The 57,671-nt window shown below is 72.5% G+C and carries 46 protein-coding genes, 1 other RNA gene and 2 pseudogenes (1 of these 49 running past the window's edge); 14 read left to right on the top strand and 35 right to left on the bottom strand.

Annotation, left to right across the window (positions count from 1 at the left end; all coding sequences use genetic code 11):
* From ACIF80_RS28950 to ACIF80_RS28910, 9 genes are all read right to left on the bottom strand, one after another.
* Positions 1–1,676: the 5' portion of a xanthine dehydrogenase family protein molybdopterin-binding subunit gene (locus tag ACIF80_RS28950; RefSeq protein ID WP_399810051.1), read on the bottom strand. It extends 667 nt beyond the left edge of the window; the window shows 1,676 of its 2,343 coding nt (coding positions 1–1,676); the start codon lies at positions 1,674–1,676; its stop codon lies off the left edge, out of view.
* A complete protein-coding gene (locus ACIF80_RS28945) occupies positions 1,673–3,571 on the bottom strand; it encodes a 2Fe-2S iron-sulfur cluster-binding protein (protein WP_399810049.1) in 1,899 nt (632 codons plus the stop codon). The genes ACIF80_RS28950 and ACIF80_RS28945 overlap by 4 nt, the downstream gene beginning before the upstream one ends.
* Complete coding sequence (locus tag ACIF80_RS28940; RefSeq protein WP_399810047.1) at positions 3,568–4,461, bottom strand: FAD binding domain-containing protein; 894 nt, start codon at positions 4,459–4,461, stop codon at positions 3,568–3,570. The genes ACIF80_RS28945 and ACIF80_RS28940 overlap by 4 nt, the downstream gene beginning before the upstream one ends.
* 372 nt (positions 4,462–4,833) lie before the next feature.
* Positions 4,834–6,495 carry a beta-N-acetylhexosaminidase gene (locus tag ACIF80_RS28935; RefSeq protein WP_399810045.1) on the bottom strand — a complete coding sequence of 554 codons (1,662 nt, stop codon included), beginning with the start codon at positions 6,493–6,495 and terminating at the stop codon, positions 4,834–4,836.
* An 8-nt stretch (positions 6,496–6,503) separates the two neighbouring features.
* Positions 6,504–7,349 carry a carbohydrate ABC transporter permease gene (locus ACIF80_RS28930; protein WP_399810260.1) on the bottom strand — a complete coding sequence of 282 codons (846 nt, stop codon included), beginning with the start codon at positions 7,347–7,349 and terminating at the stop codon, positions 6,504–6,506.
* A gap of 29 nt (positions 7,350–7,378) precedes the next feature.
* The gene (locus ACIF80_RS28925; RefSeq protein WP_399810043.1) at positions 7,379–8,347 is read right to left on the bottom strand and encodes a carbohydrate ABC transporter permease; all 969 of its coding nucleotides are present in this window, start codon (positions 8,345–8,347) and stop codon (positions 7,379–7,381) included.
* A 4-nt stretch (positions 8,348–8,351) separates the two neighbouring features.
* Positions 8,352–9,644, bottom strand: a complete 1,293-nt coding sequence (locus ACIF80_RS28920) for an extracellular solute-binding protein (protein WP_399810041.1) — start codon at positions 9,642–9,644, stop codon at positions 8,352–8,354.
* A 212-nt stretch (positions 9,645–9,856) separates the two neighbouring features.
* A complete protein-coding gene (locus ACIF80_RS28915) occupies positions 9,857–10,147 on the bottom strand; it encodes a DUF3039 domain-containing protein (protein ID WP_399810039.1) in 291 nt (96 codons plus the stop codon).
* 29 nt (positions 10,148–10,176) lie between these two features.
* Positions 10,177–10,749, bottom strand: a complete 573-nt coding sequence (locus ACIF80_RS28910) for a YqgE/AlgH family protein (RefSeq protein ID WP_399810259.1) — start codon at positions 10,747–10,749, stop codon at positions 10,177–10,179.
* Between the two features lie 317 nt (positions 10,750–11,066).
* Between ACIF80_RS28910 and murA the strand changes: the two genes are divergently transcribed.
* On the top strand, positions 11,067–12,413 hold the full coding sequence (murA, locus tag ACIF80_RS28905) for a UDP-N-acetylglucosamine 1-carboxyvinyltransferase (RefSeq protein ID WP_399810037.1): 1,347 nt from the start codon (positions 11,067–11,069) through the stop codon (positions 12,411–12,413).
* 242 nt (positions 12,414–12,655) lie between these two features.
* On the opposite strand, the gene ACIF80_RS28900 is transcribed toward murA, so the two are convergent.
* The 8 genes from ACIF80_RS28900 to ACIF80_RS28865 all read right to left on the bottom strand — a co-directional run bounded on the left by ACIF80_RS28900 (position 12,656) and on the right by ACIF80_RS28865 (position 23,058).
* A complete protein-coding gene (locus tag ACIF80_RS28900; protein WP_042173245.1) occupies positions 12,656–12,937 on the bottom strand; it encodes an HU family DNA-binding protein in 282 nt (93 codons plus the stop codon).
* A gap of 446 nt (positions 12,938–13,383) precedes the next feature.
* Positions 13,384–14,808 (bottom strand): NAD-dependent malic enzyme, encoded by a 1,425-nt coding sequence (locus ACIF80_RS28895; RefSeq protein ID WP_399810036.1) that lies wholly within the window; start codon positions 14,806–14,808, stop codon positions 13,384–13,386.
* Positions 14,809–15,215: 407 nt separating this feature from the next.
* A complete protein-coding gene (locus ACIF80_RS28890; RefSeq protein WP_399810035.1) occupies positions 15,216–17,597 on the bottom strand; it encodes a HelD family protein in 2,382 nt (793 codons plus the stop codon).
* Between the two features lie 59 nt (positions 17,598–17,656).
* Positions 17,657–18,418, bottom strand: coding sequence for an anti-sigma factor family protein (locus ACIF80_RS28885; RefSeq protein WP_399810033.1), 762 nt, complete (start codon positions 18,416–18,418; stop codon positions 17,657–17,659).
* Positions 18,419–18,483: 65 nt separating this feature from the next.
* Entirely contained in the window at positions 18,484–19,080 is a 597-nt protein-coding gene (locus ACIF80_RS28880) for a sigma-70 family RNA polymerase sigma factor (protein WP_079040643.1), read from the bottom strand.
* A 322-nt stretch (positions 19,081–19,402) separates the two neighbouring features.
* Positions 19,403–19,999 carry a CGNR zinc finger domain-containing protein gene (locus ACIF80_RS28875; RefSeq protein ID WP_399810031.1) on the bottom strand — a complete coding sequence of 199 codons (597 nt, stop codon included), beginning with the start codon at positions 19,997–19,999 and terminating at the stop codon, positions 19,403–19,405.
* Positions 20,000–20,282: 283 nt separating this feature from the next.
* Positions 20,283–21,518: a uroporphyrinogen-III synthase gene (locus ACIF80_RS28870; RefSeq protein WP_399810030.1), complete on the bottom strand. Its 1,236-nt coding sequence runs from the start codon at positions 21,516–21,518 to the stop codon at positions 20,283–20,285.
* A 145-nt stretch (positions 21,519–21,663) separates the two neighbouring features.
* Entirely contained in the window at positions 21,664–23,058 is a 1,395-nt protein-coding gene (locus ACIF80_RS28865) for a nitrate/nitrite transporter (protein WP_399810029.1), read from the bottom strand.
* Positions 23,059–23,476: 418 nt separating this feature from the next.
* On the opposite strand from ACIF80_RS28865, the pseudogene ACIF80_RS28860 reads away from it, so the two are divergent.
* Positions 23,477–23,578 (top strand): annotated as a pseudogene (locus tag ACIF80_RS28860) (Scr1 family TA system antitoxin-like transcriptional regulator); the annotation flags it as partial.
* A 414-nt stretch (positions 23,579–23,992) separates the two neighbouring features.
* A complete protein-coding gene (locus ACIF80_RS28855; protein ID WP_399810027.1) occupies positions 23,993–24,478 on the top strand; it encodes a DUF6083 domain-containing protein in 486 nt (161 codons plus the stop codon).
* Positions 24,479–24,643: 165 nt separating this feature from the next.
* Here ACIF80_RS28855 and ACIF80_RS28850 read toward each other — a convergent pair whose 3' ends face one another.
* From ACIF80_RS28850 to ACIF80_RS28835, 4 genes are all read right to left on the bottom strand, one after another.
* A complete protein-coding gene (locus ACIF80_RS28850; RefSeq protein ID WP_399810026.1) occupies positions 24,644–25,972 on the bottom strand; it encodes an acyltransferase in 1,329 nt (442 codons plus the stop codon).
* Positions 25,969–28,167: a polysaccharide deacetylase family protein gene (locus ACIF80_RS28845; protein ID WP_399810024.1), complete on the bottom strand. Its 2,199-nt coding sequence runs from the start codon at positions 28,165–28,167 to the stop codon at positions 25,969–25,971. The genes ACIF80_RS28850 and ACIF80_RS28845 overlap by 4 nt, the downstream gene beginning before the upstream one ends.
* Entirely contained in the window at positions 28,167–29,669 is a 1,503-nt protein-coding gene (locus tag ACIF80_RS28840; protein ID WP_399810023.1) for a hypothetical protein, read from the bottom strand. The genes ACIF80_RS28845 and ACIF80_RS28840 overlap by 1 nt, the downstream gene beginning before the upstream one ends.
* Before the next feature lie 181 nt (positions 29,670–29,850).
* Complete coding sequence (locus ACIF80_RS28835) at positions 29,851–30,819, bottom strand: LysR family transcriptional regulator (RefSeq protein ID WP_399810022.1); 969 nt, start codon at positions 30,817–30,819, stop codon at positions 29,851–29,853.
* An 83-nt stretch (positions 30,820–30,902) separates the two neighbouring features.
* On the opposite strand from ACIF80_RS28835, the gene ACIF80_RS28830 reads away from it, so the two are divergent.
* Together ACIF80_RS28830 and ACIF80_RS28825 are read left to right on the top strand one after the other, a co-directional pair.
* Positions 30,903–32,291 carry an MFS transporter gene (locus ACIF80_RS28830; protein WP_399810021.1) on the top strand — a complete coding sequence of 463 codons (1,389 nt, stop codon included), beginning with the start codon at positions 30,903–30,905 and terminating at the stop codon, positions 32,289–32,291.
* A gap of 270 nt (positions 32,292–32,561) precedes the next feature.
* Positions 32,562–33,569 carry a LacI family DNA-binding transcriptional regulator gene (locus ACIF80_RS28825; RefSeq protein WP_399810020.1) on the top strand — a complete coding sequence of 336 codons (1,008 nt, stop codon included), beginning with the start codon at positions 32,562–32,564 and terminating at the stop codon, positions 33,567–33,569.
* A 21-nt stretch (positions 33,570–33,590) separates the two neighbouring features.
* Here the strand turns inward: ACIF80_RS28825 and ACIF80_RS28820 are convergent, their stop codons facing one another.
* The 6 genes from ACIF80_RS28820 to ftsE form a co-directional block, all read right to left on the bottom strand.
* A complete protein-coding gene (locus ACIF80_RS28820; protein WP_399810258.1) occupies positions 33,591–34,370 on the bottom strand; it encodes a PHB depolymerase family esterase in 780 nt (259 codons plus the stop codon).
* Between the two features lie 322 nt (positions 34,371–34,692).
* Positions 34,693–35,095, bottom strand: a transfer-messenger RNA (tmRNA) gene (ssrA, locus tag ACIF80_RS28815).
* Positions 35,096–35,232: 137 nt separating this feature from the next.
* Entirely contained in the window at positions 35,233–35,712 is a 480-nt protein-coding gene (gene smpB / locus ACIF80_RS28810; RefSeq protein WP_388093452.1) for an SsrA-binding protein SmpB, read from the bottom strand.
* A gap of 67 nt (positions 35,713–35,779) precedes the next feature.
* Positions 35,780–36,943 (bottom strand): S41 family peptidase, encoded by a 1,164-nt coding sequence (locus tag ACIF80_RS28805; RefSeq protein WP_399810018.1) that lies wholly within the window; start codon positions 36,941–36,943, stop codon positions 35,780–35,782.
* A gap of 67 nt (positions 36,944–37,010) precedes the next feature.
* On the bottom strand, positions 37,011–37,928 hold the full coding sequence (gene ftsX, locus ACIF80_RS28800; protein WP_399810016.1) for a permease-like cell division protein FtsX: 918 nt from the start codon (positions 37,926–37,928) through the stop codon (positions 37,011–37,013).
* A gap of 29 nt (positions 37,929–37,957) precedes the next feature.
* Positions 37,958–38,647, bottom strand: coding sequence for a cell division ATP-binding protein FtsE (gene ftsE / locus ACIF80_RS28795; protein ID WP_055595116.1), 690 nt, complete (start codon positions 38,645–38,647; stop codon positions 37,958–37,960).
* Between the two features lie 231 nt (positions 38,648–38,878).
* On the opposite strand from ftsE, the gene ACIF80_RS28790 reads away from it, so the two are divergent.
* Positions 38,879–39,070 (top strand): hypothetical protein, encoded by a 192-nt coding sequence (locus tag ACIF80_RS28790; protein WP_055629368.1) that lies wholly within the window; start codon positions 38,879–38,881, stop codon positions 39,068–39,070.
* A 183-nt stretch (positions 39,071–39,253) separates the two neighbouring features.
* Here ACIF80_RS28790 and ACIF80_RS28785 read toward each other — a convergent pair whose 3' ends face one another.
* The 4 genes from ACIF80_RS28785 to ACIF80_RS28770 all read right to left on the bottom strand — a co-directional run bounded on the left by ACIF80_RS28785 (position 39,254) and on the right by ACIF80_RS28770 (position 44,643).
* Positions 39,254–39,937, bottom strand: a complete 684-nt coding sequence (locus tag ACIF80_RS28785) for a hypothetical protein (RefSeq protein WP_399810015.1) — start codon at positions 39,935–39,937, stop codon at positions 39,254–39,256.
* A gap of 308 nt (positions 39,938–40,245) precedes the next feature.
* On the bottom strand, positions 40,246–41,352 hold the full coding sequence (prfB, locus tag ACIF80_RS28780; RefSeq protein WP_399810014.1) for a peptide chain release factor 2: 1,107 nt from the start codon (positions 41,350–41,352) through the stop codon (positions 40,246–40,248).
* A 143-nt stretch (positions 41,353–41,495) separates the two neighbouring features.
* Positions 41,496–42,746 carry a serine/threonine-protein kinase gene (locus ACIF80_RS28775; protein ID WP_399810012.1) on the bottom strand — a complete coding sequence of 417 codons (1,251 nt, stop codon included), beginning with the start codon at positions 42,744–42,746 and terminating at the stop codon, positions 41,496–41,498.
* A gap of 175 nt (positions 42,747–42,921) precedes the next feature.
* Positions 42,922–44,643 carry a serine/threonine-protein kinase gene (locus tag ACIF80_RS28770; protein WP_399810010.1) on the bottom strand — a complete coding sequence of 574 codons (1,722 nt, stop codon included), beginning with the start codon at positions 44,641–44,643 and terminating at the stop codon, positions 42,922–42,924.
* A 520-nt stretch (positions 44,644–45,163) separates the two neighbouring features.
* Here ACIF80_RS28770 and ACIF80_RS28765 point away from each other — a divergent pair.
* The 4 genes from ACIF80_RS28765 (at position 45,164) to ACIF80_RS28750 (ending at position 52,909) form a co-directional block, all read left to right on the top strand.
* Complete coding sequence (locus ACIF80_RS28765) at positions 45,164–48,844, top strand: FHA domain-containing protein (RefSeq protein ID WP_399810257.1); 3,681 nt, start codon at positions 45,164–45,166, stop codon at positions 48,842–48,844.
* Between the two features lie 336 nt (positions 48,845–49,180).
* Positions 49,181–50,611, top strand: a complete 1,431-nt coding sequence (locus ACIF80_RS28760) for an ABC transporter substrate-binding protein (protein WP_399810008.1) — start codon at positions 49,181–49,183, stop codon at positions 50,609–50,611.
* 7 nt (positions 50,612–50,618) lie between these two features.
* Positions 50,619–51,965, top strand: a complete 1,347-nt coding sequence (locus ACIF80_RS28755; protein WP_399810006.1) for a carbohydrate ABC transporter permease — start codon at positions 50,619–50,621, stop codon at positions 51,963–51,965.
* Positions 51,962–52,909 carry a carbohydrate ABC transporter permease gene (locus tag ACIF80_RS28750; RefSeq protein ID WP_399810005.1) on the top strand — a complete coding sequence of 316 codons (948 nt, stop codon included), beginning with the start codon at positions 51,962–51,964 and terminating at the stop codon, positions 52,907–52,909. The genes ACIF80_RS28755 and ACIF80_RS28750 overlap by 4 nt, the downstream gene beginning before the upstream one ends.
* 93 nt (positions 52,910–53,002) lie before the next feature.
* Here ACIF80_RS28750 and ACIF80_RS28745 read toward each other — a convergent pair whose 3' ends face one another.
* Entirely contained in the window at positions 53,003–53,416 is a 414-nt protein-coding gene (locus ACIF80_RS28745) for an organic hydroperoxide resistance protein (protein ID WP_399810004.1), read from the bottom strand.
* 134 nt (positions 53,417–53,550) lie between these two features.
* Between ACIF80_RS28745 and ACIF80_RS28740 the strand changes: the two genes are divergently transcribed.
* The 3 genes from ACIF80_RS28740 to ACIF80_RS28730 all read left to right on the top strand — a co-directional run bounded on the left by ACIF80_RS28740 (position 53,551) and on the right by ACIF80_RS28730 (position 55,377).
* Positions 53,551–54,108, top strand: coding sequence for a MarR family winged helix-turn-helix transcriptional regulator (locus tag ACIF80_RS28740; protein ID WP_399810003.1), 558 nt, complete (start codon positions 53,551–53,553; stop codon positions 54,106–54,108).
* Between the two features lie 117 nt (positions 54,109–54,225).
* Positions 54,226–55,215 carry a UDP-glucose 4-epimerase GalE gene (galE, locus tag ACIF80_RS28735; protein ID WP_399810001.1) on the top strand — a complete coding sequence of 330 codons (990 nt, stop codon included), beginning with the start codon at positions 54,226–54,228 and terminating at the stop codon, positions 55,213–55,215.
* A 9-nt stretch (positions 55,216–55,224) separates the two neighbouring features.
* Entirely contained in the window at positions 55,225–55,377 is a 153-nt protein-coding gene (locus ACIF80_RS28730; RefSeq protein WP_399810000.1) for a hypothetical protein, read from the top strand.
* Positions 55,378–55,464: 87 nt separating this feature from the next.
* Here the strand turns inward: ACIF80_RS28730 and ACIF80_RS28725 are convergent, their stop codons facing one another.
* From ACIF80_RS28725 to ACIF80_RS28715, 3 genes are all read right to left on the bottom strand, one after another.
* Positions 55,465–56,181, bottom strand: coding sequence for a leucine-rich repeat domain-containing protein (locus ACIF80_RS28725; RefSeq protein WP_399809998.1), 717 nt, complete (start codon positions 56,179–56,181; stop codon positions 55,465–55,467).
* A gap of 65 nt (positions 56,182–56,246) precedes the next feature.
* Positions 56,247–56,438, bottom strand: a complete 192-nt coding sequence (locus tag ACIF80_RS28720) for a hypothetical protein (protein WP_399809997.1) — start codon at positions 56,436–56,438, stop codon at positions 56,247–56,249.
* A gap of 33 nt (positions 56,439–56,471) precedes the next feature.
* The gene (locus ACIF80_RS28715; protein ID WP_399809996.1) at positions 56,472–57,098 is read right to left on the bottom strand and encodes a TetR/AcrR family transcriptional regulator; all 627 of its coding nucleotides are present in this window, start codon (positions 57,096–57,098) and stop codon (positions 56,472–56,474) included.
* A 313-nt stretch (positions 57,099–57,411) separates the two neighbouring features.
* On the opposite strand from ACIF80_RS28715, the pseudogene ACIF80_RS28710 reads away from it, so the two are divergent.
* Positions 57,412–57,671 (top strand): annotated as a pseudogene (locus tag ACIF80_RS28710) (ABC transporter permease); the annotation flags it as partial.

Below are 57,671 nucleotides of genomic sequence, written 5' to 3'. Positions count from 1 at the left end.
TGGGTGCGGACCATCTTCGCCGCGCGTTCCACCGCGCCGCCCGACACCCAGGTGTGCCGGCCACGGCTGCCCGCGCCCGCGGCGGGCTGGTCGGTGTCCACGGGGGCCACGCGCACCTCGTCGACGCCGAGGATCTCCTGGACGATCTGCCGGGCCAGCGTGGTGAAGCCCTGGCCGGTCTCGACGGCCGCGCACAGCACCGTCGCCACCCCGTCCTGGACCTTCACGGTGGCCGTGGACACCTCGTCCGCGCCCTCGCCGCCGAGCATGTGCACCATGCCGAGGCCGTAGCCCACCCCGCGGCGGACCGCGCCCGGTTCGCCCGCGCCCTCGGGGCCGCCGGGCAGCAGCCACTCGTCCTCGGGGGTGTCCTTGGGCAGCGGCGGCAGCGGGTGGTCCCGCACCGCCTCCAGGAGTTCGGCGACCGGGGCCGGGCAGGTCACGGTCTGGCCGGTGGGCAGGACGTCGCCGGTCGCCATGACGTTGCGCATGCGCAGTTCGGCCGGGTCGAGGCCGAGCTTCTTGGCGAGCTTGTCCATCTGCGCCTCGTAGGCGGCGCACACCTGCAGGGCGCCCTCGCCGCGCACATGGCCGGAGGGCGGGTTGTTGGTGCGGACCGCCCAGCCCTCGATGAAGGCGTTCGGGACGACGTAGGGGCCGCAGGCGAAGGCGACGGCGGCGGCCAGCGCGTCCGACGACGTGTCGGCGTAGGCGCCCGCGTCGAGCAGGATCTGCGCCTCGACCTTCACCAGCCTGCCCTCGGCGTCGGCGTGGTGGCGGTAGCGCAGCAGGGTGGGGTGCCGGTGGGCGTGGCCGAGGAAGGACTCCTCGCGCGTGGCGGTGAGTTTGACCGGGCAGCCGGTCTTCAGCGCCAGCAGGCCGAGCGGCAGCTGGAAGCTCTGGTCCTCGCGGTCGGCGGTCGCGCCGGGCACCCCGGTGACGACGATCTTCACCCGGTCGGGATCCAGGCCGAACGCGGCGGCGGCCGCGTCCCGGTCGCCGTGCGGGTCGGTGGAGGCCAGGTACAGCTCGACCCCGCCGTCCGGACGGGGAACGGCGAGTCCGGCCTCGGCGCCGATGGGGGCGGGGTCCTGGCGGCCGATGCGGTACAGGCCGTCGACGACGAGGTCACCGGCCGCGTCCGGGTCGCCGTGCCGCAGCGGGATGTGCCGGATCAGGTTGCCGTCGGGGTGCAGCGGCTCGGCCTCGAAGGCCTGCTCGGGGTCGATCACCGGGTCGAGCACCTCGTACTCGACGATGACGGCGGCGGCGGCCATCCGCGCGGTGTCCGGGTGGTCGGCGGCGACGGCCGCGATGGCCTCGCCGTGGTGGCGTACGACGTCGGAGGCGAAGACCGGCCGGTCGGACCGGCCGCGCTCGTACACCGGGGTGCCGGGGACGTCCTCGTGGGTGACGACGGCGTGCACGCCGGGCATCTCGCGCGCGTGGGTGGTGTCGATGGACGCGATCCGCGCGTGCGGGTGCGGGGAGCGCAGCACGGCCGCCCACAGCAGGCCCTCGGCCCACAGGTCGGCGGCGTACGGGAAGGTGCCCTCGGTCTTGGCGCGGGTGTCGGCGGCCGGCAGGGAGACACCGAGTCCGCGCGGGGGCGGCTCCGTTCCGGTGGTGTCCTCCGTGGCCTGTGCGGTCTGCACGGTGGTGGCCTCGTTGCTCATGCCTGGCCTCCGTCCCGGCCGTAGGGCCGGTCATGCGGTCCGGGGTCCGGGAAGGCGGCGTGGCCGACGCCGCCGGCGCCCGGTCCCGCCTGGTGCGGGATGCGGAACTCGCCCGTCTCGCCGCCGGAGCCACGGCCCGTGCCCCGGTTCTCGTCCTGGTCGGCCTGGCCGGCCTCGGCGAGGGTCTCGCGTTCGGCGACGACCTCCTGGACGGCCTCCACCACGCCCCGGTAGCCGGAGCAGCGGCACAGGTTGCCGCACAGGGCCTGACGGGTCTCCAGCCGGGTGGGCGCCGGGTTGCCCTCCAGCAGGTCGTGCACGGTCATCGCCATGCCCGGTACGCAGAAGCCGCACTGCACCGCGCCGCACCGGGCGAGCGCGCGCTGCACGTCCGACGGCCGGCCGTCCTTGGCGAGGCCCTCGACGGTGCGGACCTCGCTGCCGGCCGCGGTGACGGCCGGGACCAGGCAGGACGCGACGAGCCGGCCGTCGACCTGCACGTTGCAGGCCCCGCACTCGCCCTGTGAGCAGCCGTCCTTGGCGCCGGCGAGGCCGAGGCGCTCGCGCAGCACGTAGAGCAGCGACTCGCCGATCCAGGCGTCGGTGACGGGCCGGTCGGTGCCGTTGACGCGCAGCACGTAGGAGGCGAGGGGGTGGTCCTCGTGCGCGGCACCGGACAGCGGGGCGTGCCCGGGTGACGTGCCGTCGGGTGCGTCCGGACCGGTGCCGACCTCGGTGCCGGTTTCAGGGCCGGCGGCGGATGCGGGGCCGGTGCCTGCGGGGTCCGGTCCCGCGTCCCCGGCCGGGGACGTCCCGGCGTGGTCCCTCGCGCCCTCCGGGGCCGCTATGTCTTCCGGTGCCGCCGGGCCCTCCTGGGCGCCGTGCGGTCCCTGGGGCCTCTGGGAGCCCCTGGCGGCCTCGGCGGCCCCCGGAGCCTCCCCGGGCCCGCCGACGGGTCCCGCGGCGCCCTCCGGGCCCGGCTGCGGGTGCTCGCGGAGCTCCGGGGCGGACGGGCCGCCGGCCGCCTCCGGGCGGGCCTCGGTGCCGGACCGCCAGTGGGGCTCGACGAGGGCCGGCTGCGGCACTCCGCTCGACAGGGGCGGTGAGTCGTGGCCGGGGGCGGGCCGTGCGTCGGGCCGCTCCCGGACGGGTTCGGCGGTGCCCGCCCGGCCGTGGTCCGCGCGCCAGTCGGGTTCCGGACCGCCCTGCTCCCGGCCGGGAGCGGTGTCGGGGTGACCCGGGTCCACGCCCGGCACGCCCGGTCCCCACGGCTGCCCGATGGCCTGCGTGGCCCAGGGCGCGGAGGCGCCGCCCGGGAGGGTGGGGGGCGGGGTGACCGGCGGGGTGGCTCCCCACTGCTCGGCCAGCGCGGAGGTGGTGAACTCGCCGGACTCGTCCGGGAGGTCGCCGTCCGCGACGGGGATCGACCACTGGCCGGTCACGTCGGAACCCGGTGCCGGGTCGCCTGCGCCGGGTGTGTCCTCGAAGTGCCACTGCCCGGAGGCCCCGGGGTCGTACGTGAACCGGTCCTGGCCGCCGTGCTGCTGCGCCGCGTGCGCCCCGGGGTCCTCCCCGGGGCGGCCCGCCTGCGGGTCGTGCCACTGGACGCCGTCGACGGGGGCGCCCGGCGCTCCGGTGCCCGGCACCGCCCAGCTGCCGGTGGCCGCGGGGTCGGTGCCCGCCGTGGTGGCGGGGGTGACCGTGATGGGCGGCGGCACATAGCCGTGGCCGGGCGCGGCCAGCGGGCTCTCCATCGAGTCCAGCAGGGCGTCGATGCCCCCCTCGGGGAGCTTCACGAAGGCCGTGGCGCCGTCGTCGTAGTCCCCCTGGGGCAGCGGGTCCCAGCGGCTGCCGCCGTGCCGGGACGTGCCCTCTCCGTGCTGGTCGTCGGTCACGACAGCGCCCTCCCCAGTGCTCGTCGGGCCAGTGCGGCGACGGTGCGCCGCAGGTGCAGTACCGCGGGCGGCAGCGACGGGACGGAGCCGTCCTCGTCGGGGACCGGATCGGGGATGCAGGCCGCGGCGACGTACTCCCCGAACGCGTTCAGCGCCTCCGGCACGAGCGCGCGGTTGTTGTCCCAGTCGATGAGCTGGGCGACCCACTGCTCGGCCTCCAGGGGCCGCAGCGCCATCGGTGCTATGGCTCCCACCGCGCAGCGGACACCGCGCCGGCCGGGGTCGAGCACCAGGGCGACGGAGGCGACCGCGCGGCCGGGGCCGGTGCGGCCGGTGGCCTTCAGGAAGACCTGCGGGGCGTGCAGCAGCGGCACGCGCACGTAGCCGATGAGTTCACCGGCCCGCAGCATGTCCATCCCGGCCAGCAGGTGCGACACCGGGATCTCCCGGCGGGTCCCGCCCTGGCCCGCGATGATCAGCGTCGCCTCGAGCGCGGCCAGCACGGGCAGCGAGTCGCCGGTCGGGGCTGCGGAGGCGATGTTGCCGCCCAGGGTGCCCGCGTTGCGGATGTGCGGCGGTCCGGCGGCACGCGCGGAGGCGGCGAGCGCCGGAATGAGGGCGGCGAAGTCGGGGCGGCCCATGCGCGCGTGGGTGAGACCGGCGCCGAGCAGCGCGTGGCCGTCCTGGTACTGCCAGCCGCGGATCTCGCTGATCCTGCCGAGGCCGACCAGCGCCGTCGGCCTGAGCTGCCCGGAGTTGACGGCGGCCATCAGATCGGTGCCGCCCGCGACGGGCACGGCGGCGGGCATGGCGGTCAGCGCCGCCACCGCCTCGTCCAGCGTCGTGGGCAGCGTCACGGCCTGCGCCGCCTGCGGTGCGTGCGTGCTCAAAACCGGCTGCCCCTTCCCGCGGCCCCACCTGGTCCCACCTGTTGCAGCCGTACGGTACGACCTGACAGGGCGGACGTGGCAACTCTGGCACATCTTCGCGAGCACCGAAGACAGGGGTCCGCTAGGAGGCGTTCACCCACCTCACAGACCACTTGACCCGTTTTCGCACCTCATCGCCCGTGTGATCGAATTGGCACGGTTCGGTGATTCCTGCGAATTTTTCGCGTGACCTGTCCGGGACGGGGCGGACTTCCGCGCGTGACCGGTTCCGGAGGCGGCACCCGCCACCGGCCCGGCACGCGCCACCGGTTCGGGGGTGCCACCGGCGCGGAGGGGTTACCGGCCTGGAGGAGGCGCCATGGGCGCGGGCATCTACCGGCTCGGGGGTGTGCCGTCGATGGGGCGGCCCAGCACACCGGGGCGCCGCTGCCAGGGCAGAGGTCCGGTGGGCGGGCGGTAGGCGACGCCGAGGGCGTCGAGCCGCCGGTAGTGGGCGGCCATCCGGCGCTCGAAGCCCGTGAAGTCCCGTTCCGCGGGGGCGGGCAGCGTGCTCCAGGCGACCTCGGCGAGGGCGGCGAGCCGGGGAAAGACCTGGTAGTCCACCCTCGCCTGGTTCTCCGTCACCTCGGACCAGGCGTTGGCCTGGGTGCCGAGCACCCGCCCGGCCTCCTCGGGCGTCAGCTCCGCCGGCACGGGCTCGAACCGGTAGACGTCCTCCAGGGTGCGCACGTACCCGATCGGCACCGGCTCCTCGGGGCCCGCGTCCTGACGGTGGTCCAGGTACACGTGCTGTTCGGGGCACATGACCACGTCGTGCCCCGCGCGGGCGGCGGCGACCCCGCCGGCGTAGCCGCGCCAGGAGGACACGGCGGCGCCCGGGGCCAGGCCGCCCTGGAGGATCTCGTCCCAGCCGATCAGCCGGCGGCCCCGCTCGGCGAGCCAGCCGGCGAAGTGCCCGATGAACCAGGACTGGAGGGCGTCCTCGTCGGCCAGTCCGAGATCGGCGATCCGTTTCTGCGCGACGTCCGACGCGCGCCACTGGTCCTTCGGGCATTCGTCGCCGCCGATGTGGACGAACGACGAATATGCCGGGGCGCCCGTGGCGTCGGCGGGAAAAAGTTCCAGGACTTCCTCGAGCACTCCTTCGTAGAAGCGCAGGGTGGTGTCGGTGGGGGCGAGTACGTTCGGATTGATCCCCCAGGTGTCCCAGACGGTCAGCGAGGAGGTGTCGACGACATCGGTGTTGCCGAGTTCCGGATACGCGGCGATGGCGGCCTGCGAGTGGCCGGGCACGTCGATTTCGGGGACGACGGAGATATGCCGTTCGGCCGCGTAGGCGACGATCTCCCGGATGTCGTCCTGGGTGTAGTGGCCGCCGTGCGGTGTGTCGTTCCACAGGGGCGAGGCGCGGTGGCCGAGTTTCGTCCGGGCGCGCCAGGAGCCGACCTCCGTCAGCCGCGGGTACCGCTCGATCTCGATGCGCCAGCCCTGGTCGTCCGTCAGGTGGAAGTGCAGGACATTGAGTTTGTGCGCGGCCATCAGATCGAGATAGCGCAGCACGCCTTCCTTGGGCAGGAAGTGCCGGGCGACGTCGAGCATGAGGCCGCGCCAGCGGAAGCGGGGGGCGTCCTCGATCGTGACGTGCGGCACGGTCCAGGTCCGGTCGCGGCCGAGCGGAGCCCTGCGGTACGCGTCGGGGCCGAGGAGCTGCCGCAGTGTCTGGGCACCCCAAAGGACACCGGCCGCGCTGCCCCCCTCGATCAGGACGCCGTTCCGGTCGCTGACGAGGCGGTACTCCTCGGGGCCCAGTCCGGGGTCGAGCCGGAGCCCGATACCGTCGCCGTCGGCGTCGGCGGGCTCCCGTCCCTCGCGCAGCGGCAGGCCGGTGGCCTGCCGGAGCACGGTGCGCAGCCAGTGACCGACGCCCTCCGTCGCGGGGCCGGCGCAGAGCCGGGAGTGTGCCGTCAGCCGCATCTCGCCGGAACCGGCGACGACATTGCGGGGTGCGGGAATCAGTTCCGTCGGTGATGTCACGTCAGTCCTCAATCCTTTACCGCGCCGCCCAGTCCGGAGACCAGGCGCCGCTGTACGAGTACGAAGAAGACCAGCACCGGAATCGTCATCACCGTGGAGGCCGCCATCACGCCGCCCCAGTCGGGATCGTCCGGCTTGTAGAAGACCAGCAGGGCCATCGGCAGCGTCGACTGCGAGATGTCGCTGATGATGAAGGACTTGGCGAACAGGAAGTCGTTCCAGGTGGAGATGAAGGAAAATACGCTGGTGGCCACCAGCCCCGGCAGAACGAGCGGAAAAAGGATCTGCCACAGGAACCGCGCGCGGCTCGCGCCGTCGATGTAGGCGGCCTCCTCCAGCGCCTCGGGAACGGCTTTCACGAACCCCCGCAGCATCCAGATCGCGAACGGCAGCGAGAACGCGATGTGCGGCAGGATCAGCGACCACAGCGTGTTCAGCCGGCCCGCGTCCCGCATGAGGAAGAACAGTGGGATCGTCAGCGCCTCCACGGGCACCATCTGGGCCACCAGAAACATGATCAGCAGGGTGGTCCGCATGCGGAACCGGAATCGCGTCACGGCGGTGGCCGCGAGAAAGGCGATCAGCGCGGAGGCGAGCACCACGGCGACCGCGACGACCACGCTGTTGAGGAAGTACCGGCCGAATTCCCCTTGTCCGAACACCCGTCGGAAGGAATCCAGGGTGGGGGCCAGGGTCCACGGCCGGGGCCGGTCCGACTCGATCTCGCCGGCCGGTTTGAAGGCGCTCAGCACCATCCAGTACAGCGGGAAGGCCACCACCGCCGCGACCGCCAGCGCGGTCGCCTCGGCGGCGAGCCGCCACGGACGCCGTACGAACCTGCGCACAGGATTCACCCGGCGCACCCCGTCCCGGCTCACGAGAGTCACAGTTCCTCCCCTTGGCGGCGCAGCAGCCGCAGGTACACCAGCGTGACGGCGAGCAGGATCAGCAGCATCACCACGCCGATCGCGGCGCCGAGGCCGTACTGCGAGGACGCGAACGCCTTCTGGTACGCGTAGACGTTGAGGACCAGGTTCTGGCCGGCGATGCCGCCCCCGCCCGTCATGACGTAGATCTGGGTGAAGACCTTGAAGTCCCAGATCACCGACTGGATGGTGACGACGACCAGGATCGGCCGGAGCATCGGGGCGAGCACGGAGCGCCAGACGCGCCACTGCGAGGCGCCGTCCAGGGCGGCGGCCTCCAGCACCTCGGTGGGCACGGCCCGGATGCCGGCGTAGACGGTGACCATCACGAACGGGAAGGAGCACCAGACGACTTCGAGCAGGACGAGGAGGAAGGCGCTGTACCTCCCGTACGTCCATGAGTGGTCGCCGAGGCCCAGGACCCGGTTCACCGGGCCGAAGTCGGCGTTGAAGAGGAGCAGCCACACCGTGGAGCCGGTGACGGCCGGGGTCGCCCAGGCGCCGAGCGCGGCCAGCATCAGCGCGAGCCGGGGCACGGCACGCACCCGGGTGAGCAGCACGGCGAGCGCGCAGCCCACGGCCAGGGTGGAGACCACGCAGGCCGCCGCGAACAGGACGGTGGTGAGCAGCACCTGCCAGAACTGCTCGTCGGCGAAGAGTTCGGTGTAGTTGCCCAGGCCCCGGAAGGTGGTCGGTTCGCCGCCGCTGACCTGTGCCTGGGTGTAGTGGAAGAGCGAGATCAGGCCGAGCTGGTGGACGGGGTAGGCGAGCAGTCCGCCGAGGACTACGAGGGCGGGGGCCAGATACAGCCAGGGGGTGAGGCCGGCCCTGCGGGACCGGCCCCGTGGGCCCCGTGGCGTGCGGGGCGGGGTGGCCGTGCGGGGCGCGGGGCGCTTCCGCACGGCCACCGTGTCCTGTGCGGCCACGGGGTCAGCCCACCGAGCCGAACGCCTCGTTCATCTTCTTCTCGGCGTCCCTGGCGGCAGCGCCCACGTCCTTCTTGCCGCTGACGACCTCCTGGAACATGGTCGGCAGCACCAGTGAGGCGTCGATCTGCGCCCAGGCGGGCGAGGCCGGCACGAACTTGGTGTCGGCGGCGAGGGTCTCGACGAACGGCTTCAGGAACGGTTCCTTGGCGGCCACCTGCTGCCGCACGTCCGAGAAGGTCGGCAGGAAGCCCATCGCGTCGAACAGCTCGCCCTGCGCCTTCTTCGAGGCGAGCCGCTGCATCAGGTCGACGGCGAGGGTGCGGTGCGAGGTCGACTTCAGGACACCGAGGTTGTTCCCGCCCGCGAAGGCGGGAGCGATGGACCCGGACTTCACGCCCGGCAGCGGCACGACGGCGTATTTGCCCTTCACCGTCCCGGCCTCGATCGCCGCGTGGCTGAAGTCGCCGCCGATCGCCATGGCGGCCTTGCCCGAGGCGAAGGCGGTCACCGTGTCGTTGCCGCCCATGCCGGCGCACTTGGCGGCCGGGCAGTTGTCGTCGCCGAAGAGGGAGGTGTACGCCTCGATGCCCTTGCGGGCGGCGGGGGTGTCGATCGCGGAGGCGTACGAGCCGCCCTTTCCGGTGGCGAGTTCACCGCCGTGGGCCCAGAGGAACGGCATCGCGCCGTAGGTGTAGGCGCCGCCGACGGCGATGCCGTACAGGTCCGGCTTCGCGGCGCGGATCTCCCGCGCGGTGGAGATCAGTCCGGCCTGCGAGGTGGGGGGTTCGAGCCCGAGTTCGTCGAAGACGTCCGTGCGGTAGTAGAGGGCGCGGACGCCCACGAAGTACGGCGTCCCGTAGACCTTGCCGTCGACGGTGACCGACTGCCGGGCGGTCGGGTCGGTGTCCTTGGCCTCGTCCCAGTCGCCGAACTCCTCGGTGACGTCGGCGAGTCCGCCGTCCTTCACGTAGCCGGCGGTGTCCGTGTTGCCGTACTCGACGAGGTCGGGCGCGGACTTCGGGTCGTTGAAGGCGGCCTTGATGCGCTCGGCGCGGGTCTCGACCGGGATGTACTCGACGGTGACCTCGGTGCCGGCGTGCGCCTTCTCGAATCCGGCGACGACGGACTCGACGACCTTTTCCTTGGGTGCGTTGTTCACCTCCCGGAAGAGCCAGACGCGTAAGGTTCCGGTCTTCTCGTCCTTGCCGGAGGAGGAGTCCCCGGAGGTCTGGGGCGCGCAGGCGGCGGTGGCGATGACGGCCGCGAGGGCGACCAGACGGACGGACAGCTTCATGGACTGCTTCCTCCGGTGAAGCGTTGCAACATGCGCAACGCTGGTTTCGCTGTGCACAACAACACCGGAGGCTAGGGACTAGGCCGACGAGCCCACAAGAGGTCTCCACCACTCTGTGACCGGCTGACGCGTTCCGCGCGACGCGCGGGCATCACAAAGGCCCCCAGGGCGCGCAAAACACGCCCGGGGGCCCGAGGGCGGGGCGGGCGCGACTACTTGTCGCCCTTGCCGCCCTTGCCCTTGTCGTCGTCGCCGCCGCTCATGGACTCGTAGATCTCCTTGCACATGGGGCAGACGGGGTACTTCTTCGGGTCCCGGCCCGGCACCCACACCTTGCCGCACAGCGCCACGACGGGCGTGCCGTCGAGAGCGCTCGCCATGATCTTGTCCTTCTGGACGTAGTGGGCGTAGCGCTCGTGGTCGCCGTCGCCGTGGGAGGTCTGCGGCGTCGGCTCTACGAGGGTCCCCGTACCAGTCCCGCGCTCGGGCTCAAGAGTGCTCATGAAACAAAGGGTACTGAAGCTCACACGCATCAGTTGAGCGAAGGGTCGTCCGGATAGGTCGCCACCATCGCCAGCTCGCCGCGCTGGCGGCGCAGCACCTCGCGCCAGAGCCGCTCCGGCACCGGGTACGAGATGTCGCCGGGCTCCGACTCCACGACGTACCAGGCGCCTTCCAGCAGCTCGTCCTCCAGCTGGCCGGGGCCCCAGCCCGCGTATCCGGCGAAGATGCGCAGCGAGCCGAGAGCGGCCGCGAGCAGCTCCGGCGGCGCCTCCAGGTCGACCAGTCCGATCGCCCCGTAGACGCGGCGCCAGCCCAGCGGGGCGGCCCCGCCACCCGTCCCGCCGGGGACGACGGCGACGCCGAGGGCCGAGTCCAGCGACACCGGGCCGCCCTGGAAGACGACCCCGGGTTCGCCGGCCAGGTCGGCCCAGCCCTCCAGGATGTCCCCCACGTCCACCGGGGTCGGGCGGTTGAGCACGACACCGAGGGAACCCTCCTCGTCGTGGTCGAGGAGGAGGACGACCGCACGGTCGAAGTTCGGGTCCGCCAGGGCGGGCGTGGCCACGAGCAGCCGCCCTGTGAGCGAGGACACCTCGGTCATGCCAGACATGATCCCGCATCTTCCCTTTCCGTGGGAGGCAATTGGGGTACGGGGGTGAACATGGCCGGCCGGCCCGCGAGCGGCCTGGTGAGGCGCCGGTCACGGCGGGCCGGAGCGGGCCTCGGGCGCCCTGCGGGCGTACGGAAGCACCTCCGGCACACGGTGACGGCGGTGACCCAAAGTGGCCGGAGGGAAACTGCTCGTGTCGTGGTGGACATGAGGACGGGACCGGCCGTGCACGGGCTGGTGGAACCGGTGTGGGGGGCGACTACCCTTGCCCTTCTGGCCCCTGCCCCCCTCCACGGAACGCGAGATCCATGACCGTCAACGGCGCTGAAGACGTCCTGCTTGTCCACGGCGGAACCCCGCTGGAGGGCGAGATCCGTGTCCGCGGTGCGAAGAACCTCGTACCGAAGGCCATGGTCGCCGCCCTGCTGGGCAGCGAGCCGAGCCGGCTGGGCAACGTTCCGGACATCCGTGACGTGCGGGTCGTACGAGGACTGCTCCAGCTGCACGGGGTGACGGTCCGTCCCGGCGACGAGCCCGGTGAACTGGTGCTCGACCCCACGCGGGTGGAGAGCGCCAACGTCGCCGACATCGATGCCCACGCGGGTTCGTCCCGCATCCCGATCCTGTTCTGCGGCCCGCTGCTGCATCGGCTCGGGCACGCCTTCATCCCGGGTCTGGGCGGCTGCGACATCGGCGGCCGGCCGATCGACTTCCACTTCGACGTGCTGCGCCAGTTCGGCGCGACGATCGAGAAGCGGGCGGACGGCCAGTACCTGGAGGCCCCGCAGCGGCTGCGCGGCACGAAGATCGAGCTGCCGTACCCGTCCGTCGGCACGACGGAGCAGGTGCTGCTGACGGCGGTCCTCGCGGAGGGCGTCACCGAGCTGTCCAACGCGGCGGTGGAGCCGGAGATCGAGGACCTGATCTGCGTCCTGCAGAAAATGGGCGCGATCATCGCGATGGACACCGACCGGACCATCCGCATCACCGGTGTGGACAAGCTCGGCGGCTACAACCACCGCGCCCTCCCCGACCGCCTGGAGGCGGCCTCCTGGGCGTCCGCGGCGCTGGCCACCGAGGGCAACATCTACGTCCGCGGCGCCCAGCAGCGCTCGATGATGACGTTCCTGAACACCTACCGGAAGGTGGGCGGCGCCTTCGAGATCGACGACGAGGGCATCCGGTTCTGGCACCCGGGCGGCCAGCTCAAGTCGATCGCCCTGGAGACGGACGTCCACCCGGGCTTCCAGACCGACTGGCAGCAGCCGCTGGTGGTCGCCCTGACCCAGGCGACGGGGCTGTCGATCGTCCACGAGACGGTCTACGAGTCCCGGCTCGGCTTCACCTCGGCGCTCAACCAGATGGGTGCGCACATCCAGCTCTACCGCGAGTGCCTGGGCGGCTCCCACTGCCGTTTCGGCCAGCGCAATTTCCTCCATTCGGCCGTCGTCTCGGGCCCGACCCGGCTCCAGGGCGCCGACCTGGTCATCCCCGACCTGCGCGGCGGCTTCTCCTACCTGATCGCCGCCCTCGCGGCCCAGGGCACGTCCCGCGTCCACGGCATCGGCCTGATCAACCGCGGCTACGAGAACTTCATGGACAAGCTGGTGGAGCTGGGGGCGAAGGTCGAGCTTCCCGGCAAGGCGCTGGGCTGACGGACGGGACCTGACGACCGCGACACCGGCGGCCCCCGCCCCCGGCCGGGGGTCCGGGGGCCGTCCCCCGGGCGGACACGGCATGGACAAGCTGGTGGAGCCGGGGGCGAAGACCGGGCTTCCCGGCAAGGCGCTCGGCTGACCGAAAAAAGCCTCGCCAAAGGGGCGGCCACCCGATCGGTGGCCGCCCCTTTGGCGTCACTATGCGTCGTACGCCGTCCCGGGACGTACGAACAGCAGGATTACTTGCCCTTGGCGGCTTCCTTGAGCTTCGAGCCCGCGGAGACCTTCACGCTGTAGCCGGCCGGGATCTGGATCGGCTCACCGGTCTGCGGGTTGCGCGCGGTGCGAGCTGCACGGTGCGTGCGCTCGAAGGTCAGGAAACCGGGGATGGTGACCTTCTCGTCCCCCTTGGAGACGATGTCGCCGACGATGTCGGCGAACGCGGCCAGCACGGCGTCGGCGTCCTTGCGGGTCACCTCGGCGCGGTCGGCCAGCGCGGCCACCAGCTCACTGCGGTTCATGTTGTTACTCCCGTGTTCTTCTTGCCGTTGAGGCGTGCCACGCGGCGGGGCCGCACTTGGGGCACGACCAAGCCGATGCTGCCAGGGTCCTCGGTGAGTCCCCCGGACCCGGGTACTTATTCGGGCCCGTACACCCCTGGAGGTGCTGCTCCCTGAACGTGGTCCCGGTGGAGCATCCTGCCTCTACCTGCGGCGGTAAAGCCAATCCGGCACCCGCAGAAGCCGCGATACCACCCCTGGAGTCACCCGTGGGAGTCACCCGGGGGGCTCCCACGGCCCGACCGACGGTGACGCTGCGTCCGCTGCCGGCAGCGGACCGCGGACACCGGAGGTCCGAGTCACGGCCGCCACCCTAAAGGGCGGCCGTATGTCACGGGTTCCACGACGCGCCGACCGCACACCTACCGTGGTGATGGTCACAGCCGCGACGCCCCCGGAATTTCCCGCTAGACGGCCGCGGCCGGGGTCTCCGTGCTCTTCGCGGCTTCCCGCACGGCACCGGCGACCGCGCCCGCGACCTTGTCGTTGAACACGCTCGGGATGATGTAGTTCGGGTTCAGCTCGTCCTCGGTGACCACGTCGGCCAGGGCCTGCGCGGCGGCGAGCATCATCCCGGTGTCGACGGCACGGGACTGGGCGTCCAGCAGGCCGCGGAACACGCCCGGGAACACCAGCACGTTGTTGATCTGGTTCGGGAAGTCGGAGCGGCCGGTGGCCACCACGGCCGCGGTCTGGCGGGCGACGCCCGGGTCCACCTCGGGGTCGGGGTTCGCGAGCGCGAAGACGATCGCGTCGTCGGCCATCGCGGCGATGTCGTCGCCGTCGAGGACGTTCGGGGCGGAGACGCCGATGAAGACGTCCGCGCCGCGCACGGCCTCCTTCAGCGTGCCGGTCAGGTTCTCCGGGTTGGTGTTGGCGGCGATCCAGGACAGCGGGGAGTCGGAGGGGGTGGCCACCAGGTCCTCGCGGCCCGCGTGCACCACTCCGTGGATGTCGGCCACGACGGCGTTCTTCACCCCGGCCGCGATGAGCAGCTTGAGGATGGCCGTGCCGGCCGCGCCGGCGCCGGACATGACGACCCGGATGTTCTCGATCGTCTTGCCGGTGACCCGCAGCGCGTTGGTCAGGGCCGCGAGGACGACGATCGCGGTGCCGTGCTGGTCGTCGTGGAAGACGGGGATGTCGAGGGCCTCGCGCAGCCGGGCCTCGATCTCGAAGCAGCGCGGGGCGGAGATGTCCTCCAGGTTGATACCGGCGAAGCCCGGGGCGATCGCCTTGACGACCTCGACGATCGCGTCGGTGTCCTGCGTGTCGAGGCAGAGCGGCCAGGCGTCGATTCCGGCGAACCGCTTGAACAGGGCCGCTTTGCCCTCCATCACGGGCAGGGCCGCCTTCGGGCCGATGTTCCCCAGGCCCAGCACGGCGGAGCCGTCCGTCACGACCGCAACGGAGTTGCGCTTGATGGTGAGGCGGCGGGCGTCCTCGGGGTTCTCGGCGATGGCCATGCAGACGCGGGCCACGCCCGGCGTGTAGATCATGGAGAGGTCGTCACGGTTGCGGATGGGGTGCTTGGACGCCATCTCGATCTTGCCGCCGAGGTGCATCAGGAACGTACGGTCCGAGACCTTGCCCAGGCTGACGCCCTCGACCCCGCGGAGCTTCTCCACGATCTCTTCGGCGTGTCCGGTGGAGGTGGCCGCGATGGTGACGTCGATACGGAGCTTCTCGTGGCCGGACGCGGTGACGTCGAGGCCGGTGACCGTGCCGCCGGAGGACTCCACGGCGGTGGTGAGCTGAGAGACGGAGGCTCCGCTCGCCGGCACCTCCAGCCGGATGGTCATCGAGTAGGAGACGCTGGGCGCCGTTGCCATGGCCGACTTCCTCTGCTTTCACCGTGTAGCTGCTTTGTGCCGTCCGATCGTCGCACCTACCGCCGAGTACGCGGTAGCCGCATCCGATTGCGAACGTTTTGGTCACGGCGGAAGCGGGTAACTGCGAAAACTGCCGGAAAGACTGTTCCACCATACGAGAAGTCGTGGGCCGTTCGTAAGTCAACGCGAGAGGCCCACGCCACCCGGAAGTGACGTGGGCCTCTCGGTTGTTCAGTGACACCGACCCGCCATGCTCGCCTCGCGGCAAGTGGTCGCTCGTAGCGACGAAGGTTGGGCCCGGGGGCTTGGATCGGGCCGGTGTCACTTGCCAGGCTAACAAACGGATGCCCCGGGGCCATTCCCGCGGGCGGGTCATGTGGCGATGATCCGCCGGCCGGCCGCGTTCATCAGTCCCGCAGCAGGTCCGGGACGCCGGACGCGTCCGGCTCGTCGCGTTCGGCGGAGACGACGGTGAGCTGCTGGGTGGCGCGGGTCAGGGCGACGTACAGGACGCGCAGGCCGGCCGGGGACTCGTCGGCGATCTCGGCCGGGGAGACCACGATCGTCGCGTCGTACTCCAGACCCTTGGCCTCCAGGCTGCCGAGGGCCACCGCCCTCCCCCAGTCCCGGCTCCGCTCGCCCGGGGGGACCCCCATGCCGAGCCCCTCCAGCCAGCGCCGCGCCTCCTCGCGGCGCTGCATGGCGACGACCACACCGACCGTGCCGTCCACCCGCTCCAGCAGCCGGGCCGTCTCCGTGCGCACGGTCTCGGCGAGCGACGCGCCCGCACCGGCGCCGTTCCCCCGCACCGGCACCTGGCCCTGCCCCCCGCCCGTGGTCACGAAGCGCGGTTCGACGCCGGTCGAGCGCACCGCCCTCGGCGCCACGGAGCCCGGCATGGCCAGCGCGAGCACCTTGGCGGCGAGGTCGGCGATCTCGGCCGGGTTGCGGTAGTTCACGGTGAGCTCGAAACGGCGGCGGGGCCTGCTGCCGAGGGCCTCGTCGCGGGCCTGGGCGGCCTCGTCGGGGTCGGACCAGGACGACTGGGCGGGGTCGCCGACGACCGTCCAGGTGGCGTGCCGGCCGCGCCGGCCGACCATGCGCCACTGCATGGGGGTGAGGTCCTGGGCCTCGTCGACGATGACGTGGGCGTACTCGGTGCGTTCCTGGGCGAGGCGTTCGGCCCGCTCGCGCTGCGACTCCTCGCGCACCGGCATCAGCTCCTCCAGGCCGGTGAGCTGGTCCAGCGGGTCGAGCTCCCGCCTGCGCCGGGGGCGGGCGGGGGCGCCGAGGACGGCCTGGAGTTCGTCGAGCAGCGCGATGTCGTGCACCGACCGGCCGTCCCGCCGCAGCGAGCGGGCGACCTTGCGGACCTCGCCCGGATTGAGGACGCGCCGGGCCCAGCGGCCGAGGCGCCGCTCGTCGGCCATGGCGTCCAGCACCGCGGCCGGGGTCAGCTCGGGCCACCAGGCGTCGAAGAAGGCGAGGAAGTCGTCCTCGGTGGTGATGTCGTCGTCGAAGGAGGAGCGCAGTTCGGCGGCCAGCTCCGGGTCGGTGTGCCGGCCACCCGCGCCGGAGCGCTCCCACAGGGCGTCCAGGAGCAGTTTGCGGGCGCGGGGGCGCAGCAGGTTCACCGGGGCGGTGCCGCCGAGGGCGGCGTGGCGGACGGCCGACAGCTCGTCGGCGTCCAGTTCGAGCCGCCGGCCGAAGGCGACGACGTGCAGCCGGGTCGGCGTTCCGGCGCTCTCCAGGGCGCCGCGCGCGGCCTTCCGGATCACCCTGAGCATGCGGGACGAGCCCTTGGCGCGGGCCACCGCCGGGCTGTCGTACAGGGTGGCCTCGGCGCCGTCGACCAGGGAGCCGATGGCGCGGATGGCGACCTGGCCCTCCTCGCCGAGGGAGGGCAGGACACCCTCGGTGTAGGCGACCAGGAGCGGGGTGGGCGAGACGATCAGGATGCCGCCCGCGTAGCGGCGCCGGTCCTGGTAGAGCAGGTAGGCCGCGCGGTGCAGGGCGACGGCGGTCTTGCCGGTGCCGGGGCCGCCCTCGACGTAGGTCACGGAGGCGGCGGGGGCGCGGATCACCAGGTCCTGCTCGGCCTGGATGGAGGCGACGATGTCCCGCATGCTGTGCGTCCGGGCCTGGCCGAGCGCGGCCATCAGCGCGCCGTCGCCGATGACGGGCAGCTCGCGGCCGTCCAGGGAGGCCGTCAGCTCGGGGCGCATCAGGTCGTCCTCGACGCCGAGGACCCTGCGGCCCTTGGAGCGGATGACCCGGCGGCGCACCACCCGGCCCGGGTCGACCGGGGTGGACCGGTAGAACGGGGCGGCGGCGGGCGCCCGCCAGTCGATGACCAGCGGGGTGTAGTCCTCGTCGAGGACACCGATGCGGCCGATGTGCAGCGTCTCGGCGATGTCGGCGGTGTGGTCGGGGCGGACGGCGCCCTCGGCGGGCTCGACGGCGGTGTAGGCGCCGTCGGGTCCCTTCTTGCCGTCCTTGCCGAGGAGCAGATCGATCCGGCCGAAGAGGAAGTCCTCGAACTCGTTGTTCAGCCGGTTGAGGTGGACGCCGGCCCGGAAGACCTGGGCGTCCCGTTCGGCGAGCGCGCCGGGCGTGCCGACCTGGCCGCGCCGGGCGGCGTCGTGCATGAGGAACTCGGCCTCGTGGATTTTTTCCTCGAGCCGTCGGTACACCCGGTCGAGGTGTTCCTGTTCGCCACTGATCTCCCGGTCGCGAACGGAATCGTGAACCGGATCAACCGCGGTTTCCTGCTGAGCCTGAGCGGCCACCGGGCCCCCTTCTGACGTGCTGGGCAGCCGTCAACCGTACGCGAAGGGGGCCCGTCAGGCTACGCGTCGACTTCCACGAGCTTCTTGCCGTCGAACGTCACGATCTCGTAGCTGTCGATCTCGTCGGGATCGAACGAGGCGCCGCCCTGGACGTGGAGCGGCTGCTTGGCCTTGTCCGTCGTGGCGTCCGGCAGGCCGTAGCCCCACTCCGGGACGGTCCAGGAGGTCGCGGTCTCCCGCTCGCCGTTCTTGCCGATGACGACCAGGGCGCACTTCTGGGAGCCCTTGACGTTGGTGATCTGCGCGGCGAGGCCGGTGCCCCAGTCCTTCTCCTGGAACGCCACGGTCACGGAGACCTTGGTGCCCGGGTCGGTGGCCGTGAGCTTGTCGGGGATCTGGTCGAAGACGTCCTTCGCCGGGTCGGCGGAGAGGATGCGGTTGGTGCCGCCGCCCCCGCTGCCGCTGTCGCCCCCGCCGTTCGCCGCGACGGCGACGAAGGGGCCGCTGACGATCAGGGCGCCCGCGGCGGCGACCATGTAGAAGTTGCGGCGGCGCTTCTTGGCGCGGCGCTCGGCGACCTCGTCGACCAGCTTCTCCACCACGCGCGGCGCCGGCTTGGCCGACAGCGACTCGCCGAGCGACGGTGTGCCGGTGCCGGGCAGGTCCGCGAGGGCGGCCAGCATCGGTTCCATACCGGCGAGTTCGTCGAGCTGCTGGGCGCACCACTCGCAGCCGGCGAGGTGCGACTCGAACGCGGTCGCCTCGGCATCGTCGAGGATGCCGAGAGCATAGGCACCGACGGTCTCATGTTCGTTCGGCACCGGTGATCCCTGCATGGCACCAGACATACCCGTACCGCCCGCTCCGAATCCCCCGTACACGCTCATCACGCCGTCACCCCCCGCTCCTCCAGTGCCAGCTTCATCGAACGCAGGGCGTAGAACACCCTGGAGCGCACCGTGCCGCTGGGTATCCCGAGGGTCTCGGCCGCCTCGTTCACGGTACGTCCCTTGAAGTACGTCTCGACAAGGACCTCCCGGTGGGCAGGGGTCAGGTCGTCGAGTGCGTCCGACAGCGTCATCAGCCACAGCGCCTTGTCGATCTCGTCCTCCGCGGGGATGACCTCCAGCGGCGACGGATCGACCTCCTGCGGCCGGGCCTGCCGGCTGCGGTGGCCGTCGATGACGATGCGCCGGGCGACCGTCACCAGCCAGGGGCGTACCGATCCGGTCGCCCGATTGAGCTGACCGGCGTTCTTCCAGGCACGGATGAGCGTTTCCTGCACGACGTCCTCGGCTCGCTGCCGGTCGCCGGCGACCAGCCGAAGGACGTAGGCGAGCAAAGGCCCTGCGTGCTCTCGATACAGCGCACGCATCAACTCCTCGTCGGGTTCGTTCGACGAGTACGACGAGGACGAAGACATGCGATGTCGGGCCCTCGCTCCACGTTCATTGGCCACGGCCGCATCCTTGCGCACGCCCACCTCCGGTGTCCCGGGGATCCCCCCGTCGGTCGCTCGACATCGGGTACGGACGCGGTGCGTGGGGTGTTCAACGCGGGGTGACAGTTTTCTGAGGGACGCGACGGAGACCGGGACATGGGAGCACATTCCCCCCGCCTCTCCTTCACGTTTCCCCCACAGGGCGAGGGCGGGCCGGGCTGCCCGTGCCGACCGCGAGGCAAACCGGGGGTGAGCGAAGTCACTTCAGCATTTGAGGGGCGGTAAGTAGCAGGAAATGGCGGAAGAGGGGGTGCAAGCCGCATACGCGGCAGTGGAGTTGGAGGGCCCGTGAGGTGAGGCCGGGTCAGGTGCGGGTGAGGGCGGCGGCCCTGCGGCGGTGGCGTGCCACGCGCTCGCGGTTTCCGCAGACCTCGCTGGAGCACCAGCGCCTGCGGCGGCCCCGTGAGGTGTCCAGGTACACGATCGGGCAGTTGTCGCCCTCGCACTGCCGCAGGCACGCGCGCGCGAGCGGGTCGGTGAGCAGGTCCACGGCGTCCCGGGCGATCGCCGCGAGCAGGGCGGCGCAGCCGGGCGGCGCCTCCAGCCGCCGCACCAGTGCCCCGTCGTCCCCGGGGACCGCGCGCGGCGCCGGGGGCGCGGCACGGGCGGTCTCGTTGACGCGGGTGAGCGCGAGGTCGTACGCGGTGCTGCCGGGCGCCGGCCGGACGGGCACCAGACGGGCGAGGTGGCCGCGCAGTTCGCGGAAGGCGACCGGCCAGGTGTCGTCGGCGTGGGTCAGCGGGGTGCCGGCCGGGACGAGTCCGGAGCCGGTGATCCAGGCGCCCAGCACGTCGACGGAGCCGAGCCGTTCCTCGGGATGCGCGGTCGCGAGGAGATCCAGACAGATCCGCCCGGTGTCGAACCGCAGCTCGTGGGGCGCCGTGTCCGTACCCAGTGCCATGTGCCTGTCACCGCCTAGGGTTCACTCCGGTCGCGTGGGGGCCGGGGCGCGATGCGGGTGAGGAATCCGTTCCGGGAATCCGCTCCCTCTACAGTGCCTGCCCGCTCCTCCACCCGGAACCCCTCGGGCACCCGCCCACGTCCCGGAACGGCCCTGGCCCCGGCACAGGGACTTCGTCCCAGGGCCCGACGCGGGTCCCGGCCGAAGCCGCTCCACGTCCCGATCCGAGCCCCGCCCCTGTATGCCCCGCCCGGCCTCGCGCGCGGCGCCGCGCCGGCTGCGCTCAGGCGTCGTCCCCGTACTTCTCGTCCGCCTGCGGATCCAGGGCCAGGCGGTAACCGCGCTTGACGACCGTCTGGATCAGCCTGGGCGCGCCGAGGGCGGCGCGCAGGCGGGCCATCGCGGTCTCCACCGCGTGTTCGTCGCGGCCGGTGCCCGGCAGCGCGCGCAGCAGGTCCGCGCGGGCGACGACCCAGCCGGGGCGGCGGGCCAGCGCCCGCAGCAGCGACATGCCCGCGGGCGGTACGGGGCGCAGCTCGCCGTCCACCACGACGGCGTGCCCGCGGATCTCCACCCAGTGCCCGGCGACCGGCAGCGAGCGGGCCCGGCCGGGCAGTTCCCGGCAGAGCAGCTGGACGAGGGGGCCGAGCCGGAAGCGCTCCGGCTGGACGGTGTCGATGCCCCGGGCCTGCAACGGCAGCGCGGTGACCGGGCCGACGCAGGCGGGCAGGACGTCGTGTCCGAAGGCGGCGAGGACGTCGTCGAGCAGGCCGCGCTCACCCGCGCGGGACAGCAGGGACGCGGCGGCGGGCGCGCTGGTGAAGGTGACCGCGTCCAGGGTCCGGGCGACGACGGCGTCCAGCAGCCGGTCGACGGGGGCGATGTCCTCCGGCGGCATCCACCGGTAGACGGGCACCCCCACCACGTCCGCTCCCGCGGCCCGCAGCGACTCCACGAACCCGGGCAGCGGTTCGCCGTGCAGCTGGAGGGCGATCCGCAGCCCGTCGACGCCCTCCTCCAGGAGCCGGTCGAGGACCTCGGCCATCGACTCCGACGACGGCGACCACTCCTCCGTCAACCCGGCGGCCCGGATCGCGCCCTTGACCTTCGGTCCGCGGGCCAGGATCCGCACCCCGCGCAGCCGCGCCAGCAGATCGTCGCCGAGCCCCCAGCCGTCGGCGGCCTCGACCCAGCCGCGGAAACCGATCGCCGTCGTGGCGACCGCGATGTCCGGGGCCTGTCCGATGATCTCCTTGGTGGCGGCCAGCAGTTCGCTGTCGTCGGCGAGCTGCACGATCCGCAGCGCGGGGGCGTGCAGGACGGCGGCGCCGCGCCGCTGGAGCAGCGTGCCCAGTTCGTCGGCCCGGCGCGCGGCGGTCACGCCCACGGTGAAGCCCGCGAGCGGCCCGTGCTCCGGATCCTGCCCGGGGTTCCGTCCTGTCGGCCCGTCCGACTCTGTCGGCCCGTCCGGCTCTGTCGGCCCGTCCGGCCGCTCCGGGTTCTGCTGTGCGTCGTACATGGTTCCCGTCCCGCTCTCGTCCCGCGCTCGAGTCGGTGTGCTGCGTCCACTGTGCTGTGTGTGAGGCACGGCTCGTCCTCATGCCGACCGAGCCTGTCAATGCTCCATGACAGGCCCGGTTCGGCTTCATGTCCCCCGTGTTACGTCACACCTCGGCATAGCTGAGCTGCGGCTTCTCCTCCGCGACGGCCGTCGTGGCGGCCGGCCGCGCCGGGCGGCGAAGGTATACGGCCCGGGTGACCACCAGGCAGACCGCGTAGAAGGCCAGGAAGGCGACGAACGCGCCGGTGCCGGAACCGTAGGAGAGGAAGGACTGGCGGAAGGCCAGGTTGATGCCGACCCCGCCGAGCGCGCCCACCGCACCGATCAGCCCCATGGAGGCCCCGGACAGCCGGCGCCCGTACGCGGCCGCCTCCTCGCCGCTCAGTCCCCGGGCCAGCGCCTTGGCCTGGAAGATGCCGGGGATCATCTTGTACGTCGAGCCGTTGCCCAGGCCGGTCAGCACGAACAGCACCACGAAGGCGACGGTGAAAAGCACCAGCGACTTCTGCAGGGAGGCGACGATCAGCACCCCGGTCGCCACGCCCATGCCGGCGAAGTTCCACAGCGTGATCCGCGAGCCGCCGTACCGGTCGGCGAGCCATCCGCCCACCGGGCGGATCAGGGAGCCGAGCAGCGGGCCGATGAAGGTGACGTACGCGGCCTCGAGCGGCGTGCGGTCGAACTGGTTCTGCAGCACCTGCCCGAAGGCGAAGCTGTAGCCGATGAACGAGCCGAAGGTGCCGATGTAGAGGAAGGACATGATCCAGGTGTGCGCGTCCCGGGCGGCGTCCTTGGCCGCACCGGTGTCGTTCCGTACCGAGGCCAGGTTGTCCATGTACAGCGCGGCGAGCACGGCGGCCACGACGATCAGCGGGATGTAGAGGCCGAGCAGCGCCCGGGGCCCGCCGCTCGCCCCGATGATCGCGAGGGCGACGAGCTGGATCACCGGGACGCCGATGTTGCCGCCGCCGGCGTTCAGGCCGAGTGCCCAGCCCTTCTTCCGCAGCGGGAAGAAGGCGTTGATGTTGGTCATGGACGAGGCGAAGTTGCCGCCGCCGATGCCCGCCAGCAGGCCGACCAGCAGGAAGGTGGAGAAGGACGTCCCGGGCTCCATCACGGTGAACGCGGCGACCGTGGGGACGAGCAGCAGCGCGGCGGAGACGATCGTCCAGTTCCGGCCGCCGAACACCGCGACGGCGAAGGTGTACGGGACCCGGACCACGGCGCCGACCAGCGTCACCACGGACGTCAGCAGGAACTTGTCGGCCGGGCTCAGCCCGTACTCCGGGCCCATGAAGAGCACCAGCACGGACCACATCGTCCACACCGAGAACCCGATGTGCTCGGACAGCACGGAGAAGAGGAGGTTCCGGCGGGCGACCTTCTCCCCGGTCCGGTTCCAGAACGTCTCGTCCTCGGGGTCCCACTGCTGGATCCAGCGGCCGCCCCTGCTCGGGGGCGGCGGTGCGGGGACCTGGCCGGGGGCTGGGGCTGTCATGACGCCTCCACTGTTCTCCGGGGTGGTGCGGGCGGATGCCGCGAGGGCCTGTCGGCCCGGGGCCTGGTTCCGAAGGTAGGGAGGGAGCGTTTCCGGCCCGTGGCAGCGGGTGACCGCTGGGGAACGTTGCTCTCACCCTTTGCGGGGGCGGAGTGAGAGGTGCCGGGCGGGGGTCGGTTCCGCGAGGGCCGCGGCAGGTGGCGCGCCCGGCCCGTCGGGCCGGTCACCGGGGAGGACCCGGCCGCCCGGAGCCGGGCCGCGTACCGGGCGTTGCGCCTGCGCGTGACCAGGGCGCCGACGCCGAGGAGAGCCGTCGTCACCGGCCACAGCACGCCCGCGCCCTCGTCCGGGCCGTGGTACCGCCCGTGCGGCAGTACGAGATCGAGCGCCGTCTCTCCCGTCGCACCGACGGCGGGGCATCCTGCACCGAGAGGATCCGCCCTCCTGCTCGGCGAGCATCCACGAGTCGGCTCTGCGCAGGGGCTTCGGCGGCCCCGCTGCGGCTCGCGGCCGGCTCACGCACCTGTTCGGCATGGGCGAAATGCCCCACGTCACCATCCGTGTGATCCCGTTCGGCATCGAGGGGGTCTCAGAGGGACATGGATCAGGACACCGCCGCCCGGTTCTGGTGGAGTCGAGCAGTCCATGTGGTGGCGAGTCCCCGACCAGACAGTGCGGTCAGCTCCGAGCCGCCCGCACACGAACGCCAAGTGCGCCAGACCTCTCCCCCGGACCGCGCGGCCGACGCCTCTCTCGACAGCAGGGCCCGCACGCACGGACGACCATGCCAAAGACCAGCCACGCCCCAACAGCACCCCTCGGCCCCGCATCGCCTCACGAGCCGCGCCCCGCGCCCGCGCGCCCCGCCCGCATGCCCCCGTTGCGCCCGGATCGCGCCCTACCCCACACCAACGGCCACATCCACGCTCAAACCATGGGGGAAACACACGAACCGGCCGTCGTTCCGCTACCCGGCCCCGACGCCCACCGCCACGCACCCGCCGCCGCACGACCTTGGGAGAACATCGACCGTGCCCAAGCCGCCCTGGACGGCGCCACCGGCCCCGAGCCACCCCACCCACCCCTCTGCCCCCACTGCGGCCTGGCCGGCGAACGGCGCCGCACCTACACCGGCCGGCACGTCCTCCTCGAGCCCGGCTTCACCCTGCCCGCCCACCTCGTGCCCGGCGGACACCGCTGGCACCTCGACACCGACGGCACCGCCTGGAACGGCGGCCTGGACGAACCCCTGCCCGGCGCCACCTGCCGCATCCCGCACCAGCTCGCCTGTCCCGGCCTGACCCTGGACGAGATCCGCCCGTGGCGGTGGCTGGAGACGGTCCGGCGGTTCAACACGGAGCGGGCACGGCAGAAGGCGGGCGGGGAGGGTTTCCCGGGAGCGCTGCCCGCCGTGGGCTGACCGCCGCGGACACCTCTGTTTCCACCCGAGCCGTCAGGCCCGACCGGAACACCGAACGGGTCGCCGGCAGCCCTTCGACGAGACCTGCGTGGCCTCGGACCGCATGCCTGCCGCCTCGCCGACGCCGCCGCTGAAGAAAGCCGGGTCCCGAAAAGAGGGTCCGCGTCAGCCCCGGCGGGCGGCGCGGCGCCCAGAACCCTTGTCCACGGAGCGCTTCGTGCCGTTCGGCCACAGGCGGGGTTTCCGTTTGGCCGCGAGGTCCTCGACCCAGCCGACCGCGAGCACCGTCAGGCCGATGAGAGGCCAGACCAGGGCGAACATCCAGAGCGTGTACGTGCTGCTGAGAGCCTCCACCCCGCGCTCGCTCTGCATGAACGGGAGCCGGTACAGCAGGTCGACGATCGGGACCGTCGCCATGATCAGCATGTTGTGCCACAGGTAGATGGTGACCGCCCGGTTGTTGGAGAGCGTCACCAGCTTGTCCCACTGCGCCAGGCGTCCCGGGAGTTCCTGCCAGGACGGGGAGTACTGGAGCAGGATCACGACGAAGCCGAACGACCAGGTGGCCTGGGCCAGCGGAATGTCGTTGAGGTCCCAGCCGTCGGGGCCCAGGTGACCCGACGCCCACCACAGGCCGAAGGCCATCACCAGCGACGCGCAGGAGACCGAGACGTAGCGCGGGATCTGCTTCAACAGGCCTTCGTGGTGGGCGAAGCCCAGCACCCAGCACCCGCCGTAGACCGCGAAGTCGGTGATCGCGCGGCCCGTTTCGCCCGGGATGGTCACCAGGCCCGTGCCGACGATCGCCGTCAGGCCCAGCGGGGCGAGCAGGGTCGGCCAGGGGGCCCGGCGGAACGCCCACAGCAGCAGCGGCGACGCGATGACGAACCACAGGTAGGCGCGCAGGTACCACAGCGGGCCCGCGGCCTGCACGGCCCAGGTCTCGTCCAGCAGGCCCGACGGGGAGCCGAGCTCCCAGGGGTAGGGCGGAGCACCGATCGGAACGATGTAGTTGAACAGTCCGATCAGGCCCCAGGAACCGTCTTCCTTCGCCGGGTTCCAGCCGTGCGCGAACATCATCGCCAGCACGACCACGGCGAACGCCCACAGGGGCGGCAGGAGACGGCGGATCCGGCTGCGGAGCACGCTTCCCGCCGGACGCTTCAGTGAACGCGCCATCAGCGAACCCGCCAGCGCGAACATCACGCCCATCGACGGGAACAGCACTGTCAGCCAGGCCCAGCCGAACAGGTGGTAGACCACGACGCGGACCAGGGCGATGGAGCGCAGCAGGTCGAGGTACCGGTCACGGCCCGGTTTACCGGGGGCTGCCGGGGCGGCGGGATCCGCTGCGGGTGCGGGCTCGGTCGTGCGCTGGCGCGGGAGGGCGGGCGGCACCCCCAGGGGCCCGTTCGCCTCCCCCGGATGCGCGGTTCCGTACGGGCCGGCCGGTTCCGGGCCCGGGCCCGTACCGGTCGTGTATCCGTGGGTCATGCCACGGGCCTCCGATCGTCGTCGGTCCGCGCGTTCTGGCGCGGCACCGAGCCGCCGGGCGCCTCGACGGCACCGGTGCGCCGCAGCTTCTGCCAGCGCAGGCGGCCGCCGGTGAGCGCGGTGATCCAGGACTGGAGCAGCACGACGTACATGAGCTGGCGGTAGAGGATCTGCTGCAGCGGCAGCGAGATGAGATGGGTCATGCGTTCGCGGTCGAGGCGGAAGGCGAAGGCCGCGCAGACCGCCTGGATGGCGAGGACGCCCAGCCACGCCATGATCGTCTTCTGGGTCGGGCCGAAGACGATGCCGTAGAGCAGGAAGACGTCGATCAGGGGGGCCAGCAGCGGAGCCACGATCATGAACAGGGAGACGAAGGGCAGGCCCACCCGGCCGAAGCGGCCCGAGGGTCCCTTGTCGATCACGGCGCGGCGGTGCTTCCAGATGGCCTGCATGGTGCCGTACGACCAGCGGTAGCGCTGGGACCACAGCTGCTGGACGGTCTCCGGGGCCTCGGTCCAGGCGCGGGCGTTCTCGGCGTAGACCACGCGCCAGCCGGCGCGGTGCAGCGCCATGGTGACGTCGGTGTCCTCGGCGAGCGTGTCGTCGCTCATGCCGCCGATCGGGACCAGGGCCGAGCGGCGGAAGGCGCCGACGGCCCCCGGGATGGTCGGCATGCAGCCGAGGATGTCGTACATGCGGCGGTCCAGGTTGAAGCCCATCACGTACTCGATGTGCTGCCAGGCGCCGATGAGGCTGTCCTTGTTGCCGACCTTCGCGTTGCCCGCCACGGCCCCCACCTTCGGGTCACCGAAGGGCTGGACGAGTTCGCGGACGGTGGACGGCTCGAAGACCGTGTCGCCGTCCATCATCACGACGATGTCGTACCGGGCGTTGGCCAGGCCCCGGTTGAGCGCGGCCGGTTTGCCCGCGTTGAGCTGGCGGATCACCCGGACGTTGGGCAGGCCCATGGCCTCGACGATGCGGGCCGTGCCGTCGTTGGAACCGTCGTCGATGACCAGGACCTCGATCGGGTGGTCACTGTCCATCAGGGAACGGACGGTGTTCTCGATGCACTTGGCCTCGTTGTAGGCCGGGACCAGCACGGTCACCGGCTCGGTGACCGGCGTACCCCAGCGGAAGCCCTTGCGGCGGACCCGGCGGGCGTGGACGCCGGAGAGGAGGAGCATCAGCACGAAGCGGCCGATGACCAGGGTGCCGACGATCGCCAGGCCCACCGCCAGACCGCTGGTGATCTTCTCCGAGGCCTGGACCAGGAAGGTCCACGCCTTGCCCTTCCACAGCTCGGAACCGGTCACCGGGCTCATCGCGCTGGGCGCGTCCAGGGCCTCGGTGAGGTTGTCGAACTCGTAGCCCTGCTTCTTCAGGTCGGGCAGCATCGTGTCCAGCGCCTCGACGGTCTGGCTGCGGTCACCGCCGGAGTCGTGCATCAGGACGATGGCGCCCTCGCCGTTCTTCGGCGTGGCACGGCGGATGATCTCGGCGACGCCGGGCCGCTGCCAGTCCTCGCTGTCGGTGTTGTTGACGACGGTGATGTACCCGAGGCTGCCGATGTACTCGGTGACCGGCCAGGACTTGTTGTCCATGGCCTCGGAGAAGGAGGAGTACGGCGGGCGGAAGAGCGAGGTGCGCACCCCGGCGGCGCCGGTGAGCGCCAGCTGGTTCTGCGACAGCTCCCAGTCGATGCGCTTCTTGGACTGGAGGGAGAGGTCGGGGTGGTTGAACGTGTGCAGGCCCAGTTCGTGACCCTCGTCGACCATGCGCTGGACGAGGTCCGGGTAGCGGGAGGCCATGGTGCCGGTGACGAAGAAGACCGCGTGCGCGTCGTGCTTCTTCAGCACGTCCAGCACGCGCGGGGTCCAGACCGGGTCCGGGCCGTCGTCGAAGGTGAGGACCAGCCGGCGGTCGGGCACGCTCAGGCTCTCGGTGCGGCCGCCCCGGGCGTCGATGACCGGGCCGCCCTCGAGGATCTTCTCCGGCACCTTGTCGGTGGGGGCGGGCGCCTGGACGCGATGGTCGGCGAGGATCTCGCTGTGCGTGTAGCCGCGCAGCATGAGCATCGCCGCCAGGGCGACGAGGACGAGCAGCGGAAGCAGCAGGCGCAGGGGCACGCGGCGACGCCGGGAGCCGCCTCGGGCTCTGGTCGCGGGCCCGGGGCGGCGGGAGTGGGATGCCATCAGAGAACGTGCTCCGGGGACGGTGCGGCGGGGGCGGGGGACTGGTCGGGCTGTGCGGCGGGGTTCTCGGCGGCCACGGCCGGTGCTCCGGCGGGCGCCTGGGCGAGGCTGCCGGCGCCGGCGGGTTCTTCGTCGCCGGGGTCCTCCCCGGCGGGCGGCGTGGTCGGGTCGGTGCCGGTGCCGCCGGACGGGGTCGTCGGGTCGGCGGGCTCCGGGACGGCCGGGGGGTCGGCCGGGGCGGTCGTCGTGGGGCCGCCGACGCCGGTGCCCGGCCCGGGAGCGGTCCGGGTCGGCGTCGGCGCCGGGCCGGCGGTCTCGCCGGCCCCCTCCTCGGCGGCGGGCGCGCCGCCCGCGGGGAGGCTGGCGCCGGGCGAGGGAAGGGTGCCGGCGTCCTCGGCGGTCGGTTCGGCGCCCGGGGTCAGGTCGGTGCCGGAGCCGGGCGACGCGTCCGGCTCGGCGGGCTGCGGCGAGGTCTCGACCTTCCCGGCGGGCTGCTCCTGCTCCTGGCCGGGTACGGGGACCCAGGGGGCGTTGGAGTTGCCGGACAGCAGCGTGGCGACGATCACGATGGCGTACGCGGCGCAGGCCAGGCCGACGGCCAGGCCGATCCGGCGGTAGAGGCGGCTGCGGCGGCCGGACTCGTCGACGAACACGGGCCCGTCGGCGACGTCGTGGCTCGCACCGGCTCGGTGCTTGCCCGGCGTTGCCCGCAGTACGCCGTCGCCGAACTGCACGGCGTCGAGCTGGATCGTCACCTCGTGCGGGTCGTGGGTGTGCTCGGTGGTGCCGGTGTCCGTGGCCGCGTCCGCGCCTACGGCGGGGAGGGTTCTGGTGGGCTCGGCCGTGGCGGGGACGGGCCTGGTGGGCTCGGCCGTGGCAGGGGGGAGCACGGACGTCTCGGCGCCCTCCTGCCAGGGGTCGCGCAGGGGGGTGCGGGGTGGCCGGGGGGTCCCGGGGGTCTGGGCGGAGAGGCGTGCGGTGAAGCCGGTGGAATCGGCGGAGGGGGACGAGGGGGCGGTACGGGGCCTGATCCGCAGGGCCCTGGTCTCCTCGGGGTCCTCGGGGCCCTCGAAAGACGCCGGGCGCGTCGGGGCGGCCCTCCGCGTCCTGTCCTCCCCGGTCTCCCTGTTCGCCTTCTCCGGCCCGCGCTGTGCGGGCATCCCGCTCGTGCCGCCCGGTGCCGGCACCTTGCTCGTGCCGCCCGGCGGGGGCGTTGTGCTCATCGTGGTCGTCGTGGCCTTCGTGTCGTCCGGAGCGACCCGGTCATCCAGGCCGGCCCGGTCCTTCGGGCCGGTCCGGTCGTCCGGGCCGGCCGCGCGGGGTGCGGTCCTCGCCGCGGTGACGTCGTTCGCCGCGGCGGTGCGGCCGGGCACGCCCCGGGAGAACCACGTCCCGTGGCCGGCGGCGGAACTGCCGGAGGCAGACCGGTCGTCCTCGACCGGGTCGGCTTCGTCCTCGGTTCCGGACCGTTCGGGTTGGGCGTCTTCTCGCCACTGTTCCACGCGCACGCTTCTTCCCCCCACGGGACTGTTCCGGGTGCGCGTGCGGCCCGAGCAATCGCCGCCGGAGATGGCCCCCACCCTCTCCGAGCGCCCCGTTTATCACACCGTGCTCGAGCATCGAATGTAGCGCACGCGAAGGTTCCGTGTTCACCGGGAGGGGATTCGTATCAATTGCGAGACATTAGGGAGAACTCATGACATCAAGATCACTGTCCGAAACCCATCCGTCGGCGGGCCGGAGCAACCAGCCCTCCTCGGCGGCGATATCGGCCGCAGCCCTGCGAAGTACGTCCAGAGCGGGGTGAATCAGACCTTTCCGCCACACCAGGGACACGGGTGACAGCGGAACGGGGTCGACCAGCGGGCGCAGCACCATCGAGGGCAACGGCGGGAAATCCACCACGGCGAGGACCGGATTGCCCGTGCGGGCCATGATCCGCTGGAACTCCTCGTCCCCGACGGCCAGGGGCGCGGGCGACGCGACGTCGATGCCCCACCCCTCGAACAGCAGCTCCGCGAGGTCGGTCCACTCCGGTGTGCGCGGATTGCCCGCCCCGGCGTACAGCTCCTCGCCGGCCAGCGCGTCGAGCGGGACCTCCGCCAGGGCGGCCAGCCGGTGGTCCTCGGGAAGGATCACCGCCATCGGCTCGTACCGTACGGGCTGTTGGTCCAGCCCGGCCTTCAGCGCCGCGGGGAGTCCCGCGAACCGCCCGAACGACGCGTCGAGCCGCCCCGCGACCAACTCGCCCGCGGCCCAGGTCAGTCCGCTCTCGTAGCGGGCCATCAGCTCGTGGCCGGGGCTGAGTTCGCGGGCCCGGTACAGGACCCGGCGCCCGGTGGCCAGTCCCGGGGAGTTGAGGTCCACCAGCAGCGGCCGGGTCCGTCCGGCGGCGGCGAGCAGGTCGTCCTGCGCCGCCAGGGCCCGGCGGGCGTACGGCAGCAGGCGTTCGCCGTCGGGGGTGAGCGTCACCTGGCGGGTGGTCCGTACGAACAGTTCGCTGCCCAGCTCCCGTTCCAGCCGCCGTATGTCGCGGCTGAGCGCCTGCTGGGCGACGTAGAGGCGCATCGCGGCACGGGTGAAGTGCAGTTCCTCGGCGACGGTGACGAAGGCGCGCAGGAGGCGGGGGTCGAGGTGGGCGGGGGCGGACACTCCGCGAACCTACAACGCGGATGCGTGAATCGGTACCGGGAAGGTGTTGGACCGGTGCCGCGGGCGCGGGCGACGGTGGGTGCATGCCGCAACCGACCTTCCACAGGCGTCCTCCGGCCTCCCGGAACACCCCTCTGCTCACCGTCACCGCCGACACCCTGGTCGCCGTCGACTTCTCGCCACGCGGGCGGACGAACAGCGGCCGCGGCCGGGAGAAGGGCCCCTACCGCCGCCTCTTCGCGCTGCCCGGTGCCCGCGCGTTCACCGCCTGGAACCTCCTCGCCCGGCTGCCGATGGGCATGTTCAGCGTGAGCGCGGTCATGATGATCGCCGTGACCCGGGGTTCGTACGCCCTGGCCGGCGCGGTCGTCGCGACCGGACTCGCGGTGACCGCGGTGGTCGCCCCGTGGACCGCGCGGCTGGTCGACCGGTACGGGCAGGCCCGCGTCGCCCTGCCCGCCACAGTGTTCGCCGTGCTCGGCCTGCTCGCGCTGCTGCTCTGCGTGCGCCACGGCGCCCCCGACTGGACCCTGTTCGCCGCCTACGCCGCCACCGCCACGACGCCGAACACCGGCGGGATGTCCCGGGCCCGCTGGGCGTACCTGCTGAGCTCCCGCACCGGGGGGCCGGGGGGCGACCCGAAGGCGGTCGCCGATGCCCTGCACACCGCGAACTCCTTCGAGCAGGCCGCGGACGAGCTCTGCTTCATGCTCGGCCCGGTGCTCGCGGCCTTCCTGTGCACGGCGCTCTTCCCGGAGGCGGGCACGCTGGTGGGGGCGGTACTGCTGCTGACCGGTGTGACGCTTTTCACCGCCCAGCGTTCCACCGAGCCGCCCACCGGACGCCACGCGCCGGGTGGCCGGGCTCCCTTCCGGGCGCCCGGGATGCGCCCGCTGCTCGTCGTCTGTCTCGCGACCGGCGCGGTGTTCGGCGCGATGGAGGTCGTCACGATCGCGTTCGCGGACGCCCGGGGGCACCGCCCGGCGGCCGGCGCGGTGCTCGCCCTCCAGGCGGCCGGCTCCTTCGCGGCGGGGCTCGTCTACGGGGCGATGCGCCCGGCGGGGTCCGCGCGGTCCCGGCTGCCGTGGTGCCTGGCCGCCATGGCCGCGCTGATGGTGCTGCCGCTGCTCGCGGCGTCCCTCACCGGCTCGCTCGTCCTGCTGGCGGGCGCGCTCCTGCTGGCCGGCATGGCCACGGCGCCGACGATGGTCACGGCGATGACGCTGGTCCAGCGCTGCACCCCCGAGGGGCGGCTGAACGAGGGCATGACCCTCGCGGTGACCGGCCTGCTCGGCGGGATCGCCTGCGGCAGCGCGGCGGGCGGCTGGACGGTCGAGCACGTCTCGGCGGCGGCCGGGTACGGGGTCCCGGTGACGGCGGCCGCGACGGCTCTGCTGACCGCCCTCGTCCTGCTCGGCCCGCTGGGCTCCCGCCCGGTCGGGGCACCGGTCCCGGCCCGCTCGGGCGGCTGAGGCGGGCGGTTCCCCTCCCCCGGATCCCCTTCCGGTCAGCCCTTCGCCCCCTTCCCCCTTCCCCCCTTCAACCCTTCATCCCCTTCGGTCCCTTCGATCCCTTCGGTCCCTTCGATCACCTTTCGACCCGGCCCGCGGTTCGGGCCGTCGAACCGCCCCACCGATTCCCGCACGTCCCATTGACGGCCCCACGGCCCGCACATACCTTCACCCGTCGAAGCGCTTCGACACTTCCGGTTTTCGGTGAAGGACCCCCGATAAGGACCCTCGATGGTGAAGATCACGGATGTGGCCCGGCACGCCGGGGTCTCCCCCAGCACGGTGTCGTACGCGCTCAGCGGCAAGCGGCCGATCTCCGACGAGACCCGGCGCCGCGTCCAGGCCGCCGTCCGCGAGCTGGGCTACCGCACGCACGTCCGGGCCCGGGGCGCGGCCGGGGCCGGATCGCGGGTGCTGGCGCTGGCGGTGCCGATGCGCTCCGGCGTCCATGTGCCGGTGGTGACGCAGTTCGCGGTGTCCGTGGTCACCGCCGCCCGCGCCCACGACCACGACGTGCTGCTGCTCACCCAGGGCGAGGGCGAGGAGGGCATCGGACGGGTCGCGGAGACGGGGCTGGCGGACGCGCTGGTGGTGATGGACGTCCAGCTCCAGGACCCCCGGCTGCCGTTACTGCGCTCGCTGCCCCTGCCGTCCGTACTGATCGGCGTCCCGGCCGAGCCGGACGGGCTGACCTGTGTGGACCTGGACTTCGGTGCGGCGGGCGAACTGTGCGTGGACCATCTGGCGCGGCTCGGGCACCGGGTGGTGGCGCTGGTCGGCTCGCCGCCGGAGGTGTACGTCCGGCGCACGGCGTTCGCGCGGCGGCTCGTGCAGGGCTTCACCGCCGCCGCGGACCGGCACCGGATCGGGTCCGCGGTGCACCCGTGCGGGACGGGCCGGGACGCGGCCCGCGCGATGGCCGGGCGGCTGCTGCGCGAGCAGCCCGCGCTGACCGGGGTGGTGGTGCACAACGAGCCGCTGCTCGACCCGTTGATCGACGCCTTCGAGGAGCTCGGGGTGCGCATCCCCGAGGACCTCTCCCTCACCGCCGTCTGCCCGACGCCGGTCGCCGTCTCGGCCCGTATCCCGCTCACCTCGGTCACCGTGCCGTCCACGGAGCTGGGCACCCGCGCGGTGCACCTGCTGGCACGGAAGCTGTCGGGCGCCCCCGTGCCGCAGGCCACCCTGCTCCCGCCCCGCCTGACCGAGCGCGCCAGCACGGGCCCGCGCCCGGTCTGACCCGCCCGGTCCGCGGGCCGCTCAGCCGAGTGCCCAGGCCGAGCCGAGCCGGTGGGCGGCGCACAGGTTCACGTCCGGGAAGTACGCCCCGGCCACCCCGCACTGCTCGCCGGCGCTCCCCGGGTCGACGGGCCGGCCGTGCCCCATGCCGGTGAGGGCGTAGGTCTCGACCGCCGCTTTCCCGTCCGGCCCCCGGAACACCTGGTGCGGATGTCCGGCGACGGTGTCGCTCACGTCGGCCGTCCGGTCGGCGCCGTGCACCTCGGTCCACTGCTCCACGAGGTCGGTCATGTGGGCGGACTTCACCGTGTGGTCGGCCGTGCCGTGCAGGACGGTCAGCGCCGGCCAGGGCCCGGTGTACCCGGGCCGCGCGGCGCGCACCCGGTCGCCCCACTGCCCGGGGGTCCGGGAGGCGCCGACGTACATGCACACGTACGGCGACCCGGCGGCCTGCGCGCACCCGTACGGGAGTCCGGCGACGACGCCTCCCGCGGCGAACTTCTCCGGGTACGCCGCCATCATCACCGCGGTCGTCCCGCCGCCGGCGGACAGCCCGGTGACGTACACGCGCGAGGCGTCGCCCGAGACGTCGGCGAGCTGGCGGTCCACCATCTGCGCGAGGGACGCGGCCTCGCCCCGGCCGCGCTGGATGTCGGCGGTCCGGAACCAGTTGAAGCAGCCGGAGAGGTTGTTGGCGCTCTGCTGCTGCGGCAGCACGACGGAGAACTTCCAGCGGTCGGCGAGCTGCTGCCGGCCGGTGCCGGTGCCGTAGCCCGCGGCGTTCTGGGTGCAGCCGTGCAGGGCGAGGACGACCGGCGGGCAGCCCGTCGGGGACGTACCGGTACATCTTCAGGGCGCCCGGGTCGGAGCCGAAGCCGGTGACCTCCTGGAGGGAGGCGGCCGAGGCCCGGGCGGGGGTGAGCAGGACGGAGAGGAGGGCGGCCAGGAGGGCCGCCAGGACGGTGCGGCGCAGCGCCGCGCTGGTCTGTGTCATGAGAACGGAAGGTAGAAGCGTGAACCACCTCCCGACATGGGGCCGGACCCCCACTCGCCGCCTTCGCCTGTGTGGCCACATGACACAGGCCCCGCCGCTGATGCGACGGGGCCCGGGCCCACATGGGGTAAGTGGAGATGGCGGGAATCGAACCCGCGTCCAACGGTGCAGAATCAGGGCTTCTCCGTGTGCAGTCCGCTGTGCTTTTCTCAGCCCCGGAGATCACGCGGACAAGTCTCCGACGGGCTCAGTCACTGTTGGATTTCCCTCTTCACCCCGTGACCGGGATCAAGGTTTAGTTCCCTAAATGATGCCAGGAACCGGGTCGGGAACACCCCCGGGCTGACACTCCCTTTGGTAGGGGAGCCGCTGCTCGCTACCTGAAGATCAGGCAGCGAGGGCGAGCTCGCCCTGGGAGATGGATCGCTTGGAATTGGCGATTATTTTTTCGGCCTGTGGTTTACGAGATCATGGCCGCTTCCTCGACACGCTTCCCCTGCTTCGACAGCCGCTGTCGAAACCGATCATCCCCATGTTCTTTTCTCAAGGTGTGCACCCGCTGTGAGGTGCGTGTCCCATCGTACGTGACCAACACGGGTCGGTGCCAGCGTATTCCCGCGCGACGGCTCCGAGGGCTCCGGGACGGGCCGGGAGCCGCTCGGACAGGCCCTAGGCCTGCTGCTTGCGGCGGACCGCCGAGACCGCCCGCTCGGTCTCGCGCCGGTCCTGCTTCTCGCGGAGCGTCTGGCGCTTGTCGTACTCCTTCTTGCCCTTCGCCAGCGCGATCTCCACCTTCGCGCGGCCGTCCTTGAAGTACAGGGCGAGCGGCACGATGGTGTGCCCCGTCTCCTGGGACTTGGACTCCAGCTTGTCGATCTCCTCGCGGTGCAGCAGCAGCTTGCGCTTGCGCCGCGCGCTGTGGTTGGTCCAGGTGCCCTGGCTGTACTCGGGGACGTGCACGTTGTGCAGCCACGCCTCGTTGCCGTCCAGCTGGACGAAGCCGTCCACCAGCGACGCCCTGCCCTGGCGCAGCGACTTCACCTCGGTCCCGGTGAGGACCAGGCCGGCCTCGTAGGTGTCGATGATGAGGTAGTCGTGCCGCGCCTTCTTGTTCTGCGCGATCAGCTTGCGCCCTTTTTCCTTAGCCATAGTGCCGCCCATTTTGGCACTACGGAGGGGGTAGGCGGAAAGCCGATTTCCGCGGTGGGGTCCCGCACTACCGGCCGAGGCCGGCGAGGATCGTGCCCACCTGCTGGAGCGCCTGCTCCTCGGCCTCCAGGTCGGGGGTGATGCCCCGGCCGTCGACGCCCCGGCCGGACGGGGTGCGGTAGTGGCCCACGGTCAGTTCGGCGACCGAGCCGTCGGGCAGTCTGCCGGGCATCTGCACCGCGCCCTTGCCGAAGGTGCGGGAGCCCACCACGACCGCCCGTCCGCGGTCCTGGAGGGCGCCGGTGAGCAGTTCGGCCGCGCTCATCGTCCCGCCGTCGACGAGCGCGACCAGGGGTCTGACGGTGTCGCCGCCGGGTTCGGCGTGCAGGGCGCGCTGCTCGCCCTCGACGTCGTACGTGGCGACCAGGCCGCCGTCGAGGAAGGCGGAGGCCGCGGTGACCGCCTCGGCGACCAGTCCGCCGGAGTTGCCGCGGAGGTCGAGGACGATGCCCGTGCCGGCCGGGGCCTCCCGCACGGCGGCCCGGACCTCGTCGCCGGAGCCCTTGGTGAAGGCGGCGACCTTGACGACGGTGATCCCGCCGGGGAGTTCGTCGACGGTGACGGTGTCGCGGGACAGCCGGGCCCGGCGCAGGGTCTCGCTCCAGGTGCGCGTGCCGCGCTCCAGACCGAGGCGGACGGTGGTGCCGGCGGATTCGTCGGTGTCGTCACCGCGCAATAAGGAGACGACCTCGGTGACGGGCCGCCCGTCGACCGTCGCGCCGTCGACGCTGCGCAGCCGGTCGCCCGCGCGGATACCGGCGTCGGCGGCGGGGGTGTCGCGGCCCACCCTGGTCACCTCGATGCGGCCGGACCGTTCCCGGGCCCACAGGCCCACGCCGGTGTACCTGCCGTCGAGGGCGTCCACGAACTCCTCGTACTCGCCCGGGGAGTAGACGGCGCCCCACCGGTCCCCGCTGCGGCTGACGGCGCGCTGCGCGGCCTCCACGGGGGACGTGCCGGCGTCCATGGCCGCCTCGGCCGCCTCGGCGACCTCGGCGTGGCGGCCGACGGGGGCGGCCGCCTGGGTACTGCCCGCGGCGGGCTTCCGGTCGGCCGGGCCGGGCAGGTTGCCGGTGGCCGCACCGGCTACGAGCACGCCGGTGAACACCAAGGTCAGGGCGGATCCTCGGCGGATCCGACGGGGCTCGCAGAACAGGGCACGACCTGACATGCCGGTGAGTCTAGGACAACACGAAGGGGCGTACGGCCGGTTGGCCGTACGCCCCTCTGGGCAAGAGTCACACCTTCAGGTACTTGCGCAGCGCGAAGAAAGCGGCCAGAGCCGGCATCAGGAGACTGGTGGCGAGAATCAGCGGAAGCTTCGTCAGCACCGCGTCCCAGCCGATGAAGCTGATCAGGTTCAGCTTCTCCGACAGCGCCAGTCCGGCGTCGATGATGAAGTACCGGCCGACCAGCAGGAATCCGCAGGCGAGGGCGCCGCCGATGAGTCCGGCGACCGCGGCCTCGGCGATGAACGGCGCCTGGATGTAGAAGCCCGAGGCACCGACCAGCCGCATGATCCCGGTCTCGCGCCGGCGGCTGAACGCCGAGACGCGCACCGTGTTGACGATCAGCATCAGGGCGACGATCAGCATCAGCGCCATCACCGCGAGGGCGGCCAGGTTCATGCCCTCCAGCAGCCCGAAGAGGTTGTCCAGGATGCCCTTCTGGTCCTGCACGGACTGCACCCCGTCACGCCCGTCGAAGGCGGTCGCGACGACCTGGTACTTCTCCGGGTCCTTGAGCTTGATCCGGTACGACTCCTGCATCTGGTCCGGCGTGAGGGAGCTGGCCAGCGGGGAGTCGCCGAACTGCTCCTTGTAGTGCTTGTACGCCGCGTCCTGGGACTCGTAGGTGACCGAGTCGACGACCGTCATCTTCTCCAGGTCGCCCTTGATCTGCCCCTTCTGGTCCTCGGTCACCGCTCCCTTGGCGCAGTTGGGGTCGGACTCGGCGTCACTCTTGTTGCACAGGAAGATGGAGACGTTGACCTTGTCGTACCAGTAGCCCTTCATGCTGGTGACCTGGTCGCTCAGCAGGAGCGACGCACCGAACAGGGTGAGCGACAGGGCGACGGAGACGACGACGGCGAAGGTCATCGTCAGGTTGCGGCGGAGACCGACACCGATCTCCGACAGAACGAACTGGGCGCGCATGGCGTGAGGTTAAGCCTTTCCGTTCCTCGTCAGTGCTGGTAGCCGTAGACGCCGCGTGCCTGGTCGCGGACGAGGCGGCCCTTCTCCAGCTCGATGACGCGCTTGCGCATCTGGTCCACGATGTTCTGGTCGTGGGTCGCCATCACCACGGTGGTGCCCGTCCGGTTGATCCGGTCGAGCAGTTTCATGATGCCCACCGAGGTCTGCGGGTCGAGGTTGCCGGTGGGCTCGTCGCAGATGAGCAGCTTGGGCCGGTTGACGAAGGCCCGCGCGATGGCGACGCGCTGCTGCTCACCGCCGGAGAGCTCACCGGGCCTCCGGTCCTCCTTGCCGCCGAGCCCCACGAGGTCGAGCACCTGCGGCACGGACTTGCGGATCTCGCCGCGGGACTTGCCGATGACCTCCTGCGCGAAGGCGACGTTCTCGGCGACCGTCTTGTTGGGCAGCAGACGGAAGTCCTGGAACACCGTCCCCAGCTGGCGCCGGACCTGCGGCACCTTCCAGTTGGAGACGCGCGCGAGGTCCTTGCCCAGGACGTGCACCTGTCCGTGGCTGGCCCGCTCCTCGCGGAGGATCAGCCGCAGGAAGGTGGACTTGCCGGAGCCCGAGGACCCCACGAGGAACACGAACTCGCCCTTCTCGACCTCCAGGGAGACATCCCTGAGGGCTGGACGGTTCTGTTTGGGGTAGGCCTTGGAGACGTTGTCGAATCGGATCACGGGTGCACCACGGGTCGCCGGGGGTAGATGTGCGTGACCTTACGCGAAGCTGAAGGCCGTCCGCAGTCACCGGCCCGGGTTGCGTAACACTTGCGCGCTATATACCGGATGTGCGGGGCGACACACGGAGGGCCGCGCCGATTGCCGCGGAACCTGGCAGAGTGGTAGAGGGAACGTTCGCGTGGTCGTGGGCGTTGTACTGACCGGAACCGGTGCGAGGAGGGCGAGCGCATGACGTACGACCGGCTGGTGTGCGCCAACTGCGCCGCACCCGTGAGCGAGGGCCGGTGCCCGGTGTGCCGCGCGAACCGCGAGCGGCTGCAGCAGGTGAACTTCTTCACGGGTCTGAACCCGACGGCGCTGATCGCGCTGCTGGTGGTGCTGGTCGCGGCGGTGGCGCTGCTCGCCCACCAGACCGTCTGACGGCGCGGAGCGGCCGGACCACGGGGACACCCGGACCACAGGGCTCGTACGGTACGGCTCCCGCACGGAACGGACGGCAGGAACAGGGACAGGGACGCCCGAGGGGCCCGGAGCGGCGAACGCGCTCCGGGCCCCTCGGCCTGTCTCCTACTGCGCGTACGGTACGTACGCGCGCCGTCACCGTCAGGCGGCAGCGGCTCCACGGTTGCCCATGAGGCGCGGCAGCACGCGGAAGCCGATGCCACCGGCGATCATCGTGGCGGCGCCGATCACCAGGAAGGTCATCTCGGCGGCACCGGTCTCGGCGAGCTCCCCGCCGCCCTGGGCCGACGGGGCGGGCGCGTCGCCCGTGTCGGTGAGGGCCGAGGAGCCCTCCTCCTGCACGGAGGCGCCGGCACCGCCGGCCGGGGCGTTGCCGCCGCCGCCGTTGCCGCCGCCGCCGTTGCCGCCGCCGCCGTTGCCGCCACCCGGGGTGGTCGGGGCCCCGGTGGGCTCCGTCGGGTCGACGGGCTCCTCCGGCTCCGTGGGCTCGGTCGGGTCGGTGGGCACCTCGGGGTCGGTGGGCACCTCCGGGTCCGTCGGCACCTCCGGGTCGGTGGGCACCTCGGGGTCGGTGGGCACCTCCGGGTCCGTCGGCACCTCCGGGTCCGTCGGCTCGTCCGGCTCGGTCGGGATGGTGGGCTCGTCGGTCGGGTCCTCGTCACCGGCGTCCAGGCTGACGCCGACATTGGCGCCCTCGTCCCCGACACCGGCGCTGACGCCTATGTCGAGGGCGGAGGCCGCGCCGGCGGCGGTCAGCGAGGCGCCGGCCGCGATCACGGCACCGGCCGCGAGCCGTGCGACACGGATGCGCGTCTTCTTGGTCATGTGGTTGCTACCCCCAGTAGCTCATCGTCAGTGAGGCGGCGCTCGGGGCGGTGATCAACAGGGCCGACTGCGATGGCAAGCCCCCCGGTTCACATGCGCCCCGGAGATACGCATGCCGCGCCTCACCTTTCCCACTTTTCAAATGAACGTCAAGGCCGTTGCGTACGCGATGTCCGAGTAAGCGCGCTTTGCCGAGACTGGAAACTATGATTGTGATGTAAAAGCCCGGCACTCTTGACACACAAAAGGCAACTGCCGCCCCAGGGGCGGCAGTTGCCTTGTCGACAAAGCGTTGTTCGCGCGCGGGGTTACTTCTCCCCCTGCTTGCGCCAGCGAATTCCGGCCTCCAGGAATCCCTCGATCTCGCCGTTGAACACGGCCTCGGGGTTGCCCACTTCGTGCTCCGTGCGCAGGTCCTTGACCATCTGGTAGGGGTGCAGCACGTACGAACGCATCTGGTTGCCCCAGGAGTTGCCGCCGTCGCCCTTGAGGGCGTTCATCTTGGCCTGCTCCTCCTGGCGGCGCCGCTCCAGCAGCTTGGCCTGGAGGACGTTCATCGCGGTGGCCTTGTTCTGGATCTGCGAGCGCTCGTTCTGGCAGGAGACCACGATGCCGGTGGGGAGGTGGGTGAGCCGCACCGCGGAGTCGGTGGTGTTCACGCCCTGGCCGCCGGGCCCGGACGACCGGTACACGTCCACCCGCAGCTCGGACTCGTCGATCTCGATGTGGTCGGTCTGCTCGACGACGGGCAGCACCTCGACGCCCGCGAACGAGGTCTGGCGCCGGCCCTGGTTGTCGAAGGGCGAGATGCGTACCAGCCGGTGGGTACCCTGCTCGACCGAGAGGGTGCCGTAGGCGTACGGCACCTGCACGGCGAAGGTGGTCGACTTGATGCCGGCCTCCTCCGCGTACGACGTCTCGTAGATCTCGGTCTTGTAGCCGTGCTGCTCCGCCCAGCGCAGGTACATGCGCTGGAGCTTCTCCGCGAAGTCGGCGGCGTCGACGCCACCGGCCTCCGCCCGGATGTTGACGAGCGCCTCACGCGCGTCGTACTCGCCCGACAGGAGGGTGCGGACTTCCATCTCGTCGAGCGCCTTGCGGACGCTGGCCAGCTCGGACTCGGCCTCCGCGCGGGTGTCCGGGTCGTCCTCCTCCTCGGCCATCTCGAAGAGCACGGCGAGATCGTCGATCCGCCCGCGCAGCGTCTCCGCCTTCCTGACCTCGGCCTGGAGGTGGGAGAGCTTGCTGGTGATCTTCTGCGCCGCATCCGGGTCGTCCCACAGGGACGGAGCGGCCGCCTGCTCCTCGAGCACGGCGATGTCTGCCCTCAGCTTGTCGAGGTCCAGAACGGCCTCGATCGACTCCATGGTCGAGGAGAGGGACTTGAGCTCTTCGGAAACATCGACGACTGCCACACCCCCAGCGTAACGGCTCGCCCGGGCACACCACGCCGGGCGCCCGTCCCCGGGACCTGTCGCGGGCGTCGGGGCAGGTCGGGGCCGTGGGGCGCGGCGGGGCCGTGGCCGGGGTCAGGCCGTGACGAGGGCCGTGGCCGGGGTCAGGGCGTGGCGGGGGCCGAGTTGTTCGAGTCGCGCGGGTCCGCTCCCGGCTCGTCGTCCGAGGTGGCCAGCCAGGCGCCCGCGCCGATGGCGGCCAGCAGGGTCACCGTCAGCGCGGCCAGGGTCAGCCGGCGCCGGCGGGCCACCGCGCGGTTGCGGGCCGAGCCGGGGCGGCGGGCGCCGCTCGCGCGGGGTGCACGGGCCGTGCCGCGGGCGCCTCCGGCCAGCTCGTCGGGGCCCGGCACCCGCATCGACGTGTGGGTGTCCCGGTTGGAGTCGGCCGGTTTCGCGCCCGGCACCAGCGGGACCGCACCGCGCCGCCGCGCGGGCGCCCCGGCGGCCGGCGCCGGACCGGAGGAGAGGGTGTCCTCGCCCCCCGGCTCCGCCGGCTCGGCGTCCGGCTCGTCCACGTCCAGCGGCGGCATCCCGGCCAGCAGGGGCAGCAGCTCCCGCAGCCGGTCCCCGAGCTCCGAGGCCCGCAGCCGTGAGGCCGGCGCCTTGGCCAGGCACTGCACGAGCAGCTGCCACAGCTCGTCGGGGATGCCGGGGAGCGGGACGACCGACTCGGTGACATGGCGGCGCAGCACCGCTCCCGGATGTCCGCCGCCGAACGGCGTGAAGCCCGCGAGCAGCTCGTACAGGACCGTGGCGAGCGCGTAGATGTCGACCGAGGCGCGCGGCGGCAGGCCCTCCACGATCTCCGGCGCCAGGTAGTCCGGCGTTCCGATGATCTTCGTGGCGCGGGTGCGGCGCGGGGTGTCGATGAGCTTGGCCACCCCGAAGTCGGTCAGCAGCGCGCGGTGCGAGCCGCCGGGGCCGAACGGGCCCTGCATGTCCAGCAGGATGTTCTCCGGCTTGACGTCCCGGTGGATGACCCCCGCGGCGTGCGCCGCCGCCAGGCCGTCCGCGACGTCGGCGACGATCGCCACGGCGGCCTCCGGGGCGAGCCTGCGCTCGCGGTCGAGACGGGTGCGCAGATCCGTACCGCGGACCAGGTCCATGACCAGCGCGAGATCGTTGCCGTCGACCACCAGGTCGCGCACCGAGACGACGTGCGGATGCTCCAGACCGAGCAGCGCCGTCCGCTCCTGCACGAAGCGTCCGACGAGTTCCTGGTCCGAGGAGAGGTCCTCGCGCAGCAGCTTGATGGCGACGGGCCCCTCCGGCCCCTCACCGAGCCACACCGTGCCGGCGCTGCCCCGTCCGAGTATCTGGTGGGCGGTGTACCGGCTGCCGATCTTCCGTGCCAAGACTGCTCCTACCGACGCGTGTTGCCGCCAAAGCTACGCGCCCCGGAAGCCAACCTTCACCGGGGATCCGGAAATCACCCGCCGGGTGTCGACAAATCAGCAAACCAGCCGGACGCGCCCCGGACCGTCGGTGACTCCGTGGCCTTGGAGTCACCGACGGCCCGGGGCGCCGGCACTACTGCGACAGGTCGGACGCGGACCCGCCCAGGTCCTGGAACCAGTCCACCGTGCTGGTGAACCAGTCGGTGAGCTGGTCCCAGTAGCCCTTGCCACTGCCGATCCAGTCCTGCAGCGGGCTCAGCTCCCAGATCAGCCAGCTCGCGACGAACAGGATGACGATCGTGAACAGGCAGCCCTTCAGGCAGCCGAGGCCGGGGATGCGCATCGGGTTGGCGCTGCGCTGCCGGGGCTCGCGCGCGGGGCGTCGCGGCTCCGGCGGCGGGGTGTACCGCTGCGGCTCCGGCTGCCGCGGCCGTTGGGACCGCTGGGGCCGCTGCGGCGGGGGCGGGGCGTACTGCTGAGGTTGCTGTGCCTGCTGGTACGGCTGCGGCTGACCGTAGCCGGAGCCGGGCTGGGGCTGCGGGGGCTGCTGCCGGGAGACCTGCCGCTGGGGGCGGCGGCGCAGCGGGTCCTCGCCCGGGTCGAGGTACTGGACCTGGGTCTGCTCGTTGCGGTCGCGGGCCGCGCGCATCTGGTTCTGCCAGGGATGCGGATCGTCGGGCCCCGGCTGTCCCTGGCCGGGCGGGCCGGGCGGCACCGGGGGCATGACGGCGGTCGGGCCGGCGGCGCCGGAAGGGCCGCCGGCGCCCGCCGAGGCGTTGGCGCCGGTCTGCGGCAGGACGCTGGTCGCGCCGTTGGGGTCGTACGCGCCCCCGGTGTGCGGCAGCACCTGCGTCGGGTCGGCGGAACCGGGCGCACCGGGTGTGCCGGGCACGGGGGCGGGCGCGGGGTCGGGCATGAGGAGCGCGCCGACGTTCTCCGCGGCGGAGATCTGCGCGGAGTTCACGTGCACGCCGATGCCGTCGGCGACGACGCGCAGGCCGCGCGCGAGGTTCTCGGCGCTGGGCCGCTGCTCGGGGTTCTTGCTGAGGCAGCGCTCGATGACCGTCCAGAGCGGGTCCGGGACGGTGGAGGGGCGGCGCGGTTCGGCGCTCAGGTGCTGGTGCAGCACCTCCAGGGCGGAGCCGCCGGAGAACGGCGGGCGGCCGGTGACCAGCTCGTACAGCAGGATGCCGGCACCGTAGATGTCGACGGCGGAGGTCTGCGGGCGGCCCTCGGCGGACTCGGGCGCGATGTACGCGGGCGTGCCGACGAACTCGTGGGTGCGGGTCAGCCCCGGGGAGTCGGCCAGCCGGGCGATGCCGAAGTCGGTCAGCATCGGGTGCAGCTCGCCGCCGCCCTGCTTGAGCAGCACGTTGGCGGGCTTCAGGTCGCGGTGCACCACGCCGTCGGCGTGGCTGGCGCCGAGCGCGTCGGCGATCTGGGCGGTCATGAGAGCGGCGGCCGCGGGCGTGAAGGGGCCGTTCTCACGCAGATAACGGTGCAGGTCGGGACCCTCGACGAGATCCATGACCAAGGCCAGCAGATCGCCCTCGACGACCAGGTCGCGGACCCGGACGATGTTGGGGTGGGTCAGTCTGAGCAGGACGGAGCGTTCCCTCAGGAAACGCATCACGACGTCCGCGTCGTTCGCGAGCTCCTCCTTGAGGACCTTGATCGCGACGGTCTCTCCCGGCTGACCGGGCACCGCCGCCTCGGCCCCCGCGGTCTCACTCCCCCGAGGAGCTCCGACAGGCTGCGCGCCAGGGGGGACCCCCACGCGGGCTCGCCAGACGGTGCCCGTGGCGCCGCGTCCGATCGGCTCCTCGAGCAGGTACTTGCTGCCTACCGGCCGCACGTCATGCGCTCCCTGCTGCTTGCTTGACTGGCGTACACCGTGATGCGTCGTGCTCGGAAATGTTCCGCCCCACTGTAATGCCGCGACGCGGGACACCGGCCTGACACCGTCGACGACTTCCTTCCCGGTTCTCGTACAGGTACGACGCGATCTCCCCCGGGCGCGGCCCGGACAGGGCCCGGACCAGGGCTCGGGCGGAGCCCGCGAGGACCCTGCCCGTGTTCGAGGAAAGACGCTCGACCCGGTCCGTTGGTTGCCGGTGGCCGGACGTGACCGATCTCAAGTAGCGCCGGAACGATCATTCACGACGCATTGGTCAGGCACTTTTGAGGGCAGAGCCGACCAATCAAGATCATTTGATGCGGGGAGGCAGGCGCGTTGTCGGTGGCAGGTGCGAGGATGCCTGCAGCACTGGCCGTACGTGCGCGTGTGGTGGTGGGGGAAGTCCGCGGTGGGGGACCGCGGGGCGGTTCCGTCCTCCATGCCGCGGGCGCTCGCGCAGAAGGGACCGCTCACGGCGATGCAGATCCGGCTGACCGTGGTAGATCCGCTGGGTTTGCCCTCCCCCGCGCGAGGCCATGTGGTCGTCACCGCCCCCGCCGGTACGGCCCTGGCGGCGGTGGCCGCCGCGCTGGTCTCCGCGGTCTCCGGCGGCGACAGCGCCTCCGGTTCCGCGGGCTCCTCCGGCGCCCCGGTGCTGTACGCCGGTGACCAGCGGCTGGACGCCCAGCGCTGCACACTCGGCGAGCCCCCGCTGATCGACGGCGCGGTGCTGGCCGTGGGCGCCCCGGGCGAGCCGGAGCCGCACCCCGAGCTGGACGACGCCCCGACCAGGCTCCATGTCGTCGCCGGTCCCGACGCGGGCGGCGTCCATCTGCTGCACGGCGGCGAGATCCGCATCGGACGCTCGGCCGACGCCGATGTGCCGCTCGACGACCCGGACGTCTCCCGGCTGCACTGCGCGGTGACGGTCGGCCCGGACGGCAGGGTCTCGGTCGCCGACCTCGGCTCCACCAACGGCACGACCCTGGACGGCCGGCGGGTGGGCTCCCGCCCGGTCGGTCTGGCTCCGGGCGCACTGCTGCGGATCGGCGAGTCGGCGCTGCGGCTCACCCCGGCCGCGGGACCGGGGGCGCGGGCACGGACGACGCCGGACGGCGAGGGGCACGTCCGCGTGCCGGAACCGCCCGCGGGGGCGTCCGCGAAGCCTCCCGTGGGGGCGGGGACGGGGCCGGCGGCCGTGCGTCCGCCGGACGGGCCCACGCACCACGGCTACGGCTCCCCGGCGGCCCGGACCACCGGGGAGACCCCGCTGGTGCCCGGCCAGGGGGGCGCGCCGGGGATCGAGAACCACGGGACGGGCGGCGCTTCGGACGCGGGCGCGGGATCCGGCTCCTCCGTCGGCTCCGACACCGGCTCCGGTCCCGGCTCCGACACCGGCTTCGGTTTCGGCTCCGGAAGCACCGGCCGCAACAGTGGCACCGGCACCGGCAGGCGTACGGTCCACGTGGCTTCCCGGGGTGAGGTGCCACGGGTCCCCAAGGGGCGCCGGGTGTCGCAGCCGAGGCCGGCCGACGGCGGGTTCGGCCCGGCGTCCGGGGCGGAGACAGGTACCCACGCGGGCAGCACGGGTGCGCCCACCGGATCCGGCGCCGACGGCGGGTTCACCGCCCGGTCCGCCGCTCCCGGCGCCCGGCCCGCCGGAGGCCGCAAGGGCACTCCGGTGCGCGGCACCGACCCGGCCGACGCCGGTCTCGCGCCGCAGCCCTCCGGCGGGCGCCGGCGCGGCGGGCTCTCGGCGTGGGCGCGCCGGCTGGCCGGGGGACGCCCGGAGCCGGAGGAGAGCACCGGGCCGGAGACGTACGGCGAGGAGGCGGCCGGTGCCGTCCCGGCCGAACCGGCCGTCGCCCCGCCCGAGACCTGGCCCGACCCCGCCACGCTGCTGCTGACCGCGCTGGGCCCCGGGCCCCGCCTGTGGGAACGCGGGCCCGGCCACCCGGAGGCCCTGGCGATACGCCTCGGTACGGCCGACCGGGCGGTCCCCGGCGGTTCGGGCCTGCTGCCCGCCGTGCCCGTGACGTCGGGGCTGCGCGAGGTGGGCTCGCTGGGCCTGGCCGGTCCGCGCGAGCGGCTCTCCGGGCTGGCCCGCGCGGTGCTGGCCCAGCTCGCCGCGCTGCACTCCCCCGACACGCTCGAGATCGTCCTGATCACCGCCGACCGCTCCCGCACCCTGGAGGAGCGCACCGCGGAATGGGCCTGGCTGGGCTGGCTGCCGCACGTGCGGCCGGGACACGGGCAGGACTGCCGGCTGCTCCTCGCCCACGACCGCGAACAGGCCGCGGCCCGCGCCGAGGAGTTGCTGCGCCGCCTGGAGGACCACGACCACGCGGCCCGCACCTCCCCCGCCCCGGCCTCCCCTCCCGCCTTTTCCTCCCGGTCCGTCCCCTCCGCCTCCGCCGCCCCGCTCATCCCCGAGCAGCCCCGGGCGTCCGGCGCCGACCGGGGTGCGCCCCGGCGGCCCGTCCGGGACATCGGCGAGGGTCCGGAAGGCGGCTTCACCGGGCCGTACACCGTGGTCGTCGTGGACGGCGACCCCGGGGAACCCGAGGTGCGCGAGGCGGTGACACGGCTGGCGGTGGAGGGGCCGCGGGCCGGTATCCACCTGGTGTGCCTCGCCGAGACGGCCGCCGCCTCCGCCTCGTCCCCGGTGACGGAGACGTACGAGACGGCCTGCGCGGTGACGCCCGCGTTCCGGGAGTGCGGTGCCGTCGCCCTGCTCAGCGGGGACGTGGCGACCACCCTGCGCCTGCTGCGGGTGGCCGCCACCGGCTCGGGGAGGGCGCCGGGCCCGGTCGGCCACGGCACGGTCGCCACGGTCGACGCGGTCTCCCCTGCCTGGGCCGAGCGGTTCGCGCGGGCCCTGGCACCGCTGCGCACGGCGGGCGCCCCCGGTGCGCAGCACGCGCGCGTGTCGGCACCGCTGCCCCAGTCGGCGCGGCTGCTGGACGAGTTGGGCCTGGCCCGCGCCACCCCGGCCTCGCTGATGGCCCGTTGGGCGGACGCGGCCGACGACAAGGAGCGGCTCGGCGGCCGGGCGTGCGCGGTGCTGGGTGCCGGGCCGCGCGGCCCGGTGTCGGCCGACCTCGTGGCCGACGGGCCGCATCTGCTGGTGGAGGGGCCGTCCGGCAGCGGCCGTACGGAATTGCTCCGGGCCGTCGTCGCCTCCCTGGCAGCGGCCGAACGGCCGGACCGGCTGGGCATCGTGCTGGTGGACGGCCGCGCCGGCACCACGGGCGGCGGACAGGGCAACGGACCGGGCGGCGGACAGGGTGACGGACTGCGCGTGTGTACGGACGTACCGCATGTCACCACGCATCTCAGCGCCAACGACCCGGTGCGGATGCGGGAGTTCGCCCAGTCGCTGAGCGCCGAGCTGAAGCGGCGCGCCGAACTGCTGGGCCGGTCGGACTTCGTGGAGTGGCACACCGGGCGCGAACTGTCGGACCGTATGGTCGCCCAGCGCACGACCGCCCCCCGCGGCCCCGCGGCCGCCGTCGGCGAGCACTCCGGGGACGACCTGGAGGCCCCGCCCAGTTCCACGTTGCGGCTGCGGCCCGGGGCCGCGCGGCGCAGGGCTCAGGCTCCGCCGCCGCTGCCCCGGCTGGTGGTGGTCGTGGACGACCTGGACGCGCTGGTCTCCCCCGCGCTCGGTTCGCCCGGGCGGCCCGCCGCCGGGTCGGTGCTGCGGGCGCTGGAGGCGGTGGCGCGGGAGGGCGAGCGGCTGGGCGTGCACCTGGTGTCGGCCACCGGTCCCTCCGCCCGTACGGCGGAGTCCGAGCCGGTGCGCCGTGCGGCCCTGCGCGTGACGCTCGACGCGCCCGCACCGGGCCGCGCGGCCGTGTCCTCGTTCGAACCGAACCGGGAGAGCGGGGGCGAACCGGCGCCGGGCCGGGGGCGTCTGGCCCACGCGGACGGCCGGGTGACCGCGTTCCAGGGCGGGCGGGTGACCGGGCGCATCCCGCGCACGGCGACGCTGCGGCCCACGGTCGTGCCGCTGGAGTGGCACCGCATGGGCGATCCGCCCGCCCGCCGCCCGGTCCGGGAGCTCGGCAACGGCCCGACCGACCTCGCCCTGCTCGCCAGCGCGCTGGAACGCGCGGGCCGCGAGGTCTCGGCCACCGAGGTGCCGTCGCTGTTGTGACCCCGCGCCGCTCCCCCGCTCTCCCCCTGCTCGTGCGGGAGAGCGGGGGAGGGCGCGCAACACCTCGGCCCTCCCCTCACGGTCCTCGCCCCGTCCCACCAGCCCCGCAGGCCTCACCAGTCCTGATCCGTAACGCCCGCACCCTCGACGGGCGGTGCGGGCGCGCGGCCTGCCCGGACGGGCCGGGCCGACTCCTCCGCCCCGGAGAGTCACGACGCGGTCACGATCCCGGACTTGACACGAGACGCACTCTTGCCGATCTAGACCTCACGGGCGTACACCAGAGCGCACGGGACAGCGCTCGACGTTCGACGAGGTACGAAGAACGGGGCAGTGATGCGCAGGACGAGCAGGATCATCCGGGCACGCAGGTCGTCCGGTACACCCACGGCAACGGCAACCCCCCGCACCCGCAGGGCCGGCAGAGCGGGGGCCGCCGTCGTCGCGGGCGTGCTCGCGGTCTCGCTCACCGCGTGCGGGGGCGACGACGACGGCGGCGGCGGCAAGGACAAGACGGGCGGCAGCGCCGACGAGACCGCCTCCACCGTCACCCTTCCCCAGCTGGACGGCCAGAGCCTCGAGGTGGCCGCCGTGTGGACCGGCACCGAACAGGCCAACTTCAAGAAGGTCCTCGCGGAGTTCGAGAAGCGCACCGGCGCGAAGGTGACGTTCGTCCCCGCCCAGGACCCCATCATCAACTTCCTCGGTTCCAAGATCGCGGGTGGCGCCCCGCCCGACGTGGCGCTGCTGCCGCAGCCGGGCGCCGTCAAGCAGGCCGTGGAGAAGGGCTGGGCCAAGCCGCTGGGCGCCGAGGCGCAGGCGGAGCTCAAGAAGAACTACTCGCAGGGCTGGCAGGACATCGGCTCGGTGGACGGCAAGCCGTACGGCGTCTACTACAAGGCCGCCAACAAGTCGCTGATCTGGTACAACGCCCAGGTCTTCGAGAACGCGGGCGCGAGCGAGCCGAAGACCTGGAAGGACCTGCTCACCACGGCGCAGACGGTCTACGACTCCGGTGTCACCCCGTTCTCGGTCGGCGGCGCCGACGGCTGGACGCTGACCGACTGGTTCGAGAACGTCTACCTCTCCCAGGCGGGCCCGGAGAAGTACGACCAGCTCGCCGCACACGAGATCAAGTGGACGGACCCGTCCGTGAAGGACGCCCTGACCACGCTGGCGGAGATCTGGGGCAAGGCCGACTACCTCGCGGGGGGCCCGGACGGCGCGCTGCAGACCGAGTTCCCGGCCTCCGTGACACAGACCTTCACCGGCGGCGACCAGCCCAAGGCGGGCATGGTCTACGAGGGTGACTTCGTCCAGGTCAACATCGGTGAGACCGAGGCGAAGGTCGGCACGGACGCGAAGGTGTTCCCGTTCCCCGCGGTCGGTGACAGCCCGCCGGTGGTGTCCGGCGGCGACGCGGCCGTGATCCTGGAGGACTCGAAGGCGGCGCAGGCCCTGGCGACGTTCCTCGCCTCCCCGGACGCGGCGGCCATCCAGGCGAAGCTGGGCGGCTATCTCTCGCCGAACAAGAACGTGCCGAACTCGGCGTATCCGAACGAGGTGCAGCAGAAGACGGCCCAGGCTCTCGTCGACGCCGGGGACGACTTCCGCTTCGACATGTCCGACCAGGCCCCGCAGGCCTTCGGAGGCACCCCCGGCAAGGGCGAGTGGAAGGCGCTCCAGGACTTCCTGAAGAACCCGAAGGACATCGCGGGCACCCAGCGGCAGCTGGAGGCCGACGCGTCCGCGGCGTACGGGAACTGATCCGGCGATGAAGCCGGACACGGCGGCGGGGCCCTCCGGGGCCCCCGCCGCCCCCACGTCGCGCAGGAGCGTCACCGGCACCCGCAGAACCGTCGCGGCGCTGTTCCTGCTGCCCGCGCTGCTGCTGCTCGGTGCGCTCGTGGTCTACCCGATCGGGTACTCCGTCGTCCGCAGCTTCTACGACCAGTCCGGCGACGGATTCGCCGGATTCGACAACTACCAGGCCCTGTTCACCGACGACGGCATCCGCACCGCCCTGAAGAACAACGTCATCTGGGTGGTGTTCGCGCCGACGGTCGCCACCGCGCTCGGCCTGGTCTTCGCGGTGCTGACCGAACGGATCCGCTGGGGCACGGCGTTCAAGCTGGTCGTCTTCATGCCGATGGCGATCTCGATGCTGGCGGCGGGCATCATCTTCCGCCTGGTGTACGACCAGGACCCGGACAAGGGCGTCGCGAACGCGGTGTGGGTGGGCGTCCACGACACCTTCGCCGAGTCGTCGGCGTACCCGAAGGCGCACCCGGGCCGTGAGTCGCCGCTGGAGGCGGCCGGCGGGGGCGCCTTCGTCACCAGGGCGACGGTGAGCGTCGGCGAGACCGTCGCACTGCCGCTGGTCGGCGTCGCCCCGGACCTGATCCCCGGCGACGCCGCGCGGGCGGCGGCGCCGAAGCCGGAGGCGGACCGGATCACCGGCACGACCTGGCAGGACTTCACCCGCGGCAAGGGCGTCGGCACGCTGAACGAGGTCGACGCGGAGGAGCTGGGCTATCCCGGCATGAAGATCGAGGCCGTCAAGGACGGCACGGTGGTGGAGACGGCCACGGCGGACGCCGACGGGACGTTCTCCCTGTCGGCGAAGGCGGACGGCGCCCGGCTCAGGCTGCCGGCGAGCAACTTCCAGGAGCCGTACAACGGCCTGGACTGGCTGGGCCCGTCGCTGGTCACGCCCGCCATCATCGGCTCGTATATCTGGATGTGGGCGGGCTTCGCGATGGTGCTGATCGCGGCCGGGCTCGCGGGCATGCCCCGGGAGCTGCTGGAGGCCGCGCGGGTCGACGGTGCCAACGAGTGGCAGGTGTTCCGACGGATCACGGTGCCCCTGCTGGCGCCGGTGCTCGCGGTCGTCACCGTCACCCTGATGATCAACGTGCTCAAGGTGTTCGACCTGGTCTTCATCATCGCGCCCGGCTCCTCCCAGGACGACGCCAACGTCCTCGCGCTGGAGCTGTACCGCAAGGGCTTCTCCGAGGACCAGCCGGGCATCGCCAGCGCGATCGCGGTGTTCCTGCTGCTTCTGGTGATCCCGGTGATGTGGTTCAACGTGCGGCGGCTGAGGCGGGAGGTCAGGCGATGAACTCACGTCTGGAGGGCGACGGTTCACCGAAGTCCGGGCCGTCGGGGTCCGTGGCGCCGGAGTCGGGGCCGCAGGAGTCCGGGGCCCGCGGGTCCCGGACGCTCGGCTCCCGGCTGACCGAGTGGGTCAGCGGCGGGCTGGTGCGGGTGTTCCTGATCGTCGTCGGCCTGTTCTGGCTCGTCCCCACGATCGGTCTGCTGCTGGCCAGCCTGCGCACCCCGCAGGACATGGCCGCCGACGGCTGGTGGACGGTGTTCACCGAGCCCTCGCAGCTCACCTTCGGCGCCTACGAGACCCTGCTGGAGAACGGCGACATCACCGGCTCCCTGCTGAACACGGTGTACATCACCGTCCCGGCGACGGTGCTGGTGGTGGTGATCGGCTCGCTCGCCGGATACGCCTTCGCCTGGATGGAGTTCCCGGGCCGGGACTGGTGGTTCCTGGGCGTGGTGGGACTGCTGGTGGTGCCGGTGCAGGTGGCGCTGATCCCGATCGCCGAACTCTTCGGCACCATCGGCATCTTCGGCTCGCTCGCCGGCGTGATCCTCTTCCACGTCGGCTTCGGTCTGCCGTTCGCGGTGTTCCTGCTGCGCAACTTCTTCGCGGAGATCCCGAAGGAGCTGCTGGAGGCGGCCCGGCTGGACGGTGCCGGCGAACTGCGCCTGTTCGCACGGGTGGTGATGCCGCTGGGCGGGCCGGCGATCGCCTCGCTGGGCATCTTCCAGTTCCTGTGGGTGTGGAACGACATGCTGGTCGCGCTGATCTTCACGGACGCCGGGAGCCAGCCGATCACGGTCGCCCTGCAGACCCAGGTACGGCAGTTCGGCAACAACATCGACGTGCTGGCGCCGGGCGCGTTCATCTCGATGGTGATTCCGCTGGTCGTGTTCTTCGCCTTCCAGCGGCAGTTCATCTCCGGGGTGATGGCGGGCGCGGTGAAGTGACGTGCCGCTTCGGGCCCCGGCGCGCACGGTGCGCGCCGGGGCCCGAAGCGGTGCCGAACCCGGGCCGGGGCCTGGGTGGGCCGGGACCGGTGACTACTCGATGACGAGCTCGACCGGGACGTTGCCGCGCGTGGCGTTGGAGTAGGGGCAGACCTGGTGCGCCTGCTCGACCAGCTTGCGGCCGGTCTCCTGGTCCACGCTGTCGGGCAGCTCGACGCGCAGCGTCACGGCGAGCGCGAAGCCCTCGCCCTGCTTGCCGATGCCGACCTCGGCCGTCACCGCGGCGTCGCTGACGTCCACCTTCGCGGCCCGGCCGACCACTCCGAGGGCGCTGCCGAAGCAGGCCGCGTATCCGGCGGCGAACAGCTGCTCCGGGTTGGTGCCCTCGCCGTTGCCGCCCAGCTCCACGGGGGCGCTGAGGCCGAGGTCCAGCTTGCCGTCGGAGGTGACGGCGCGGCCGTCGCGGCCGTGGGTGGCGGTGGCGACAGCGGTGTAGAGCGCGTCCATGGGGAAACCTTCCCTTTCGAGTCGTGGTCGTGGGGCGGCCGGTCCGTCCGGTGGTCCGGCCTCCGCACACTCCGAGTAGAGCACACAATTAAATTGCGCACAACTAAATGACTCGAGAGAGATACCCTGGGGGCATGACACCGACCCCGAACCCCGGACCGGCTCCGGAGCCGACCGTCGCCACCTCCCCGGAGCCGGCAGCCGTGCCGGCCCCGGGTCCGGCCGGTGCCCCGCTGCCCGGCCCCACCGTCGGCACGCTCCGCCTCGACCAGCACGTCTGCTTCTCCCTGCAGTCCGCCTCGCGCGCCTTCAACGGCCTGTACCGCGTCCTCCTCAAGGACCTCGGCCTCACCTACCCGCAGTACCTGGTGATGCTGACCCTCTGGGAGCACGGCACGCTGCCCGTGAGGAAGCTCGGCGATCACCTGCGGCTCGACTCCGGCACCCTCTCCCCGCTGCTCAAGCGGCTGGAGGCGGCCGGCCTGGTGCACAGGGAACGCAGTGCGCGCGACGAGCGCTCGGTGGAGGTGCGGCCCACCGAGGAGGGCATCGCGCTGCGCGAGCGGGCCCTCGACGTCCCGCGCCGGATCGCCGCCGCGACCGGATTCGGGCTCGACGAGATCCAGGACCTGAAGGCCCGCCTGGACCGTCTCACCACCGCACTGGACACGGCGGCGGCGAACGAAGCCTAGGATCCTGCCGAACGGTGGAAACCGACCGCCCGGTGGACCGACCGCCCACCGCGCACCACGGCGCCACCGGGGCACCACCTGCACCACCACGGGTCAACGACGAGGGGACGGCCGCACATGACCTGGTTGATCACCGGCGGCGCCGGCTACATCGGGGCGCACGTCGTACACGCGATGACCGAGGCGGGGGAACGGACGGTGGTGTACGACGACCTGTCCACCGGCATCCCCGACCGCGTACCGGACGGAGTGCCGCTGGTGGTCGGCTCGGTCCTGGACGGTGAGCGGGTGGCGCGCGCCCTCGCCGACCACGAGGTCACCGGCGTCGTGCACCTGGCGGCGAAGAAGCAGGTCGCCGAGTCCGTGGAACTGCCCCTGCAGTACTACCGGGTGAACATCGAGGGCCTGCGCGTCCTGCTGGAGGCGGTGACGGCGGCGGGCGTGCCGTCGTCCTTCGTGTTCTCGTCCTCGGCGGCGGTGTACGGCACGCCGTCCACCGGCGCCGACCTGGTCACCGAGGACACCCCCTGCCTGCCGATGTCCCCGTACGGCGAGACGAAGCTGGCCGGCGAGTGGCTGGTCCGCGCGACGGGTCGGGCGACCGGACTGTCCACGGCCTCCCTGCGCTACTTCAACGTGGCGGGCGCCGCGCGTCCGGAACTCGCCGACACCGGTGTCTCCAACCTCGTCCCCATGGTGTTCGAGAAGCTGACCGAGAACGCGCCCCCGTGTGTGTTCGGCGACGACTACCCGACCCCGGACGGCACCTGCGTCCGTGACTACATCCACGTCGTCGACCTGGCCGAGGCCCACGTGGCCGCGGCGCGCGCCCTGCGCGCCACACCCGGCCGGGACCTCACCCTCAACATCGGCCGCGGGGAGGGCGTCTCGGTCCGGGGCATGATCGACCGCATCAACACCCTCACCGGCCACGACCTCCCGCCCACGGTCGCCCCCCGCCGCCCCGGCGACCCGGCGAACGTCGTCGCCTCGGCCGACCGCGCCGCCGCCGAACTCGGCTGGAAGGCCCGCCACAGCGTCGACGACATGATCACCTCGGCCTGGGCGGGCTGGCAGCGCCTCAACCCGGCAGCGGGACGCGGCTGACCTGTGCGGATGACCTCCACCCCGGCCCCCTACGAGCGCGCGGTGGGCGCCGTCGTCGGTTCCGCCGCCGGCGACGCCCCGGGCGCCCCCCTGCCGGGCTTCGGGGAACGGGTCCTGCGGACGGCGGACCTGGCCGCCCTCGCCCGACGTCTGCACCACTGAGCCGTTTCCCGGACCCGTGTTCGGAGTCCTGGTTCAGCTTCTGTGGTGGGGGAACGCCGAGTTGCGTGCAGACCCGGGTGTGGCCGGCTACATCAAGACGAAGCAACCTCGTTGTTCGAGGAGGTCGAGCAGGCGTGGCCGGGGCTCGATGTTGTTCCAGCGGAGGTCGAGTCTCTCGAGTGAGGGCAGCTCGGCCAGCCAGTCCGGCAGTTCGCGGAGGCGGTTGCTCCGCAGGTCGAGGTGGCGGAGCAGCGGGAGCCCTGCCAGGGGCTCCGGGATTTCCTTCAGCGCGTTCTCTCGTAGGTCGAGGTGACGTAGTCCGGTCAGGCCGGCGGCGGATTCCGGCAGACACGTGAGTGCGTTGTCGCGCAGCCACAGCTCGCGGAGCAGGTGTAGCCGACCGATCGTGTCGGGCAGTGCGGTCAGGTCATTGTGCTGGGCCCGAAGCTCCACCAGTCCGGTCAATGCGCCGATGGCCTCCGGGAGACTGGTGAACTGGTTCTCGCCGACATTGAGGTAACGGAGTCCGGTGAGCCGCCCGAGTGACCGGGGAAGCTCTTCGAGCTGGTTGTCATGCAGATAGAGATACTCGGTGAGCGGCAGTTCGGTCAGCTCGTCCGGTATCGAGGCGAGCTTGTTGTGCCCCAGGTCCAGAGTGTGCAACTGGCGTAGTTGCCCGATCCGGGAGGAGATGTGCGTCAGGTCATTGTCCGCGAGGATCAGCACCTGCAGTTCGGCCCGCTGCCACAACGACTCCGGCAGCTCTCCCAGTTTGCGCTTCCACAGATTCAGCGTCGCTGTCACGCTGCCGTCCCTCCCGGCCCGAGCGGGTCCCGCCGCCGTAGCTTACGGCCACGGTGCCGCTGTTCTCAGGCGAGGAGAACTCGTTTCCGCAGGAGTTGGAAGCCGATACGGCCGGACATCTGGTGTTTGATCATCTTGATCCGGTTGACGTGTCCTTCGACGACGCCGGAGTTCCAGGGCAGGGTGGGCCCCGCGATGACGGCGTCGCGGTCGATGCCTGCGGCGACGGCCCGGGGTGAGGACGGTCGGGCCGTCACCGGTCGCGGTGAGGTGCGCTCGTCGCCCCCGCGTCACAGCGCCCTGAGCGCCGCCGTCGTGGCTCTGGCCAGCGCTGCCAGGTAGCCCTTCGGCAGTTTCGGGCTGCGGATGATCACCGAGCGCCAGTACAGCGGGCCCGAGATCAGGTCGAGGGCCAGGTCGTGGTCGATGCCGGGGCGTACCTCGCCCCGCTCCTGTGCCGCCGTGACGATGCCCTTGGCGACCCCGTCCTGGCCCTCCCGCAGCGCCTTGCGCAGGGCCTCGGCGATGTCGGGGTTGCGGGCGGCCTCGGCCTGGAGGTCGGGGAGGATCTGCGAGGCCACGGGGTGGCGCAGGGCGCGTGAGGTGACCTCGTAGAGCAGTCGCAGGTCGCCCTCGAGGGAGCCGGTGTCCGGCGCGGGCAGGCCCTGCACCGCGATGGCGGAGACCAGGTCCAGGACCAGGTGCAGTTTGGAGCGCCAGCGTCGGTACACCGCGGTCTTGCCGACGCCCGCGCGGCGCGCGATGCCCTCGATGGACATCCGCGCGTAGCCGACGGCCGCGAGTTCCTCGAAGACGGCCGCCCGGATCGCCTCCGTCACGTCCTCGCGCAGTACGGCCGCCCCGGCGGGGGCCCTGCGGCGCGGACGCGGCTGGGACTCGTCGGCGTTCGTCGTCATGCGGCCCAGCATAGGGCGCGACGACGATACGGGCCCGTTCTGACGACAGCACGTACACCGATCCGACACAGACAGGCACTGGCCAGGCCCTATCCGGGCATGACCCGGATCCGCTCCGGACCTGTTCCGGACCTGGGCCGTCACGACGAAACGGTTGCGTTCCGACGCACGTTCGGCCTACGCTCACGTTGCGACGATACGGTGCCGTCCCGACGTGGGTGAACGCGCGAAGACGCGCGGGGAAACACCGGGCGGGACCCGGCACCGCACCACCCCGCCGCCACCCCCACCCCCCCTAGCGAAAGCAGCGGATGTGAGTCAGGTCCTCCACACACCGCCTCCCGCACCGGTCCCCCCGGCCGCCGAGGACGACCTCCCGGCCCTGGCCGCCCGCCACGGCCTCACGGTCAGCGGCGCCCGCCCCACCCTGCCGGACTACGTCCGCGAGTTGTGGGCGCGCCGGCACTTCATCCTCGCCTTCTCCCGGGCGAAGCTGACGGCGCAGTACAGCCAGGCGAAGCTGGGTCAGCTGTGGCAGGTGGCCACCCCGCTGCTGAACGCGGCCGTGTACTT

The organism is Streptomyces sp. NPDC085927 (assembly GCF_044540975.1).
Lineage (GTDB): Bacteria > Actinomycetota > Actinomycetes > Streptomycetales > Streptomycetaceae > Streptomyces > Streptomyces hirsutus.
The sequence above is the reverse complement of the archived record's forward strand: the minus strand, read 5'-3'. Positions and strand labels throughout refer to the sequence as shown.

Bases quoted from the DNA above. Each gene is read 5' to 3' on its own strand.
- ACIF80_RS28920 (WP_399810041.1), bottom strand. From the start codon at position 9,644: ATGAAGCTGTCCGTCCGTCTGGTCGCCCTCGCGGCCGTCATCGCCACC.
- ACIF80_RS28915 (WP_399810039.1), bottom strand. From the start codon at position 10,147: ATGAGCACTCTTGAGCCCGAGCGCGGGACTGGTACGGGGACCCTCGTA.
- ACIF80_RS28910 (WP_399810259.1), bottom strand. From the start codon at position 10,749: ATGACCGAGGTGTCCTCGCTCACAGGGCGGCTGCTCGTGGCCACGCCC.
- murA (WP_399810037.1), top strand. From the start codon at position 11,067: ATGACCGTCAACGGCGCTGAAGACGTCCTGCTTGTCCACGGCGGAACC.
- ACIF80_RS28900 (WP_042173245.1), bottom strand. From the start codon at position 12,937: ATGAACCGCAGTGAGCTGGTGGCCGCGCTGGCCGACCGCGCCGAGGTG.
- ACIF80_RS28895 (WP_399810036.1), bottom strand. From the start codon at position 14,808: ATGGCAACGGCGCCCAGCGTCTCCTACTCGATGACCATCCGGCTGGAG.
- ACIF80_RS28875 (WP_399810031.1), bottom strand. From the start codon at position 19,999: ATGGCACTGGGTACGGACACGGCGCCCCACGAGCTGCGGTTCGACACC.
- ACIF80_RS28870 (WP_399810030.1), bottom strand. From the start codon at position 21,518: ATGTACGACGCACAGCAGAACCCGGAGCGGCCGGACGGGCCGACAGAG.
- ACIF80_RS28865 (WP_399810029.1), bottom strand. From the start codon at position 23,058: ATGACAGCCCCAGCCCCCGGCCAGGTCCCCGCACCGCCGCCCCCGAGC.
- ACIF80_RS28855 (WP_399810027.1), top strand. From the start codon at position 23,993: ATGGGGGAAACACACGAACCGGCCGTCGTTCCGCTACCCGGCCCCGAC.
- ACIF80_RS28850 (WP_399810026.1), bottom strand. From the start codon at position 25,972: ATGACCCACGGATACACGACCGGTACGGGCCCGGGCCCGGAACCGGCC.
- ACIF80_RS28845 (WP_399810024.1), bottom strand. From the start codon at position 28,167: ATGGCATCCCACTCCCGCCGCCCCGGGCCCGCGACCAGAGCCCGAGGC.
- ACIF80_RS28830 (WP_399810021.1), top strand. From the start codon at position 30,903: ATGCCGCAACCGACCTTCCACAGGCGTCCTCCGGCCTCCCGGAACACC.
- ACIF80_RS28825 (WP_399810020.1), top strand. From the start codon at position 32,562: ATGGTGAAGATCACGGATGTGGCCCGGCACGCCGGGGTCTCCCCCAGC.
- smpB (WP_388093452.1), bottom strand. From the start codon at position 35,712: ATGGCTAAGGAAAAAGGGCGCAAGCTGATCGCGCAGAACAAGAAGGCG.
- ACIF80_RS28805 (WP_399810018.1), bottom strand. From the start codon at position 36,943: ATGTCAGGTCGTGCCCTGTTCTGCGAGCCCCGTCGGATCCGCCGAGGA.
- ftsX (WP_399810016.1), bottom strand. From the start codon at position 37,928: ATGCGCGCCCAGTTCGTTCTGTCGGAGATCGGTGTCGGTCTCCGCCGC.
- ACIF80_RS28790 (WP_055629368.1), top strand. From the start codon at position 38,879: ATGACGTACGACCGGCTGGTGTGCGCCAACTGCGCCGCACCCGTGAGC.
- ACIF80_RS28785 (WP_399810015.1), bottom strand. From the start codon at position 39,937: ATGACCAAGAAGACGCGCATCCGTGTCGCACGGCTCGCGGCCGGTGCC.
- ACIF80_RS28765 (WP_399810257.1), top strand. From the start codon at position 45,164: ATGCAGATCCGGCTGACCGTGGTAGATCCGCTGGGTTTGCCCTCCCCC.
- ACIF80_RS28760 (WP_399810008.1), top strand. From the start codon at position 49,181: ATGCGCAGGACGAGCAGGATCATCCGGGCACGCAGGTCGTCCGGTACA.
- ACIF80_RS28755 (WP_399810006.1), top strand. From the start codon at position 50,619: ATGAAGCCGGACACGGCGGCGGGGCCCTCCGGGGCCCCCGCCGCCCCC.
- ACIF80_RS28750 (WP_399810005.1), top strand. From the start codon at position 51,962: ATGAACTCACGTCTGGAGGGCGACGGTTCACCGAAGTCCGGGCCGTCG.
- ACIF80_RS28745 (WP_399810004.1), bottom strand. From the start codon at position 53,416: ATGGACGCGCTCTACACCGCTGTCGCCACCGCCACCCACGGCCGCGAC.
- ACIF80_RS28740 (WP_399810003.1), top strand. From the start codon at position 53,551: ATGACACCGACCCCGAACCCCGGACCGGCTCCGGAGCCGACCGTCGCC.
- galE (WP_399810001.1), top strand. From the start codon at position 54,226: ATGACCTGGTTGATCACCGGCGGCGCCGGCTACATCGGGGCGCACGTC.
- ACIF80_RS28730 (WP_399810000.1), top strand. From the start codon at position 55,225: ATGACCTCCACCCCGGCCCCCTACGAGCGCGCGGTGGGCGCCGTCGTC.
- ACIF80_RS28715 (WP_399809996.1), bottom strand. From the start codon at position 57,098: ATGACGACGAACGCCGACGAGTCCCAGCCGCGTCCGCGCCGCAGGGCC.